49 protein-coding genes, 6 pseudogenes and 4 other annotated features (2 of these 59 cut by a window edge) are annotated in these 57,671 nt (G+C 42.2%); of the genes and pseudogenes, 51 read left to right on the forward strand and 4 right to left on the reverse strand.

Going from position 1 to position 57,671, the window contains the following annotated elements:
- The 49 genes and pseudogenes from polA to dtd form a co-directional block, all read left to right on the forward strand.
- Window positions 1-2,556, forward strand: a pseudogene (gene polA, locus PGRAN_RS09480) (DNA polymerase I) (it extends 73 nt beyond the left edge of the window).
- 21 nt (window positions 2,557-2,577) lie between these two features.
- Complete coding sequence (gene mutM, locus PGRAN_RS09485) at window positions 2,578-3,399, forward strand: DNA-formamidopyrimidine glycosylase (RefSeq protein ID WP_036066734.1); 822 nt, start codon at window positions 2,578-2,580, stop codon at window positions 3,397-3,399.
- Window positions 3,400-3,408: 9 nt separating this feature from the next.
- Window positions 3,409-4,005: a dephospho-CoA kinase gene (gene coaE, locus PGRAN_RS09490; RefSeq protein WP_036066735.1), complete on the forward strand. Its 597-nt coding sequence runs from the start codon at window positions 3,409-3,411 to the stop codon at window positions 4,003-4,005.
- Window positions 4,006-4,061: 56 nt separating this feature from the next.
- Window positions 4,062-4,526: a transcriptional regulator NrdR gene (gene nrdR / locus PGRAN_RS09495; RefSeq protein WP_036066737.1), complete on the forward strand. Its 465-nt coding sequence runs from the start codon at window positions 4,062-4,064 to the stop codon at window positions 4,524-4,526.
- Between the two features lie 15 nt (window positions 4,527-4,541).
- The gene (locus tag PGRAN_RS09500) at window positions 4,542-5,942 is read left to right on the forward strand and encodes a replication initiation and membrane attachment family protein (RefSeq protein WP_036066739.1); all 1,401 of its coding nucleotides are present in this window, start codon (window positions 4,542-4,544) and stop codon (window positions 5,940-5,942) included.
- Between the two features lie 5 nt (window positions 5,943-5,947).
- Entirely contained in the window at window positions 5,948-6,871 is a 924-nt protein-coding gene (gene dnaI, locus PGRAN_RS09505) for a primosomal protein DnaI (RefSeq protein ID WP_036066816.1), read from the forward strand.
- A gap of 58 nt (window positions 6,872-6,929) precedes the next feature.
- Window positions 6,930-7,154, forward strand: a binding site (T-box leader).
- Window positions 7,155-7,251: 97 nt separating this feature from the next.
- A pseudogene (gene thrS / locus PGRAN_RS09510) lies at window positions 7,252-9,175 on the forward strand (threonine--tRNA ligase).
- 101 nt (window positions 9,176-9,276) lie between these two features.
- Window positions 9,277-9,861 (forward strand): ribosome biogenesis GTP-binding protein YihA/YsxC, encoded by a 585-nt coding sequence (gene yihA / locus PGRAN_RS09515; protein WP_036066740.1) that lies wholly within the window; start codon window positions 9,277-9,279, stop codon window positions 9,859-9,861.
- Between the two features lie 96 nt (window positions 9,862-9,957).
- The gene (gene hemA, locus PGRAN_RS09520) at window positions 9,958-11,268 is read left to right on the forward strand and encodes a glutamyl-tRNA reductase (RefSeq protein WP_036066742.1); all 1,311 of its coding nucleotides are present in this window, start codon (window positions 9,958-9,960) and stop codon (window positions 11,266-11,268) included.
- Window positions 11,265-12,197, forward strand: a complete 933-nt coding sequence (hemC, locus tag PGRAN_RS09525) for a hydroxymethylbilane synthase (RefSeq protein WP_036066743.1) — start codon at window positions 11,265-11,267, stop codon at window positions 12,195-12,197. The genes hemA and hemC overlap by 4 nt, the downstream gene beginning before the upstream one ends.
- Window positions 12,190-12,900 carry a uroporphyrinogen-III synthase gene (locus PGRAN_RS09530; protein WP_051998561.1) on the forward strand — a complete coding sequence of 237 codons (711 nt, stop codon included), beginning with the start codon at window positions 12,190-12,192 and terminating at the stop codon, window positions 12,898-12,900. Before hemC ends, PGRAN_RS09530 begins: the two co-directional genes overlap by 8 nt.
- Window positions 12,900-13,883: a porphobilinogen synthase gene (gene hemB, locus PGRAN_RS09535; protein ID WP_036066744.1), complete on the forward strand. Its 984-nt coding sequence runs from the start codon at window positions 12,900-12,902 to the stop codon at window positions 13,881-13,883. Before PGRAN_RS09530 ends, hemB begins: the two co-directional genes overlap by 1 nt.
- Entirely contained in the window at window positions 13,880-15,166 is a 1,287-nt protein-coding gene (hemL, locus tag PGRAN_RS09540; RefSeq protein ID WP_036066746.1) for a glutamate-1-semialdehyde 2,1-aminomutase, read from the forward strand. Before hemB ends, hemL begins: the two co-directional genes overlap by 4 nt.
- Window positions 15,167-15,209: 43 nt before the next feature.
- Window positions 15,210-15,433: a binding site (T-box leader), on the forward strand.
- A 64-nt stretch (window positions 15,434-15,497) separates the two neighbouring features.
- Window positions 15,498-18,140 (forward strand): valine--tRNA ligase, encoded by a 2,643-nt coding sequence (locus PGRAN_RS09545; protein ID WP_036066748.1) that lies wholly within the window; start codon window positions 15,498-15,500, stop codon window positions 18,138-18,140.
- A gap of 75 nt (window positions 18,141-18,215) precedes the next feature.
- Window positions 18,216-19,496, forward strand: coding sequence for a bifunctional folylpolyglutamate synthase/dihydrofolate synthase (locus PGRAN_RS09550; RefSeq protein ID WP_036066749.1), 1,281 nt, complete (start codon window positions 18,216-18,218; stop codon window positions 19,494-19,496).
- Window positions 19,497-19,736: 240 nt separating this feature from the next.
- Window positions 19,737-20,480, forward strand: a complete 744-nt coding sequence (locus tag PGRAN_RS17795) for a prepilin peptidase (protein WP_036066750.1) — start codon at window positions 19,737-19,739, stop codon at window positions 20,478-20,480.
- 18 nt (window positions 20,481-20,498) lie between these two features.
- Window positions 20,499-21,174: pseudogene (radC, locus tag PGRAN_RS09560) on the forward strand (RadC family protein).
- Window positions 21,175-21,412: 238 nt separating this feature from the next.
- Window positions 21,413-22,426 (forward strand): rod shape-determining protein, encoded by a 1,014-nt coding sequence (locus PGRAN_RS09565; RefSeq protein ID WP_036066752.1) that lies wholly within the window; start codon window positions 21,413-21,415, stop codon window positions 22,424-22,426.
- An 80-nt stretch (window positions 22,427-22,506) separates the two neighbouring features.
- Entirely contained in the window at window positions 22,507-23,370 is an 864-nt protein-coding gene (mreC, locus tag PGRAN_RS09570; protein ID WP_036066753.1) for a rod shape-determining protein MreC, read from the forward strand.
- Window positions 23,370-23,894: a rod shape-determining protein MreD gene (mreD, locus tag PGRAN_RS09575; protein WP_036066755.1), complete on the forward strand. Its 525-nt coding sequence runs from the start codon at window positions 23,370-23,372 to the stop codon at window positions 23,892-23,894. Before mreC ends, mreD begins: the two co-directional genes overlap by 1 nt.
- Window positions 23,895-24,013: 119 nt before the next feature.
- Window positions 24,014-24,691: a septum site-determining protein MinC gene (minC, locus tag PGRAN_RS09580; RefSeq protein ID WP_036066757.1), complete on the forward strand. Its 678-nt coding sequence runs from the start codon at window positions 24,014-24,016 to the stop codon at window positions 24,689-24,691.
- Window positions 24,692-24,693: 2 nt separating this feature from the next.
- On the forward strand, window positions 24,694-25,494 hold the full coding sequence (minD, locus tag PGRAN_RS09585) for a septum site-determining protein MinD (protein WP_036066759.1): 801 nt from the start codon (window positions 24,694-24,696) through the stop codon (window positions 25,492-25,494).
- Between the two features lie 96 nt (window positions 25,495-25,590).
- Window positions 25,591-26,220: a hypothetical protein gene (locus tag PGRAN_RS09590; RefSeq protein ID WP_036066760.1), complete on the forward strand. Its 630-nt coding sequence runs from the start codon at window positions 25,591-25,593 to the stop codon at window positions 26,218-26,220.
- Entirely contained in the window at window positions 26,217-27,569 is a 1,353-nt protein-coding gene (locus PGRAN_RS09595) for a ribonuclease E/G (protein ID WP_051998562.1), read from the forward strand. Before PGRAN_RS09590 ends, PGRAN_RS09595 begins: the two co-directional genes overlap by 4 nt.
- Window positions 27,570-27,630: 61 nt before the next feature.
- Window positions 27,631-27,708 (forward strand) — a sequence feature (ribosomal protein L21 leader region).
- Window positions 27,709-27,720: 12 nt separating this feature from the next.
- Window positions 27,721-28,029, forward strand: a complete 309-nt coding sequence (rplU, locus tag PGRAN_RS09600) for a 50S ribosomal protein L21 (RefSeq protein ID WP_036066764.1) — start codon at window positions 27,721-27,723, stop codon at window positions 28,027-28,029.
- A 21-nt stretch (window positions 28,030-28,050) separates the two neighbouring features.
- Window positions 28,051-28,371, forward strand: a complete 321-nt coding sequence (locus tag PGRAN_RS09605; RefSeq protein ID WP_036066766.1) for a ribosomal-processing cysteine protease Prp — start codon at window positions 28,051-28,053, stop codon at window positions 28,369-28,371.
- A 14-nt stretch (window positions 28,372-28,385) separates the two neighbouring features.
- Window positions 28,386-28,676, forward strand: coding sequence for a 50S ribosomal protein L27 (gene rpmA, locus PGRAN_RS09610; protein ID WP_036066768.1), 291 nt, complete (start codon window positions 28,386-28,388; stop codon window positions 28,674-28,676).
- A gap of 383 nt (window positions 28,677-29,059) precedes the next feature.
- Window positions 29,060-29,884 (forward strand): MIP/aquaporin family protein, encoded by an 825-nt coding sequence (locus tag PGRAN_RS09615; RefSeq protein WP_036066770.1) that lies wholly within the window; start codon window positions 29,060-29,062, stop codon window positions 29,882-29,884.
- A 25-nt stretch (window positions 29,885-29,909) separates the two neighbouring features.
- On the forward strand, window positions 29,910-31,412 hold the full coding sequence (glpK, locus tag PGRAN_RS09620) for a glycerol kinase GlpK (protein WP_036066820.1): 1,503 nt from the start codon (window positions 29,910-29,912) through the stop codon (window positions 31,410-31,412).
- A gap of 238 nt (window positions 31,413-31,650) precedes the next feature.
- Window positions 31,651-32,940: a GTPase ObgE gene (obgE, locus tag PGRAN_RS09625; RefSeq protein WP_036066773.1), complete on the forward strand. Its 1,290-nt coding sequence runs from the start codon at window positions 31,651-31,653 to the stop codon at window positions 32,938-32,940.
- An 18-nt stretch (window positions 32,941-32,958) separates the two neighbouring features.
- A complete protein-coding gene (gene pheA, locus PGRAN_RS09630) occupies window positions 32,959-33,816 on the forward strand; it encodes a prephenate dehydratase (protein WP_036066774.1) in 858 nt (285 codons plus the stop codon).
- Window positions 33,817-33,947: 131 nt separating this feature from the next.
- Window positions 33,948-34,673 carry a YebC/PmpR family DNA-binding transcriptional regulator gene (locus PGRAN_RS09635; RefSeq protein WP_036066776.1) on the forward strand — a complete coding sequence of 242 codons (726 nt, stop codon included), beginning with the start codon at window positions 33,948-33,950 and terminating at the stop codon, window positions 34,671-34,673.
- 78 nt (window positions 34,674-34,751) lie between these two features.
- On the forward strand, window positions 34,752-35,117 hold the full coding sequence (locus PGRAN_RS09640; protein WP_036066777.1) for a DUF4064 domain-containing protein: 366 nt from the start codon (window positions 34,752-34,754) through the stop codon (window positions 35,115-35,117).
- A gap of 135 nt (window positions 35,118-35,252) precedes the next feature.
- Complete coding sequence (locus PGRAN_RS16815) at window positions 35,253-35,396, forward strand: hypothetical protein (protein ID WP_159101133.1); 144 nt, start codon at window positions 35,253-35,255, stop codon at window positions 35,394-35,396.
- Between the two features lie 77 nt (window positions 35,397-35,473).
- Window positions 35,474-36,412, forward strand: coding sequence for an L-lactate dehydrogenase (locus PGRAN_RS09645; protein WP_036066821.1), 939 nt, complete (start codon window positions 35,474-35,476; stop codon window positions 36,410-36,412).
- 126 nt (window positions 36,413-36,538) lie between these two features.
- Window positions 36,539-37,141, forward strand: coding sequence for a Holliday junction branch migration protein RuvA (ruvA, locus tag PGRAN_RS09650; protein ID WP_036066778.1), 603 nt, complete (start codon window positions 36,539-36,541; stop codon window positions 37,139-37,141).
- Between the two features lie 16 nt (window positions 37,142-37,157).
- Window positions 37,158-38,159 (forward strand): annotated as a pseudogene (gene ruvB, locus PGRAN_RS09655) (Holliday junction branch migration DNA helicase RuvB).
- A 14-nt stretch (window positions 38,160-38,173) separates the two neighbouring features.
- Window positions 38,174-39,204 (forward strand): annotated as a pseudogene (queA, locus tag PGRAN_RS09660) (tRNA preQ1(34) S-adenosylmethionine ribosyltransferase-isomerase QueA).
- 88 nt (window positions 39,205-39,292) lie between these two features.
- The gene (tgt, locus tag PGRAN_RS09665; protein WP_036066779.1) at window positions 39,293-40,432 is read left to right on the forward strand and encodes a tRNA guanosine(34) transglycosylase Tgt; all 1,140 of its coding nucleotides are present in this window, start codon (window positions 39,293-39,295) and stop codon (window positions 40,430-40,432) included.
- A 34-nt stretch (window positions 40,433-40,466) separates the two neighbouring features.
- Window positions 40,467-40,793, forward strand: a complete 327-nt coding sequence (gene yajC, locus PGRAN_RS09670; protein WP_036066780.1) for a preprotein translocase subunit YajC — start codon at window positions 40,467-40,469, stop codon at window positions 40,791-40,793.
- Window positions 40,794-41,041: 248 nt separating this feature from the next.
- Window positions 41,042-41,323 carry a post-transcriptional regulator gene (locus PGRAN_RS09675; protein ID WP_036066822.1) on the forward strand — a complete coding sequence of 94 codons (282 nt, stop codon included), beginning with the start codon at window positions 41,042-41,044 and terminating at the stop codon, window positions 41,321-41,323.
- Between the two features lie 70 nt (window positions 41,324-41,393).
- Window positions 41,394-43,655: a protein translocase subunit SecDF gene (gene secDF / locus PGRAN_RS09680; protein ID WP_036066781.1), complete on the forward strand. Its 2,262-nt coding sequence runs from the start codon at window positions 41,394-41,396 to the stop codon at window positions 43,653-43,655.
- Between the two features lie 135 nt (window positions 43,656-43,790).
- Window positions 43,791-44,039, forward strand: coding sequence for a hypothetical protein (locus PGRAN_RS09685; protein WP_036066782.1), 249 nt, complete (start codon window positions 43,791-43,793; stop codon window positions 44,037-44,039).
- A 205-nt stretch (window positions 44,040-44,244) separates the two neighbouring features.
- Window positions 44,245-44,667, forward strand: coding sequence for a hypothetical protein (locus PGRAN_RS09690; protein ID WP_036066783.1), 423 nt, complete (start codon window positions 44,245-44,247; stop codon window positions 44,665-44,667).
- Between the two features lie 81 nt (window positions 44,668-44,748).
- A complete protein-coding gene (locus tag PGRAN_RS09695; RefSeq protein ID WP_036066784.1) occupies window positions 44,749-45,078 on the forward strand; it encodes a LapA family protein in 330 nt (109 codons plus the stop codon).
- Window positions 45,079-45,183: 105 nt separating this feature from the next.
- Entirely contained in the window at window positions 45,184-47,547 is a 2,364-nt protein-coding gene (recJ, locus tag PGRAN_RS09700) for a single-stranded-DNA-specific exonuclease RecJ (RefSeq protein ID WP_036066785.1), read from the forward strand.
- Complete coding sequence (locus PGRAN_RS09705; protein ID WP_036066787.1) at window positions 47,544-48,065, forward strand: adenine phosphoribosyltransferase; 522 nt, start codon at window positions 47,544-47,546, stop codon at window positions 48,063-48,065. The genes recJ and PGRAN_RS09705 overlap by 4 nt, the downstream gene beginning before the upstream one ends.
- Before the next feature lie 152 nt (window positions 48,066-48,217).
- Window positions 48,218-50,437 (forward strand): RelA/SpoT family protein, encoded by a 2,220-nt coding sequence (locus PGRAN_RS09710; RefSeq protein WP_036066788.1) that lies wholly within the window; start codon window positions 48,218-48,220, stop codon window positions 50,435-50,437.
- A 20-nt stretch (window positions 50,438-50,457) separates the two neighbouring features.
- On the forward strand, window positions 50,458-50,913 hold the full coding sequence (gene dtd / locus PGRAN_RS09715) for a D-aminoacyl-tRNA deacylase (protein WP_036066789.1): 456 nt from the start codon (window positions 50,458-50,460) through the stop codon (window positions 50,911-50,913).
- A gap of 89 nt (window positions 50,914-51,002) precedes the next feature.
- Here the strand turns inward: dtd and PGRAN_RS09720 are convergent, their stop codons facing one another.
- On the reverse strand, window positions 51,003-52,289 hold the full coding sequence (locus PGRAN_RS09720; RefSeq protein WP_036066792.1) for an N-acetylmuramoyl-L-alanine amidase family protein: 1,287 nt from the start codon (window positions 52,287-52,289) through the stop codon (window positions 51,003-51,005).
- Between the two features lie 157 nt (window positions 52,290-52,446).
- Window positions 52,447-52,685 (forward strand) — a binding site (T-box leader).
- A 276-nt stretch (window positions 52,686-52,961) separates the two neighbouring features.
- Between PGRAN_RS09720 and hisS the strand changes: the two are divergent.
- Window positions 52,962-54,255: pseudogene (gene hisS / locus PGRAN_RS09725) on the forward strand (histidine--tRNA ligase).
- The gene (gene aspS / locus PGRAN_RS09730) at window positions 54,252-56,021 is read left to right on the forward strand and encodes an aspartate--tRNA ligase (protein WP_036066794.1); all 1,770 of its coding nucleotides are present in this window, start codon (window positions 54,252-54,254) and stop codon (window positions 56,019-56,021) included. The pseudogene hisS and the gene aspS overlap by 4 nt, the downstream one beginning before the upstream one ends.
- Before the next feature lie 134 nt (window positions 56,022-56,155).
- Here the strand turns inward: aspS and PGRAN_RS09735 are convergent, their stop codons facing one another.
- The 3 genes from PGRAN_RS09735 to PGRAN_RS09745 form a co-directional block, all read right to left on the reverse strand.
- A complete protein-coding gene (locus tag PGRAN_RS09735) occupies window positions 56,156-56,533 on the reverse strand; it encodes a hypothetical protein (RefSeq protein WP_036066795.1) in 378 nt (125 codons plus the stop codon).
- A 153-nt stretch (window positions 56,534-56,686) separates the two neighbouring features.
- Window positions 56,687-57,055 (reverse strand): P-II family nitrogen regulator, encoded by a 369-nt coding sequence (locus PGRAN_RS09740; RefSeq protein WP_036066796.1) that lies wholly within the window; start codon window positions 57,053-57,055, stop codon window positions 56,687-56,689.
- 12 nt (window positions 57,056-57,067) lie between these two features.
- Window positions 57,068-57,671: the 3' portion of an ammonium transporter gene (locus tag PGRAN_RS09745; RefSeq protein WP_036066797.1), read on the reverse strand. The gene runs 602 nt beyond the window's last position; 604 of the gene's 1,206 nt are visible here — the last part of the coding sequence; the start codon falls outside the window, past its right edge; its stop codon occupies window positions 57,068-57,070.

Below are 57,671 nucleotides of genomic sequence, written 5' to 3' on the forward strand. Positions count from 1 at the left end.
ATGAGAAAGGTGTTTACACGAACGCGGTGTATGGCTTTGCAATGATGATTATGAATGTGTTGGAAAAAGAGCAGCCAAATCATGTTTTGGTGGCTTTTGATGCTGGAAAAACGACTTTTCGACATAGTCAGTATAAAGAATATAAAGGTGGGCGCCAAAAAACGCCGAGCGAGCTTTCGGAACAGTTTCCGTTTATTCGTGAATTGCTGGATGCTTACTCGATTCCGCGCTATGAGTTACCGAATTATGAGGCGGACGACATTATTGGGACGATCACGAAACAAGCCGAAAAAGATGGCTTAGAGGTCGTTATCATTACCGGAGATCGGGATTTGACGCAACTTGCCAGTGAGAAAACGACGGTGTACATTACGAAAAAAGGGATCACCGATATGGAGCAAAACACGCCGGCCAGTCTGAAAGAAAAATACGATCTCACACCAGAGCAAATCATTGATATGAAGGGCTTAATGGGCGATTCATCGGATAATATTCCGGGTATTCCAGGCGTTGGTGAAAAAACAGCTTTAAAACTGCTACACCAATTCGGTACAGTAGAAGAAGTATTAGCCAATGCGGATAAAATTTCCGGTAAGAAACTTCAAGAAAAAGTAGTCGACAATAAGGAATCCGCAATCATGAGTAAGGAACTTGCCACTATCAATACCGATTCGCCGATTGAAATGAAAGTGACGGATACCAAATATGCCGGCTATGATATTGAAAAAGTGGTACCGCTGTTGAAAGAACTCGGCTTTGCGACGATTTTAAAAAAATATCCAAGGCGAATCCAGCGAACCAGAAAAAGAACTCGAGAATATCACATTTGAAATTGTGCATGAAGTAAAAGCATCCCATTTGAGCGATAAAACCGCGCTATATGTGGAACTCGACAATGACAATTATCATACCGCGCCGTTTATCGGCATTGCTTTTCACTCAGAGGCAGGCACTTTTTTTGCAACGGAGGATACAGTAAGGAAGTCGTCTGAACTGAAGAAATGGCTAGAAGATTCAAGCAAAGAGAAAGTCGTATACGATGCGAAAAAAACAATTGTTGGGCTTTCCAAATTTGATATTGCCGTAGATGGAATCGAATTTGATATCATGTTGGCATCTTACTTGCTGAACCCGTCGGACACCATTGATGATTTTGCGAGCGTTGCGGTTAGTCATGATTTTGACGCGGTTAAAACCGATGAACTCGTCTATGGAAAAGGTGCAAAACGCGAAATTCCAGAAGAAGCCATCGTCGCTGAGCATTTGGCGCGAAAAGTGGTTGCTGTTTCTGAACTAGAAAAGAAGATGCATACCGAGCTCGAAAACAATGAGCAACTTGGCTTGTTTGAAGATCTGGAATTGCCGTTATCGAAAGTTTTAGCGAAGATGGAAATGTACGGCGTCAAAGTGGATATCGCGCGTTTGGAAGATATGAAAGTAGAGCTAGCCGGTCGATTGAGCGAACTCGAAAAAACGATTCACGAATATGCAGGCGTCGAATTCAACATCAATTCACCGAAGCAACTCGGCGTGATTCTATTTGAAAATCTAGGGCTACCAGCGGAAAAGAAAACGAAGACGGGGTATTCCACATCTGCGGACGTACTCGAGAAGTTAGCGGGCGCACACCCAATCATAGAAAGCATTCTAATGTACCGTCAACTAGGCAAGCTCCAATCGACGTACATCGAAGGCTTGCTAAAAGTAACACATCAAGATACAGAAAAAGTTTACACGCGTTTCAACCAGACGATGGCACAAACCGGCAGACTAAGCTCGGTTGATCCGAACCTGCAAAACATACCGATTCGCCTAGAAGAAGGTCGTAAAATCCGACAAGTATTTATTCCATCTGAACCAGGCTGGAAAATGTTTTCCGCGGATTATTCGCAAGTAGAGCTCCGCGTCTTAGCACATATTTCCGAAGATGAGAATTTGCAATATGCTTTTAAACACGACTATGATATTCATACAAAAACGGCAATGGATGTTTTCCATGTAGAGCAAGAAGCGGTGGATTCACTGATGCGCCGCCAAGCAAAGGCCGTTAATTTTGGTATTGTGTACGGTATTAGTGATTACGGTTTGTCTCAAAACCTAGGAATTACTCGAAAAGATGCGCGCGATTTTATTGATCGTTATTTTGCAAGTTACCCTGGGGTGAAAGATTACATGGAGAATATCGTGCGTTCGGCGAAGGAAAAGGGTTATGTAGAGACGATTTTGCATCGCCGTCGTTATATTCCAGAAATTACAAGTCGAAACTTTAATGTTCGTGGATTTGCTGAGAGGACTGCGATGAATACGCCAATCCAAGGAAGTGCCGCTGACATTATTAAAAAAGCAATGATCCTTATGAATGACCGTCTTATCTCGGAGAAACTAGAAGCACGTTTATTACTCCAAGTACACGATGAACTGATTTTTGAGGCGCCTGAGAGTGAGATCGCGAAACTAGAAGAAATTGTTCCAGACGTCATGGAAAACGCCGTAGAGCTCTCTGTTCCGCTTAAAGTAGACAGTTCTTTCGGAGATACATGGTATGACGCTAAATAACATAAGTAAGGGGTTAAAAACATGCCAGAATTACCAGAAGTAGAAAATGTTCGGGCTACACTCGCCGAACTTGTGGTAGGTAAGGAAATGGATCAAGTAACGGTTGGTGTTCCAAAGATGATTGTGGGGATGCCAGCCGAGCAGTTTATCGGCAACATGATCGGTCAAAAAATCGAAGACGTTCGCCGTCGTGGCAAATTTCTACTCATCGATACAACGGACGGTACTTTACTGTCACACCTACGGATGGAAGGGAAGTATCGCCTTCATGATGCTACTGATCCAATCGATAAACACACACACGTCACCTTCCATTTTACGGATAACACCGAGCTACGCTATCTCGATGTCCGCAAATTTGGCACGATGGAACTCGTTCTAAAACATCAAGAAGGTCTCACAAAATCCATCCAAAAATTAGGACCAGAACCGCTCTCCGCAAGTTTTGAGAAAGGCGTTTTTGGAGAGAAACTAACAAAATCAGGGCGCGCTGTCAAAACCGTTTTGCTCGACCAAAGTCTTGTAGCGGGAATCGGCAATATTTACGCAGATGAAATTTGTTTCCAAGCAAAAGTGCTACCAGAGAGGCCGGCTAACACGCTTAAACCCGCGGAGATTAAACGATTATACGAGAGCACAAAAGCGATCATGACAGAAGCCGTTGCCCTCGGTGGTTCGACGATTCGGACGTATGTCAATTCACAAGGCAAGATTGGCGGTTATCAAGATAAGTTGCAAGTTTACGGCGAAAAAGGCAACCCGTGTCCTGTCTGTGGTACGCCGATTGTGAAAATCAAGCTAAACGGTCGTGGCACGCATTTTTGCCCGAAATGCCAGAAATAGGGGATGGATATGGCTTATATTATCGGTTTAACAGGAGGCATCGCCAGCGGAAAAACGACGGTTAGCAACATGTTAGCTGATGCCGGATTCCCGATCGTTGACGCGGACATCGCCGCCAGAAAAGTCGTTGCAAAAAACACGGAAGGCGCAAAGCTTATCCAAGCCGCTTTTGGTGAGACGGTTTTTGGCAAAGATGGAGAGTTAGATCGCCCCAAATTGGGTGAGATTATTTTTCATGATTCGGAAAAAAGGGAGACCTTAAATGCGATTGTGCACCCACTTGTGAGGCGATGGATGCTTGCAGAACGCGATAGGTTGATTGCTCGTGGTCACGAGGTTATCGTCTTTGATATTCCACTTTTGCTAGAAAGTAAACTGGAAGCGATGGTGGATACGATTGTCGTTGTTTATGTCGATGAACAGACGCAGCTTGCGCGCCTGATGCAGCGAAATGATTTGTCAGAAAAAGACGCGAAAGCAAGGATATCCAGTCAAATGCCATTATCCGAAAAAATCAAGCATGCCGACATCGTGATCAATAATGTGCATGGCCTGGCTGAAACAAAGCAACAAGTAGATGAGCTGATCCGCACTTTTTCAAAGTAGAAGGTTGCAGGCAAGTCGTGGTATACTGTTAAAAAGCAAGTAAGGAGTGGATGACAATGAAGTGCCCATCGTGTAAAGGTAATAACTCACGTGTTGTAGATTCAAGACCTGCGGATGATGGCAATTCCATTCGCCGACGCAGAGAATGTGAGGCATGCGGATTTCGCTTCACAACGTTCGAAAAAGTAGAAGAAAGCCCGCTGATTGTTGTGAAAAAAGACGGTGTAAGAGAAGAGTTCGCTAGAGAGAAAATATTGCGAGGTCTCATTCGTGCTTGCGAGAAGCGCCCAGTTTCCGTCGAGCAACTAGAAGATGTTGTGAACGCTGTCGAACGCGAATTGCGCAGTATCGGTGAGAGTGAGGTATCCTCGCATTTGATCGGTGAGAAACTGATGGATAAACTGGCAACTTTAGACGAAGTAGCCTATGTGCGCTTTGCCTCTGTATATCGCCAGTTTAAAGATATTAGCGTTTTTGTAGATGAACTCAAAGAATTAATGGATAAGACAAAACAAGAGTAAGAAAGGTGAAGTAGCGTGGCAGAATTTTGGATGGAGTTACAGCCGGTCGACAGCTATCGTGTGAAAGCGAATGGCGTTTTGTCAGAGAAAGACCGCAAAATCTTGACTTTTTTATATCAACCACTGATGGGAGCCGAATGTCTAGCACTTTATGACACGCTTGTGACCGAAGTGGAAGAGAATCGGCTCTGGTCCGAAAGTCACAGCCACACGCAGCTACTCAATCTGCTTGGCATCAGCTTGCCGAACCTTTTTCAAGCGCGTTTAAAATTGGAAGGATTGGGTTTATTGCGCAGTTTCGTGCAAACGGTCGGTGAATCCCGACATTACATATACGAAATGGCAGCACCGCTTTCCCCAGAACAGTTTTTTTCCGATGGCTTACTCAATATTTATCTCTATAGCAAGATTGGTAATGCGCAGTATCAGCGTTTGCGTCGTTTCTTTTCTGATACACCGATGTCAGAGGATGGATTCGATGAAGTGACGCGCTCGTTTCAAGATGTTTTTGAGACATTTACAGGAAGTGAATTGCCGGTGACTACCGCCGAAAATGGGGAACCGGTTGGCCGAGCACAGTCACGTGGTGTAACGCTTGATGATAAAGCCTTCGATTTTGCCGTGATGATTCAAAGTTTGTCGCCAACGATGTTATCGCGAAATGCGGTGACCGAAGAAGTTCGCGCATGCATCTTGAAGTTACATGCGATTTATGCGATTGAAGAGCTCGACATGGTACATTATCTGTATCGTTCCGTGCAAGCGGACGGCACACTCGATTTAGATTACCTACGCAAAATCGTGCGGGACGGCTACCAGATGCAGCACAATCGTTTGCCGGAATTAAAGGCGAAAACGGCGGCACCACCCGAGACGACAACCAAGCAAGAACTGCAAGAAGGTGCCTCCGATACGGAAGCATTGGCATATTACTTGGAAAATGTGACTCCGTACCAATTAATGGTCGATATTAGCGATGGCGCTGTGCCTGCCGAAACCGACCTCAAAGTTATTGATGAAGTGATGGCGCAACAAAATTTGCCGATTCCAGTCATGAATGTGCTGATCGAATATGTCTTGCTTCGCCTAGATGGTAAAATCTCTAAAAACTACATGATGACAATCGCGGCTCATTGGAAGCGCAAAAAAGTGCAAACCGCAAAAGAAGCTATGGAGATGGCATGGGCGGAACATGAGAAGTACAAGAAACTTCAAGAAGAAGGCACACAGAAAGCGCCGAGCAATTATCGCAATAACAATCGTAAATTTAACCAGACAGGGCGTAAAGAAATTTTGCCTGATTGGTTTGATAAAGAAGAAGTGAAGCCTGTGGAAAAAGCGATGACAACTCGTGAGAAATCAACGCTTGATAAGCAAGTCGAAGAAATGAAAAAACGGTTGAAGGAAGGTAGGTGACAACGATGGATAAAATCGAACGAACGCTCGGCCAGCTTTTTCAAGGTCGTGATTTTGAGAAACAGTATGAAACGCTCAAACAGCAAGTGTTTGCCTACGCGCCGGTGAAGCGTTTTCTACAAGAAAATAAGGCGGATTTAACCGAACAAATCATCAATCAAAACTTATCGAAGCTCTACGAATTTATGACGGAACATCAGAAATATGAGCAAAAAGAAGATACATTGATGCCCGGATATGCGCCACGATTAAGTCTTAATGGCGACTATATCACGGTAACGTATTATCCGACAGAAGAGAAAATCCAAGCAGATCGTCAGCGTGCTATCGAAAAACGGATTCGATCTCTCTATATGCCAAAACAAGTGATGGAAGCGACACTGGACGATTTTACGATTGACAATGAATCACGGAGCGCGGCATTTCTTGCTGCAGGTGAATTCCTAAGTACGTATGAAAAAGGCGCGACTGGCATGCAAAAAGGCTTATATATTCATGGTAACTTTGGAACAGGAAAGTCTTATTTGCTTGGTGCTATGGCCAAGGATTTGGCGTTAAAAGGAATTTCGACAACGCTTGTTTACCTGCCTGAATTTATGCGCGAAATCAAGCAATCTATCGCCGATAATAGTGTTGGTGAAAAGATTCAATTTGCAAAGGAAACCGATATTTTAATGCTCGATGACATCGGGGCAGAATCTATGACCACTTGGACGCGTGACGAAGTACTCGGTGCTATCTTACAATTCCGGATGCAAGAAGAACTACCAACGTTTTTCTCATCCAACTATAGCATGGAGCATCTGGAAAACCACCTGATGTTTTCCAATAATGGTACCGAAGAGCGAATGAAAGCTCGCCGTATTATGGAGCGGATTCGCTATTTGTCGAAAGAGGTCGAACTGGACGGCAGAAACAGGCGATATTAAATTTTGATATAAAAGCTTGCCATTTTGCGTCATCCGATTTATAATACATGTAATGATGAAACAAGTATTGATAAGGACAACATTTTACTCGTGTTTAATTTGCAGAGAAGGAGGCATTGCTGAGACCCTCCTAATTAGCCAGTAAAGTGACCCCCTTTGAACTTTCCATTCGAAATAGTGAGTAGTTTGGAACGGATCACACCGTTAACTGTGACAAGAGTAGAATTCTTTTAGAGTTCTTGAATCTTGGGTGGAACCACGTGTTGAAAGACTCGTCCCTTGCATAAGCATGGGATGGGTCTTTTTTTGTTCCTAAAGGTTAGAATGTGCTTGAAAATGTCCGCGTTTCGTCTAAAAATTTGAAGAAGGAGTCGAAAAAAATGAAAATTACATTTCCAGATGGTGCAGTAAAAGAATTTGAGGCAGGCGTCTCAACAGCTGATATCGCAGCATCAATCAGCCCAGGTCTTAAGAAAAAAGCGTTAGCAGGTAAAGTGAACGGAACTTTGGTTGACCTTGTGACACCGATTCACGAGGATTCAAAAATCGAAATTGTGACTCCAGATCATGAAGATGCGCTACAAATTTTGCGACACAGTTCTGCACATTTACTAGCCCAAGCCTTGAAACGCTTATATCCGGATGTAACATTTGGTGTGGGTCCAGCAATTGAATCTGGTTTTTATTACGATATCGATACAGAGGTTGCGATCAGCGAAGAAACGTTCCCAGTCATCGAAAAAGAAATGCAAAAAATTATTCGTGAAAATTTACCAATCACTCGCGAAGAAGTGTCTCGTGAAGAAGCTACCAAGCGCTTCAAAGCCATCGGTGACCATTATAAATTAGAGTTGATTGAAGCAATTCCAGCAGACGAAACAGTAACTATCTATACACAAGGTGAATTTTTCGATTTATGTCGTGGTATTCACGTCCCGTCTACTGGTAAAATCCAAGTTTTCCAATTGCTAAGTGTTGCCGGCGCTTACTGGCGTGGCGATAGCAACAACAAAATGCTACAACGTATTTACGGCACAGCCTTTTTCGATAAGAATGGCTTAAAAGAATTTTTACGTATGCAGCAAGAGGCGAAGGAGCGTGATCACCGTAAGCTTGGGAAAGAGCTTGAGTTGTTCACAAACAGTCAAGAAGTTGGACAAGGCTTACCACTGTGGCTTCCAAAGGGTGCAACAATTCGTCGTGTTATTGAACGCTACATCGTTGATAAGGAAGAACGGCTTGGTTATAATCATGTATACACTCCAATCATGGCAAATGTGGAACTCTATAAAACAAGCGGTCACTGGGATCACTATCATGAAGATATGTTCCCCGTTATGAAAATGGATAATGAAGAACTAGTGCTACGTCCGATGAACTGCCCGCATCACATGATGATTTATAAAAATGATATCCACAGTTACCGCGAACTGCCTATTCGTATTGCCGAACTTGGCATGATGCATCGTTACGAAATGAGTGGCGCGTTATCAGGCCTACAGCGGGTTCGTGGAATGACTCTGAATGATGCTCACGTATTTGTCCGCCCTGACCAAATTCAAGACGAATTTAAGCGTGTTGTCGAGCTTGTGTTGGCGGTATATAAAGATTTTGATATCACGGATTACAGCTTCCGCCTAAGTTATCGCGATCCAGAAAACACAGAGAAGTACTTCGATGATGACGCCATGTGGGAAAAAGCGCAAGGTATGTTAAAAGATGCCATGGACGATATGGACTTGGACTACTATGAAGCAGATGGCGAAGCAGCCTTTTACGGTCCGAAACTAGATGTCATGGTTAAAACGGCAATTGGTAAAGATGAAACATTGTCAACTGTTCAGCTAGATTTCCTACTTCCAGAACGCTTTGACTTAACTTACATTGGGGAAGATGGCGAAAAACATCGTCCAGTTGTTATTCACCGCGGTGTCGTTTCTACAATGGAACGCTTTGTCGCTTATTTGATTGAAGAGTACAAAGGAGCATTCCCAACTTGGTTAGCTCCAGTGCAAATGGAAATCATCCCAGTTAGCATTGACGCACATTTAGCGCATAGTAAAGCATTACAAGATAAGCTGATGTACGCAGGTTTCCGTACAGAAGTAGACGAGCGCAATGAAAAATTAGGATATAAAATCCGCGAAGCACAAACTAAAAAAAATTCCATATGCACTCGTAATCGGCGACCAAGAAGTCGAAAATAACACAGTCAACGTTCGAAAATATGGGGAAAAAGATTCCGAAACATTACCGCTTGATGTGTTCATCGCTCGCGTACAAGCAGAAGTATCACAAATTTAGTTTAGAAGAAAGGTTCTCCCGTTTTGCGGAAGAGCCTTTTTGCTTAATTACGCCAATTCCGTTATACTTAAAAAAGATCAATTTAGACAAAGGTGGGAATTATGAATATAAATAATGTAGAACTTGTAATAAGCGCTGTTTGGAAAGAACAGTATCCAGAAGGCGGATTGCCAGAATTCGCGCTTGCTGGCCGTTCGAATGTTGGGAAATCTTCGTTCATCAATACCATGATTCGCCGCAAAAGTATGGCTCGGATCTCTCAAAAACCAGGTAAAACGCAAACATTGAATTTTTATAAAATTGAAGACTCGTTCTTTTTCGTAGATGTTCCAGGTTATGGTTTTGCGAAAGTATCGAAGAAAGAACGTCATAAATGGGGCGAGATGATCGAAACGTACATGACGAGTAGAACGCCATTAAAAGCAGTTATTCAGATTGTAGATCTACGCCACAAGCCAACAGAAGATGATCGCAACATGTATGAATTTTTGAAGTACTATCAAATACCGGTTATTGTCATTGCTACGAAAGCAGATAAAATTCCGCGCAGTAAATGGCACAAAAACATGAAAGTAGTCAAAGAAACCTTAGATTTTGACCCAGAAGATGGTTTTGTGATGTTTTCATCAGAAACAAAGATGGGCAAAGAAGAAGCATGGAAACTAATTGAAGAAGCAATGCAGTAAGTCGTTGCCAATATTCACAAGCGAACAAGTTGGCGCCCATTCTAAAAAGTGATAGAATGAATCTTGAATTTATAAATGTAAAAAGGGGGCTTATTGATGTACATTCTCTCTGTCGGTCTTAATCATACAAGCGCGCCAATCGAAATACGAGAACGGCTAGCTTTCAATCCAGAAGAAGAGGAAATGGCATTGGTTTCCTTGCATCAAGAAAAGAGTATTTTGGAAAACGTCATTATCTCGACGTGTAATCGCACTGAAATTTTTGCTGTTGTGGATCAAATCCATACAGGAAGATATTATATGAAGCGTTTCTTAGCCAATTGGTTCCAAATGGATATGCAAATTTTGGAGCCTTATTTGCTGTTTTTTGAAGAAGATGCGGCTGTAAAGCATTTATATCGTGTGACGAGTGGACTAGATTCGTTAATTCTTGGTGAAACACAGATTCTAGGACAAGTAAAAGATGCGTTTACAAGTGCACAAACGATTGGCACAACTGGCACGATTTTGAACCAACTGTTTCGGGAAGCCATCCATTTTGCGAAAAATATCCACCACACGATGAAAATCAACGAAAATGCGGTCTCCATCAGCTATGCTGCGGTAGAGGTCGTGAAAAAAAGATTTTCAGACGTTTCCAGTAAGAAAACAGTTGTTATCGGCGCTGGGAAAATGGGTGTATTAGCCATTCAAAATATGGTGGGAGCTAAAATAGCAGATTTGACACTTTTAAACAGGACCAGCACACGTGCAGAAATGGCGGCGCAACAACTCGGTGTTCAGTGGCGGGAATATGAGAAATTGAATGAGCAGTTAATGCAGGCTGAAATTGTAATCACATCGACATCTGCAACGGCTCCGATTATTACGCAACGACTTGTGTCGGAAATTATGGCTAAACGTAAAGAGCCACTAGTTATTGTAGATATCGCCTTGCCGCGAAATGTTGAAGCAACTTGTGCAGAAATTCCCAATGTAACGCTGTTTGACATCGATGACTTAGGGGATGTCATTCAAGAAAATACCCAACAACGCGAAGATATGGTTGCCCAAATCGAGCAACTAATTGAAGTCGCTTGTGTGAATTTTTATGAATGGGAGAAACAGCTAGGCGTCGTTCCGATTATCAAAGATCTGCGGGAGAAGGCCTTGGAACTTCAAGCCGAAACGATGCAGAGCTTAACTAATAAATTACCAAATCTAACGGAGCGCGAACAAGTCATCGTTGGTAAGCACATGAAGAGCATCATTAATCAATTGCTCAAACAGCCCATATCAGAGCTAAAAGAGATGGCGACAAGTTCGGATGCTGCGCACGATATCACGGTGTTTCAAAAAATATTTGATTTAAAAAAGCAGGAAATAGCAACAGAAATAACGAAAGAAAAAGTTGGTGAAAAAGCATGACACGTAAGATTATTGTAGGCTCAAGACGTAGCCAGCTCGCCTTAACACAGACAAAATGGGTGATTGCGAAGCTTCAAGAGCAGTTCCCCGAAATCAGCTTTGAAATCGAGGAAATCGTCACAAAAGGAGATCGTATTTTGGATGTAACGCTTAGCAAAGTTGGCGGAAAAGGCTTATTCGTTTCGGAAGTGGAGGATGCACTAATCGAACAGCGAATCGATTTTGCTGTACATAGTATGAAGGATGTCCCATCAGAATTAGCCGATGGATTAATGATTGGCGCAATGCCCAAACGCGAAAATCCGCTCGATTGTCTTATTTTTAAAGACGTTAGTCATTTGGAAGAACTGGCAGAGGGAGCTGTGATTGGGACGAGCAGTTTGAGACGAGCTGCGCAACTGTTGCATAAGAGGCCAGATCTTACTATCAAGCCGATTCGTGGTAACATTGACACGAGGCTTAGGAAGTTGCAAGAAGAAGATTTCGATGCAATTGTTCTAGCTGTTGCAGGTTTGAAACGCATGGATTGGCTTGATAAAATAGAACAAAAGTATGTCTTTCTCGAAGAAACGATTTGCCTACCAGCCGTTGGACAAGGGGCATTAGCGATAGAATGCCGAACAAGCGATACCTTTGTACAAGAGATGCTAGTAAATTTACAAGACCCAGAGACAATGCTTGCTGTAACGGCAGAGCGCACGCTTTTAAAGGCGTTGGACGGAGGTTGTGAAATCCCAATTGCTGGACATGCGACTGTAAGAAACGGACAATTAGAGTTAAAAGGGCTCGTAAGTTCTGTTGATGGCAAGACGTTTTATCAAATTACCGAACAAGGAAACGATCCAAAGGCGTTGGGACTAAGCGTTGCGAACCAACTAATAGAACTTGGCGCGAAAGAAATTATTCAAGGATTAAGAGACAATGGCTAAGCATATATTGCTAACCCGTGAATCCGGTAAAAATGAACCGTGGATCCATTTTCTAGAAAAGGCTGGATTCTCCGTATCAGCTGTTCCGATGATTGAAACGAGTGTCAGATCTATTGAAATAGATGCGAGCGAATATGATTGGATTATCTTTACGAGTGTGAATAGCGTACGTTACTTTTTCGAACAAAAACTAGCGATTGGCGTTCAGACGAAAATAGCGGTCATTGGCGAAAAAACAGCGGCAGCAATTACTGCGCGTGGCTATACTGTTGATTTTGAGCCCACACTTTTTACGACAGATGTATTTATTGAGGAGTGGTTAGCGCTAAGAATGGAAAAGCAGCGCATTTTTATACCAAAAAGTGATATCGCGCGCAGTGAAATTGCGAACCAATTCATCGTAGCTGGGCACGGGGTTACAGAATGTATCATCTATGAAACGATTTTGCCTGAAAAAGCGGCGGATAGATTGCAAACGGTTGTCGAGAGTACTCCAATCGACATGGCTGTTTTTGCGAGCCCTTCTGCATGGCGTCATTTTTTAAGATGCTATCACGCAGATTTGACAACGCTCAAAATTGTATCAATCGGTCCAGTTACAACGAAAGCAATCATGGATTCCGGATTTGCTGTCACATATGAGCCGTCGAATTATACGATGCATCAAGCATGCACATTAATAATTGAAAGGGAGTTAGTCTAATGAGTCAAAATTTTGATAGACATCGGCGCTTGCGCAGCAGTGCTTTTATGCGAGATATCGTGCGAGAAAACGTATTGCATACCGATGATTTAATTTATCCTATTTTTGTCAAAGAAGGGCAAGAGTCAAAAACCGAAGTTTCCTCCATGCCTGGCGTATTCCAATTTTCACTACATGAATTAGAAGCGGAAGTTACCGAATTGACGGAACTTGGTATTAAAGCGATTATTTTATTTGGATTACCGGATGATAAAGACGCTGTTGGATCAGGAGCCTACCATCAGCATGGCATAGTACAAGAAGCCACTCGTTTAGTGAAGAAAATAGTTCCAGAGATGATCGTGGTTGCTGATACTTGTCTTTGCGAGTTTACAGATCATGGTCATTGTGGTGTTGTCAAAAACGAAACTGTCGATAATGACGAATCGCTTCAGCTTTTGAAAAAAACGGCCATTAGTCAAGCAGAGGCGGGGGCAGATATTATAGCTCCGTCGAATATGATGGACGGCTTTGTGAAAATTATCCGAGAAGGATTGGATGAGGCGGGTTACATAGACATTCCGATAATGTCCTATGCTGTCAAATATGCATCAGCTTTCTATGGACCATTTCGTGACGCGGCTAATAGCGCACCACAATTTGGTGATCGCAAAACATATCAAATGGACCCAGCCAATCGTTTAGAGGCACTCCGTGAAGCCAAGAGTGATGAACGAGAAGGAGCAGACTTTTTAATCGTCAAACCGTCTCTTTCTTATATGGATATCATCCGTGACGTCCGTAATCAAACAAATCTTCCTGTTGTAGCCTATAACGTAAGTGGCGAATACGCAATGGTAAAAGCGGCGAGCGCTAATGGGTGGATTGACGAGGAACGAATCGTGTTGGAAATGTTAACAAGCATGAAACGAGCAGGCGTAAGTCTAATTATCACTTATTTCGCAAAAGATGTAGCGACATATCTAAAGGAGATGCGTAGATGAGCAAGTATACCAATTCAATCAAAGCATTTAAAGAGGCTGAGAAAGTACTTCCAGGTGGTGTAAATAGTCCTGTCCGAGCCTTCAAATCTGTAGATGCCGATCCAGTATTTATGGAGAGTGGAAAAGGAGCTTACCTCACAGATATTGATGGTAACCAATATATAGATTATGTTTTATCATGGGGACCATTGATTCTAGGGCACGCCAACGACGGTGTTGTCAAAGCAGTAACAGAAGCAGTAACAAAAGGAACAAGTTTTGGAACACCGACGGAAATTGAGACAGAACTAGCCAAATTGGTTATAGAACGCGTGCCGTCCGTTGAAATGGTTCGTATGGTTTCCTCGGGAACAGAAGCAACAATGAGCGCGATTAGATTAGCAAGAGGCTACACAAAAAGAAATAAAATCGTCAAGTTTGAAGGAAGCTATCATGGACATGGCGATTCTTTGTTGATAAAAGCCGGATCAGGTGTTGCTACACTTGGTTTGCCAGATTCACCCGGCGTGACACCAGGACTTGCCGCTGATACGATTGCTGTTCCATACAATGACCTCGAAAGTGTTCGATTTGTTTTCGAAAAATACGGTTCAGAAATCGCAGCTGTTATCGTGGAACCAGTAGCTGGCAATATGGGAGTTGTACCTCCAATTGAAGGCTTTTTAGAAGGGTTGCGTGAAATTACGACAAAATACGAAAGCTTGCTTATTTTTGATGAGGTGATGACAGGTTTCCGTGTTGATTTCTACAGTGCTCAAGGACTCTATGTTGTGACACCAGACATCACTTGTCTGGGCAAGGTCATCGGTGGAGGGCTTCCAGTTGGTGCTTACGGCGGAAAAAAAGAAATCATGGAACAAATCGCTCCGGCGGGATCTATTTATCAAGCAGGGACGTTATCTGGAAATCCGGTAGCGATGAATGCTGGATACGCTACATTGAAACAACTGACACCACATCATTATGACGGTTTTAGGGGTTTGATTGATCAATTAGAAGAAGGTCTGTCACTCCTTTCGAAGCAATACGATGTGCCGGTGTCTATCAATAAAGCGGGCTCTATGTTTGGCTTTTACTTCACCGATCAAAAAGTTATCAATTACGATACAGCACAAACATCAAACTTAACTTACTTCGCTAATTATTACCGAGAAATGCTTCAAAATGGAATCTTTTTGCCGCCTTCTCAATATGAAGGGTTGTTCATCTCGACGGAACACACAGATGTTGAAGTAGCAAAAACACTAGAGGCAGTAGAAGCGTCCATGAAAGCACTTCGTTGACGCGATCCGGTTTATTTGGTACAATAAACCCATTCAAATATTCGTAAATGCAAGGATGAGGAAGAGTAAAATATTTGTTCTTTTTAAGAGAGGAGACGGTTGGTGTGAGTCTCTAAGAAAAATATTTGAACGTAGCCTCTGAGCAGTATTCCTGAAAAAAGTTGAGTAGGGAATATCGGGAAACTTTCTCTCGTTAAACTAATGAAGTGCCGTCTTTAATGTGCGGTAAAAAGGTGGTACCGCGGAATAGCTCTTTTCGTCCTTTATATGGATGAGAGGAGTTTTTTTGTGCTTTAAAAAGATGAAAATAGACCCAATAGGAGGAATAAAGATGACCGAACTGAATATGCCAACAAAATATGACCCGCAAGCTATAGAAAAAAATAGATATGACTGGTGGATTGAACAAGGATTTTTCAAAGCAGATGGAACGAATGAGAAACCAGCGTACTCTGTTGTGATTCCGCCTCCAAACGTAACAGGTAAACTGCACCTAGGGCATGCTTGGGATACAACTTTACAAGATATTTTAACGCGAATGAAAAGGATGCAAGGCTTTGATACGTTATATTTGCCTGGGATGGACCATGCAGGTATCGCAACACAGGCCAAAGTGGAAGCTAAGTTACGCGAAAGTGATATCTCTCGTTACGATCTTGGACGCGAAAAATTCGTAGCTAAAGCTTGGGATTGGAAAGAAGAATATGCTTCTGTCATCAGAGAACAATGGAAAAAGATCGGTTTAGGCTTAGATTATTCAAGAGAAAGGTTCACATTAGATGCTGGCTTATCTGATGCAGTTAAAAAAGTGTTTGTTTCTCTTTATGAAAAAAACTTGATTTATCGTGGCCAGTATATTATTAACTGGGATCCAGTTGCTAAGACTGCTCTATCAGATATTGAGGTTATTCACCAAGATGTAGAAGGTCAGTTCTATCATTTGAAATACCCGCTAACAGACGGATCCGGCTTCCTTGAAGTAGCTACAACAAGACCAGAAACCATTCCTGGTGATACGGCTGTAGCTGTGCACCCGAAAGATGAGCGTTACCAGTCATTTATAGGAAAAACAATTACTTTACCGATTATTGGTAGAGAAATTCCGATTGTGGCCGATGATTACGTAGAACGTGAATTTGGTTCTGGCGTTGTAAAAATCACACCAGCACATGATCCTAATGATTTTGAAGTAGGTAATCGTCACGATTTGCCACGAGTTATCATTATGAACGAAGATGCGACAATGAATGAAGCCTCTGGAAAATACAATGGTATGGACCGTTTTGAAGCTAGAAAAGCAATTATTGAAGATTTCAAAGAGTTAGGGCTATTCATTAAACAAGAACCGCACCTGCACTCTGTCGGGCACTCTGAGCGTACGGGAGCTGTTGTAGAACCATACCTTTCTATGCAATGGTTTGTAAAAATGCAGCCATTGGCAGAACAAGCAGTGAAATTACAAGAAAGCCAAGATGAAAAAGTGAATTTCATTCCAGAGCGCTTTGAAAAAACATATTTATCATGGATGGAGAATATTCATGATTGGTGTATATCTCGCCAGTTATGGTGGGGGCACCGAATCCCGGCTTGGTATCATAATGAAACGGGCGAGCTTTACGTTGGAGAAGAAGCGCCAACAGATATCGAAAACTGGAGTCAAGATGAAGATGTTCTTGATACGTGGTTTAGTTCCGCTCTGTGGCCTTTTTCGACAATGGGATGGCCTGATGAAGAAAATCTTGATTTTAAGAAATTTTTCCCTACAAGTACGCTTGTAACAGGTTATGATATTATCTTTTTCTGGGTATCTAGGATGATCTTCCAATCAGTAGAATTTACAGATACGAGACCGTTTAAAGATACACTCATACACGGTTTAGTTCGAGATGCAGACGGTAAAAAGATGTCTAAATCACTGGGTAACGGCGTAGATCCGATCGATGTTGTCGAAAAATATGGCGCCGATTCGTTACGCTATACTTTATCAACAGGAACTGCACCAGGACAGGATTTGAAGTTTAGTTTCGAAAAAGTGGAATCTACTTGGAACTTCATCAACAAGATTTGGAATGCATCTCGTTTTGCGCTAATGAATATGGACGGCATGGCACATGAAGAAATCAATTTATCCAATGTCACGGAAGTCAGCGATAAATGGATATTAACCCGTCTCAATGAAACGATAGAGACAGTCACAAATCTAGCTGAGAAGTATGAATTCGGTGAAGTCGGACGGACACTCTACAACTTTATTTGGGATGAATTTTGTGATTGGTATATTGAGATCGCAAAAATCTCGTTATACGGCGATGATATCGAGGCTAAGCAAACAACAAGGTCGGTGTTAGCATACGTGCTGGATAATACAATGAGATTATTACATCCATTTATGCCATTTGTCACAGAAGAAATTTGGCAAAATTTGCCCCATAGTGGAGCGTCGATTACTATTGCGGATTGGCCAAAAGTCAACCCAACGCAGATTGACAAAGATGCTGCAGAATCAATGAAATTATTGGTAGAGGTTATCCGAGCAGTTCGTAATATTCGAGCGGAAGTAAACACACCATTAAGCAAACAAATAGAGTTGCAACTGAAACCGAAAACAGAGGATCACAAAGCGATTTTAGAAAAGAATATTTCCTATATTGAACGGTTCTGTAATCCTGAAACAACAACGATTTCTTTTGATATTGAGCCATCTAAAACAGCGATGACAGCTGTTGTTTCCGGCGCAGAAATATATTTACCATTAGAAGGATTAATCAATATCGAGGAAGAAATCGCTCGTTTAGAAAAAGAATTATCAAAATGGAAAAAAGAAGTATCACGAGTACAAGGCAAACTATCTAATGAAAAATTCATGGCTAAGGCTCCTGAGAATGTCATTGAAGAAGAGCGCGCAAAAGAAAAAGACTATACGGAGAAAAAATTGCTGGTAGAAGAAAGAATTAACTCTTTGAAAAATAATTAAATGAACAAATTCGGGCCTTCTGTAAACTCGGTTTAGCAGAAGGTCTAATTTTTTAGCATAGGGAGGAAATCATATATGCTTTTTAAAGAATATACGGAAGCGCTAGAATGGATTCATGGCACGTTACGAATGGGTATTAAACCAGGGCTTATGCGAATGGAGTGGATGTTAACAAAGCTTAATCATCCAGAAAAAAAGAATAAATGGGTTCATATCGCTGGAACAAATGGAAAAGGCTCAACATTGACGTTTATCCGCAATGTTTTAGAGCAGTCAGGTTATAGCGTGGGAACTTTTACCTCTCCATATATTGAAACATTTAATGAGCGAATTAGCATGAATGGGATCCCAATAAGTGATGATATGATTGTCACGCTTTGTAATCAGATTAAACCATTAGCAGATGAACTCGATCAAACGGATCTTGGCCATCCCTCTGAGTTTGAAATCATTACTGTCATGATGTTTCTTTACTTTGCCGATTACACAACGATTGATATTGGGCTTGTCGAGGTAGGCTTGGGTGGTAGGTTGGATTCAACCAATGTTATCGTACCACTAGTCTCTGTTGTTACAACAATAGGTATGGACCATATGGAGTTTTTAGGGGATACCCTACAGAGCATTGCACTAGAAAAGGCGGGTATTTTTAAACAACGCGTCCCAATAGTTAGTGGTGTGTTACAGCCGGAAATCCGAAGTCTATATAAAAAAAGAGCGACGGAATTTCACGCGGATATATATCAACTGGATACTGATTTCCATGTACAAAAAGAAGGGGATAATAGGTTTACTTACTGTACGCAAATCGATGAGCTTGCCGGTATAGAAGTTGGGTTGCTAGGAGATCACCAGCTAAATAATGCCGCTGTAGCTATACAAACATTAGAGTTACTTAAAGAACAGTGGTTTACAATTACCAATAAACACATAAAACAAGGTATTGGAAAAGCCAGTTGGCCGGGACGTATGGAAAAAGTGAAGGACTCGCCTATAGTTTATCTAGATGGCGCGCATAACCTAGAAGGAATTATTGCTTTGGTGCATTCCAGTAAAATGTTTGACGGAAGAGCCATCAAAGTCCTGTTTACAGCGATGAAGGATAAGGAGTTTACAGCAATGATTGGGCTATTAAAAGAAATCGAAAACTCAAAGGTATATATAACTACATTTGATTATCCAAGAGCTTTATCAAGAGATGAAGTAGAACGAGTTGCAAAGTCTAATAATGTTGTCCCGGTTGAGTATTGGGAGGGTGAATTAAATAGCTGGCTAAATAAATCTGAAGAAATAATACTTATTACTGGCTCTTTATACTTTATTTCAGAAATAAGAAAGTACATGTTACACATTTGACGTATATATGGTTTGGAAGGGCTCTTTTAAAGAGTCTTTTTCTTATTCTAGCTAGATTTCAATTAGTTGTAAAATACTAATTAAAAAGTTTTTAAACGCTTTCTTTTGGAAGGAATCATCATTTCCCCTTAGATAAAACCCTTTTTTCAGGGGATTGATTCTACTGAAAAACGCTTTATACTAATGTGACAGTTATTTTGTACCATGATATATTGAGAGCCAAGTGATTGGAGGTATATCATGGTTTATTTAATTTTATCAACGTACAGTTTAATTTTGGCGTCATTCTTACATGTTGTGGGTTCTAATTATCCGATTAGAAGGCCATTTTTTTTCAGAAAATCATCAGAATGCGATCATTGTGGAAAAAAGCTACGAGCAATAGATATGATCCCAGTTATGTCTTTCGTTATTCTTAAGGGGCGCTCTAATTGTTGTAATGAACGGATGAGCAGGACGTATTTTATTGTGGAGTTATTATCACCAATATTTATTTGCACTCTATATTCAGTGTATGGATTTAATTACTCCTTTTACGTACACGTATTTATTTTTTCGTTGCTTATAATTTTGTATGTTAGTGATATATTCTATCTTCACATACCAAATCTCATATTATTGGTTTATTTCCTCAGTTTTGCGGGCTTTTATGGCTTAACAAATCGGGATATGCTTTCAGACCAATTATATCAATTATTTATGGGGTTTGTTATCTTCTTAGGGACATACTTTCTTGTTAGGCGAGGATTTGGGTTTGGTGATATAAAATTATTAATACTTCTGTGCTTTCTGCTCAGCCTTAAAGAAGCATTATTTATTTTTGTGATAGCTGTATTTTCTGGAGTAACCTTAATCGGGGTGGCCTATATGTTTCAGAAGGAACTAAAGGCGAAGAAGATACCTTTTGTTCCATTTATACTGGTAGGCTTTTTGTGTAGCCCTTTTATAAGTGATTATTTCTGGGAGTTTATCTTCCATCGTTGAAAAAGAGGAGGTAGGATCATGTTCATAAGAGAAATGTCGCATACTGAAAAACCACGTGAAAGACTTCAGAAAAAGGGAGTCTCTAGTTTGTCCAATGCAGAATTACTCGCTATTATTCTTGAAACAGGTAGTAAAACAGAATCAGTTGTTGATCTTGCTAATAAAGTGATTTCAAAGTTTGTAGACATATCTGAGATGCGAGAGGCATCATTACAGGAGTTAATGCAGATAAAAGGCATTGGGCTTGCGAAAGCAGCTAAAGTACTTGCTGCAATCGAGATAAGTAAACGTATTGGACAACAAAAAAAGTTAGAATTCCCTGTCATCAGAGGACCTCAAGATGGGGCAGATTTGGTTATGCAAGAGATGAGCTTATTATCACAAGAGCACTTCCACTGCATATTTTTGAGTACGAGAAATAAATTAGTTCATCGTGAAACAATTTTTTATTGGAAGTTTGAACAGTAGTGTTGTGCATCCAAGGGAGATTTTTAAACAGGCAATGAAACATTCGGCTGCGAGCGTCATGTGTTTTCATAACCATCCATCTGGGGATGCAAGCCCATCTCATCAAGATATTACGGTTACAAAACGATTGAAAAAAGCCGGCGATTTACTAGGTATTCCTTTGATTGACCATATTATCATTGGCCATAATTCATTTACAAGTTTAAAACAGGAGGGATATTTCTAAAGAAAAGATAAATATTTTATGTATCTCATCAAAAATTAATGTCTGTTCTTCTTAGTTATGTTATAATAAGATGGTTGTTTATGTGTATCTGTTTTTACATAAAACACTGAGGGATATCAGCCTACCTGATTATTATAAAAAATCTTTGGGGCTGGGAATTTAATAACTATATAGAGTTAATAGAGAGACAGCAATCATGAACAAAGTGATAATTAAGAAGAGAAAAGGAGATTAATAAATGTTTGGATTTGGTAATAAAGATATTGGAATTGATTTGGGAACAGCAAACACTTTAGTATACATGAAAGGTAAGAGTATTGTTTTAAGAGAGCCTTCTGTTGTTGCGATGAAGAAAGATACACAAGAAATCGTTGCAGTCGGTAGTGAAGCGAAGAACATGATTGGTAGAACTCCAGGAAATATCGTTGCTATACGTCCTATGAAAGATGGTGTTATCGCAGATTATGATACAACTGCTGCGATGATGAAATATTATATCCAAAAGGCGAGCAAAGGGGCAAGTGCTAGTAAGCCACGTGTTATGATTTGCGTACCTTCAGGAATAACTGGTGTTGAAAAACGCGCCGTGACAGATGCTACACGTCAAGCTGGGGCTAAAGAAGCATATACAATCGAAGAACCATTTGCAGCAGCAATCGGTGCGGGCCTTCCAGTTTGGGATCCTACCGGGAGTATGGTAGTAGACATTGGCGGTGGAACGACAGAAGTTGCTGTCATCTCATTAGGTGGTATCGTAACAAGTCGCTCTGAACGTACTGCTGGAGACGACATGGATGATGCGATTATCAATTTTATTCGCAAGAAATACAATTTGTTAATCGGAGATCGTACTGCTGAAACAATCAAAATGGAAATCGGCTCTGCTGATCCGGTCGATCTTGGCTTGGCTCCATTTAGTATTCGTGGTCGTGATTTGGTTACAGGGTTACCAAAAACGATTGAAATTTCTCCAGAAGAAATAAGTGAAGCATTGGCAGATACTGTAGCGTCCATTATTGATGCAGTAAAGAGTACTTTAGAAAATACGCCTCCAGAATTATCAGCAGATATTATGGATAAAGGAATCGTTTTAACTGGTGGTGGAGCACTTCTTCGCAACTTGGATTCTGTTATTGCAGAAGAAACAAAGATGCCAGTAATTATTGCAGAAAATCCGCTTGATTGTGTTGCGATAGGAACAGGTAAATCACTAGAGAACATGGATTTGTATAAAAAGAAAAAAATGAACTGATGTAATTTACCTGTTTTTGGTGGAATCAGGACCTATAACACAGTTGTAAAGAAGAGGATTGACGAGATGAGGTGTTCATTATGCCGCAGTTTTTCTTAAATAAACGTTTAATTATCTTGTTGGTATCCATTATTGTTTTAGTGGCATTGGTTGGATATTCACTGAGTGGAAAGAGTAAAGCATCTTGGCCAGAGCAATTTGTAAAAGATGTTGCAGGTTTTGGAGAGAACATAGTCTCTAAGCCAGTTGGTTTTATTGCAGGATTTTTTGATGGGGCAAAAGACTTGAGAAACACATACACTGAGAACGAACATCTGAAAAAACGTTTAGAAGAATTGGCGCAACTTGAAAGTAAAGTGGCAGATTTAAGCAAAGAAAACGCAGAGTTGAAAAAATCATTGGATATTGAAGCAGATTTAAGTGATTACGACCCGATCAATGCGACGGTTATTTCAAGGAATCCAGATAATTGGAATACACAAATTCAAATTGATAAAGGCTCTGTGGACGGTGTGAAGCCCAATATGGCTGTTCGCACACCAGAGGGAATGATAGGTAAAGTCACGAAAACTGGTGCGAAATCTTCCACAGTGAAATTACTTAGCTCAACGGATGATAGGAATCGAATTTCGGCTATCGTACAAGGTAAGGCGGCCGCATATGGCATTATCAATGGCTATGATTCAGAGCAGAGGTTATTGGAGATGAAACAATTACCTGTGGATCAGAAGTTCACTAAAGGCGAAAAAGTTGTCACATCTGGTCTTGGTGGTATTTTTCCATCGGATATCTTTATTGGAACGATTGAGAAAGTCGAAACCGATAAGATGGGGTTGTCGCAAACGGCTCTTGTTAAGCCAGGAGCGGATTTATACGATTTGAGTCATGTAATCGTATTGAAGCGTACATTGGAAGGTGATAACTCGGAAGGAACTGGATCCTGATGAATATGAGAAAAGTAGTTGCGCTACCACTTATTGCAATCGCAGTTTTCATTTTGGAAGGTATTTCAAGCCTTTTGTTTAGTCAAGCTTTCTTTGGTGAACAACGATTATTTATTCCTCATTTTCTTATCGTTATGTTGGTGTTAATGGCCACTTTTTATAATAGAAATATTACATTAATCTACGCTTTCGTTTTAGGAATGGTTTTTGATATATACTATACTGGTATTTTAGGTATTTATTTTGCCATTTTCCCACTCGTAGTGTATTTGACGGATAAGTTTATGAAGGTATTACAGAATAACATTGCTTTGGTAGGTTTGGTAGTAGTCTTTAATGTAATTCTCACAGAGAGCTTAGTATATGGTTTCTATGTGCTAATTGGAGTGACTGACATGACATTGTCTTCTTTTGTGGATCAAAGACTATGGACTACGATTTTGCTAAACCTTGCTTTCTTTTTAATTGCATTCTTTCCCTTTAGAAGTTTTCTCTTGAAATTAAAGCAGAGTGATGGAAAATAGAATGAGGGTTGATATCAGTCTGTTTGCTTACAAAGCGCTTTACAGACTGATATAGTTTTATTATGATAGAAGAGTATCTTTTGTATTCTAAACTAAACGAGCTGTGAGGTGAAGGTTGATTGAAAAAATATGTTCAAATAAAAGGGACAAAAGATGGCATTAGCATCTTTTTGAGTGATACAGCGAGTCTTGTCGAATTGGAAGAAGGATTACTACAGCACCTTAAGGAACAGCAGAAGATAGTATCTCAGGATCAAAAGTTAGCTGTTCAAGTACATATAGGGAATCGTCTTTTTACAGAAGCTGAAGAACATAGTATTAAATCTATTATTCAAGAAAATAGTGTGATGGAAGTCAGTGGCTTTACGAGTAATGTAATGAGCAAGCAAGACGCGAAGAAGTGGAAAGAAGAGGAGCAGATTTTTTCACTTGCCACGATAGTTCGCTCGGGTCAAATTATCAATGTTCCAGGTGATTTATTACTTGTTGGGGATGTTAATCCTGGGGGAGCCATTCGAGCTACAGGAAACATCTTTATCTTAGGTAATGTTAAAGGAATTATCCATGCTGGCTTTGAAGGGGATATAAAGGCAGTTGTGACTGGGAAATTTCAGTACCCATCGCAAATTCGTATTGCTGATCAGATCCATGGTTTTGATGATGAGAGTAGCAAGGAGCGGATAGAGGAAAATATATTGACTGCATATATAGATGACAAAAGTGAGCTCAAAATTGATAGCTTACATATACTAAGAAAAATTAGACCGGAAATTTCTAATTTTCAAGGAGGGCAATAAACATGGGTGAGGCTATAGTTATAACTTCAGGAAAAGGTGGCGTTGGTAAGACGACTACAACTGCCAACCTTGGTACAGCGCTTGCATTGCAAGGCAAGAAAGTGTGCTTAGTCGATATGGATATCGGACTTCGAAACTTGGATGTAGTATTGGGTTTAGAAAATCGGATTATTTATGATCTTGTAGATGTGGTGGAAGGTCGTTGTAAATTGCATCAAGCAGTCATTAAGGACAAGCGTTTTGAGGACTTATTGTTCTTGCTACCGGCAGCTCAGACGACGGATAAAAGTGCTGTTACAGGGGAACAAATGAAAGAATTGATCAGTCAAATGAAGCCGGACTATGATTTTATTCTGATTGATTGTCCTGCTGGGATTGAGCAAGGATACAAGAATGCTGTTGCTGGAGCTGATCGAGCATTAGTTGTTACGACACCAGAAATATCCGCCGTTCGTGATGCGGACCGAATTATTGGGTTGCTTGAACAAGAGGATATAGAAGCGCCGAAATTGATTATTAATCGAATCAGGACGCAAATGATGCGTAACGGAGATGTGATGGATATCGATGAGATAACAACACACTTGTCTATCGAACTGATCGGAATAATTATTGACGACGATGAAGTGATCCGTTCTTCCAATAGTGGGGAACCAGTTTCGATGCAAGCAAACAATAAAGCGAGCATTGGATATAGAAATATCGCTCGGAGACTCTTGGGAGAATCTATTCCATTGATGTCTATTGATGAGCAGAAACAAGGTTTTTTCAGTCGTTTGAAGCATCTATTTGGTGGAAATTGATAAAGTGTGAGACACAGAAAATAAAAGTTGGATTTATTAATGGAGACGTTGATGTCTCTGTTAGTAACCAGCTTTTTTGCTACAGGAGGAATTTTCATGGATGAATGGAAGCTAGAGGACACATATCGAATTTTGAAGCCCTATAAGGATAAAAATCCATTGCCAACGGAGAAACAAGACCAGCAAGCATATATAGATATTGCCCATCATGTATTTAGTGGGGTTCATGGGTTGACAAAGGATGAGGTTAGATCGGTTGTTGCGACAGCTAACTACATGTATCTGATGCAAAAAGATAAGCAAGCCTTTATTGGAAAAATTGCGGACGCATATAATATTAAAACAGGCGAGATCTTGGCATGGGAGAAAGCAATTAATGAGTATCTAGAGGAACCGGCGATAGATATGAGGAAAGCGCCATTCAAACAAGAGGAAGCATTTTCTTATTTGGAAATGGTAATGTCTAGATATGATTCAGAGGTTCAAATCGCAGCGGAACAGTTATTACGTCGTTTTTTGGATGTATACCCCATTACAATTAAACGGAATGTGAACTACAAATCGATCGTCGGTGCCGTAGAATATGCTACTATTGTCAATGGTTACCCTGAGTTAAAAGATTTTGATCAGCAACAGTTAGCAGATAAATATGGGGTATCGAGGACGTCTATCGCTGTTTGGTATAGGAATGTAAAAAAGTATTGTGTCCAGGAGGCATGGCATTGAGAATTATAATTAACGCTATAGGAAAAGAGAAGCGCATTGCTTTTATGGAAGAAAAGGCACTTGTCGGCATAGATATTATTAGGCCAACGGATGAGCCGCAAGTATCTGATATATATGTAGGAACGATTACAAAGATTAACCCTAAGATTAACGCTGCCTTTGTGAACATAGGCCACAAAGAGAATGCTTTTATTCATTTGCAAGATATTCCAGAAATGTATCAATTGCATGAAGGATTAAAGCTAGTTGTTCAGGTGAAAAGAGAGGGGAATGCAACGAAAGCACCGCTACTTACTGGCATTATTGAGGTTTCGCAAGGTTCTGTTGTATATAGTTATGGCAAATCATTTTTGGCAATTTCTAAAAAGATACGGGAAATGGACAAAGAGCGTCTACAACAGCTTGTTTCTCCGTTATTGTTGGAGAATGAGGGGATTATATTAAGGTCTATTGCCGCTACTGTGAATTCTGATACAATCGAGGGAGATATCATTCAAGCGCGTCAAGAAATGGCGTCTATTTTAACTCGGACAAAGGGCTCTAATCGTAAAATTAAAGCTGCCAGCGTAAGTGTTGCCGCTATACTAGCGAACCACGCGCTCGTTAACAAAAACACAGAGATCCTTTGTGATGATGCGGCGCTTTGCCAAGACTTAAAGCAACAATTTTCAGAGGTTACTCTTTTTCGAGAAAAGGGAGGCATTTTTTCTGCATTCAATTTGGAAGTAGCGATCAACCGATTACTCAGGCCGACGGTATTTTTGAAGAATGGCGCGTCGATTGTTATTGAAAAAACAGAAGCAATGTGGGTTATCGATGTGAACTCGGGTAACTTTAAATCAGCTAAAGAAACGACAGAGACAGCTTTTACTATTAATTCAGCTGTACTCGAGGAAATTGGGCGTCAGTTGAGATTGCGTAATATGAGTGGTTTCATTTTAATTGATTTTATTAGCGGGATGAGTAGTGAACAGTTAAAGATGTTACGTGAGCGAATGCAGCGTTTAGCGGATATGGATGAGACAACGGTCCGAGTAGAGGCGCTTTCTGAGAATGGGTTGATGCAGTTGACGCGACGCAAAAAACATAAATCGCTTATTGAGGAAATGCAGTGTGCTTGCCCAACGTGTGAAGGCAGTGGCTATGTTTCTTCTGTAAAGACGCTTATTTATCAGATGGAGCGGGAACTTAGAGGCGTTTTTGCGAGTGACCCATCTTATGTGGCTGTTACGGTAACAATGGACGTGATGGATGCCTTTTTGGATGAAATTGCGTTTGATGAGGATATCGATTGGATGATTGCGGATGAGGTACGACCTTTTTATCGAATATCGCAAGTGGAGCATTGACAATAGTTGTTGACACGGGCTTTCTTTGTATGGTATCATTCTAATGTTATGTTTGTAGCGCACCATGCTACAACCGCTCAGAATAGGGTTAAGTATTGTTTCTAACAATCCCCTCATGATGGCGAGTCTAAGTATATGAGGAGGTGCAAGTATGTACGCAATTATTGAAACAGGTGGAAAACAAGTTAAAGTTGAAGCGGGCCAAGAGATCTATGTTGAGAAATTAGCAGGTGAAGTTGGTGACGTGGTAACATTTGACAAAGTCGTTTTTGTTGGTGGTGACGCTGTTAAAGTTGGTGCTCCATTCGTGGAAGGTGCAACTGTTACAGCTAAAGTTGAAAAACAAGGTCGCGCTAAGAAATTGACGGTTTTCAAATATAAGCCTAAAAAGAACTATCACAAAAAACAAGGTCATCGTCAACCTTATACAAAATTAACGATTGATGCAATCAACGCTTAATTTGTAAAGGGGATGATACTTATGATTCATGTAGATTTTATTCGGCATGAGGAACGAATCATTGCTTTTGAGATGGATGGACACGCGGATTTCGCTGAACAAGGCGCTGATTTAGTGTGTGCAGGGGCTACGTCAATTGCTTTTGGCATGGTAAATGCTATAAGTGAAAGAATGGGAGTCGAACCTGTGATGGAAGAAGATGATGGTTATCTTTATTATTCTGTTCCTGAAGAATTAGGAGGTAGTGAGGATGTTCAAATATTGCTGGAAGGCATGGAGCATCAATTGATATCTTTAGCGTATAGCTATCCTGATTATATTACGATTAACTCCAAAAAGTAGGAGGTGGAATTTTCATGTTAAAATTTGATATTCAACATTTTGCCCATAAAAAAGGCGGTGGTTCTACATCCAATGGACGTGACTCTGAGTCGAAACGCTTAGGTGCTAAACGCGCTGATGGCCAATTTGTGACTGGTGGGTCTATCCTTTACCGTCAACGTGGGACAAAAATTTATCCTGGAACTAACGTTGGACGCGGCGGCGACGATACTCTTTTCGCTAAAGCAGACGGCATTGTACGTTTTGAACGTATGGGTCGCGACAAGAAAAAAGTTAGTGTTTATCCAGTAGCACAAGAAGCATAATAGTGAGAAGAGACCTTTTCGGGGGTCTCTTTTTTTGCGCTAAAATAGTCTTTACACTAAACCGTACTTTTACTGTATAACTATGTTTATCCTCTCTGGATGTTAGGGTATAGTCATTAGACAAGTGCAATAAAACACAAGCGAACTGATGGGGCGAATGGGTTGACAGCGTTTTCTTGATATGGTTTAATAGCTTTAAGTTAATAAATTTGTCAGGAGAAGAGATGACAATCAAAACGTCCATAAGTCTGCTATTATGCAGGTCTTAGTTTTGATTGTCATTCTTTTTTTGAAATAAATGCAGAAAGGTTTACGGGCGATTGTAACAAGGGGCGTGTTATGTTGCGGGTGTTTAGACCAAAAATCAAAAGGAGTTGGAATAAATGGACACAAGTATTGGCACACAGTTTCTAGGGGAGTTATTGGGAACAATGATTCTAATATTATTTGGTGGTGGCGTTGTGGCAGGCGTTTCACTAAAAGGCTCAAAGGCTGAGGCTGGCGGATGGATTGTCATTACAATCGCTTGGGGCTTGGCAGTAACAATGGGTGTGTATGTGTCTGGTTATATGAGTTTGGCTCACTTAAATCCGGCGGTTACTATTGGAATGGCTTTAGCAGGGAAGTTTCCATGGGCGGATGTTTTCCCATACATATCCGCGCAGTTTATTGGAGCATTTATTGGGGCAACATTAGTATGGCTACATTACTACCCGCATTGGGCAAAAACAGAGGATAAACCTACAAAATTAGGCGTTTTCTCCACAGCGCCAGCGATTCGCCATTATACATCTAACTTTTTCGGGGAAGCGTTGGGAACTTTTATTCTGATTTTCGGACTTCTGTCAATTGGGGCTAATAGCTTTTCGGATGGTTTGAATCCGCTAGTTGTTGGTGGATTGATCGTTGTTATCGGGATGTCACTTGGTGGAACAACAGGATATGCAATTAATCCAGCGCGTGATCTTGGACCGCGAATTGCGCACTTTGTGTGGCCGATTGCTGGAAAAGGTGGATCGGATTGGTCGTATTCATGGGTTCCGGTTTTAGGGCCGATTGTTGGTGGGGCACTTGGTGGGCTAGGCTATAATGCACTTATCAACGATGACTTCGGAATTTGGCTATGGGTATTTGTAGCTCTATTCCTTTTAATTTTAATTTTCACCATGCAACTCGACAAAAAAACAAAAAAGCGTGACAAAATGTAAGAGAATACCATACTCATTTAGGGGGATTTACCAATGGAAAAAAAAATATATTTTAGCATTAGATCAAGGTACAACGAGTTCAAGAGCGATGATCGTAGATGAAACGGGCGAAATTATTGGTGTGGAACAGAAGGAATTCGAACAAATTTTTCCGAAGCCAGGTTGGGTGGAGCATAATGCGAACGAAATCTGGGCGTCCATTTTAGCGGTGATTGCGGGTGTGCTTTTGAAGACGAATATTTCGTCAAAGGATATTGCGGGGATTGGGATTACGAATCAGCGCGAGACAACAGTGGTCTGGGAGAAGGAGTCGGGAAACCCCATTTATAATGCTATCGTGTGGCAATCTCGTCAAACGGCGGACATTTGTAACCAGTTGAAAAAGGACGGTTATAATGACATTGTTCGCGATAAAACGGGTCTGCTAATCGATGCGTATTTTGCAGGAACGAAGGCGCGTTGGATTTTGGATCATGTGGATGGTGCGCAGGAGCGTGCGGAAAATGGGGAATTATTATTCGGAACCATCGATACGTGGCTTGTTTGGAAATTGACGGGTGGCAAGGCGCATGTAACAGATTACTCGAATGCATCGCGGACGCTACTCTATAACATTTATGATTTACAGTGGGATGATGAGTTACTTGAAATGTTAAACATTCCGAAAGTGATGCTTCCAGAAGTCCGTCAATCTTCCGAGGTGTATGGCACAACGGTACCATATCATTTCTTTGGTGAGGAAGTTCCTGTTGCAGGCATTGCTGGAGATCAACAGGCCGCGTTATTCGGACAAGGTTGTTTTGAAAAAGGTGAGGCTAAAAATACGTACGGCACTGGTTGCTTCTTATTGATGAATACGGGTGACAAAGCGGTCAAATCAGATACTGGCTTGCTGACAACACTTGCTTGGGGCATCGATGGGAAAGTTGAGTATGCGCTAGAAGGTAGTATTTTCGTGGCAGGCTCTGCGATTCAATGGTTACGCGATGGCATGCGGATGTTGCGCCATTCCGGCGATTCAGAAAATTACGCGTCTCGGATTGAATCATCAGATGGTGTTTATGTTGTCCCAGCGTTTGTGGGATTAGGTGCGCCGTATTGGGATTCTGACGTGCGTGGTGCAGTATTTGGCTTAACGCGCGGAACGGAGAAAGAGCAGTTCATTCGTGCGACACTCGAGTCCCTAGCTTACCAAACGAAAGACGTGTTGGATGCGATGGAAAAAGACTCTGGCATTGAGTTGAAATTGCTCCATGTAGATGGTGGCGCATGTGCCAATGACTTCCTGATGCAATTCCAAGCGGATATTTTGAATGTCCCTGTTGAGCGCCCTGAAAATCGGGAAACAACCGTACTCGGAGCAGCCTTCTTGGCGGGACTTGCAGTTGGTGTTTGGAAAGATAGAAAAGAAATCAAAAGGCACTGGAAACTAGATAAGAAGTTTGAAGTAGAGATGAAAGAAGAAGAACGCGCTGCATTATACGGTGGTTGGAAAAAAGCCGTGAAAGCGGCACAGGCATTCAAGTGAGAATGCAGTTTCATGATTGAGGTTCTAAAAAAGCAAAATATCCACCACAAAGTTGGATTCAGAAGGGCCTAACACGACGCCATATAAATAGAAAGAGCCTAAACCATTTCCACAAGGTTTAGGCTCTTTCTATACGTGATAAATTCCAAAACCATAAAATATTTTCGAAAAAGGATGACTATGCAAGTAAAGTTAGTTATAATGAACAGATGATATAAAAATGGACGGGAGAATGATTATGTTTATAGATCAAGTCAAGATATATGTAAGAGCCGGTGACGGTGGGGATGGAATGGTTGCATTTCGTCGAGAAAAATTTGTTCCAAATGGTGGGCCAGCAGGCGGTGACGGTGGTAATGGCGGTGACGTTGTTTTTGAAGTAGACGAAGGATTGCGTACGCTTGTTGATTTCCGTTACCAACGTCGTTTTAAAGCAGAGCGTGGGGAACATGGCATGAGTAAAAGTATGCACGGACGTGGCGCGGATGATTTAGTGATCAAAGTCCCTCAAGGCACAGTGGTGTCGGACATTGATACAGGCGAGGTAATCGCGGATTTAGTGGCACATGGTCAGCGTGCGTTAATCGCTAAAGCTGGTCGTGGTGGACGTGGAAATAAACGTTTTGCAACACCAGCTAATCCTGCTCCTGAATTATCCGAAAATGGGGAGCCAGGGCAAGAGCGCACGATTCAATTGGAGTTGAAAGTACTTGCAGATGTAGGATTAGTAGGATTCCCAAGCGTGGGTAAATCCACATTACTTTCTGTCGTTTCTGCTGCTCGCCCAAAAATTGCGGCGTATCATTTTACAACCATTGTCCCTAACTTAGGAATGGTAGATACAGGTGACGGTCGGAGCTTTGTTATGGCGGATTTACCTGGCTTGATCGAGGGTGCTAGCCAAGGCGTTGGACTAGGTCATCAATTCTTACGTCACATTGAGCGGACGCGTGTTATTGTGCATGTGATTGACATGTCTGCTTCCGAAGGACGCGTTCCATACGATGATTATTTAGCGATTAATAGTGAACTGGAACAGTATAATCTGCGTTTGATGGAACGTCCGCAAATCATTGTTGCCAACAAGATGGATATGCCGGACGCAGAAGAACAGTTGGCTATTTTTAAAGAGAAATTACAAGAGGATATTCCTGTGTTCCCGATCTCGGCGGTTACGAAAACAGGGCTAAATGCTTTGTTACTAACGATTGCGGATAAATTGGAAACAACGGCGGAATTCCCACTGGATGAATTGCTTGAAAAAGAAGAAGAGGACACAGTACTGTATAAATACCAAGCGGAAGCGCCTGATTTTGAAATTACGCGTGATTCGGATGGTACGTATGTATTAAGTGGTGAGAAGTTAGAACGATTATTTGCGATGACTAATTTTGAGCGGGATGCTTCGATTCAACGTTTCTCTCGTCAATTGCGTGCAATGGGTGTCGATGATGCCTTGCGTAAACGTGGAGCAGAGGATGGAGATATCGTTCGCCTATTCGACTTCGAGTTTGAATTCATCGATTAATAAAGGGGTGGCATTTGTATGAAAGTTGGTTATTTGGGGCCGGTTGCGACATTCACACACACGGCGGCGATTAGCGCGTTTCCAAAAGAGGAGACAGTCGCTTATACGACGATTCCTGATTGCATTATGGCGATTGAAAAGGGAGACGTAGATGTGGCGGTTGTACCCATTGAGAATACGCTTGAAGGAACGGTCAATATTACGTTAGATTATTTATTTCATATTTCGAGCGTGCCGATTGTGGCAGAAATTGTCGTTCCGATTGCGCAACATGTCATGGTCCACCCGAATAACAAAGATACGTGGCAATCTGTACAAAAAGTGATCTCACATCCACAGGCTATTGCCCAATGTCATACTTTCTTGCAGACGGAGCTGTATGGTGTCGAGCGCGAGACGACCCCTTCTACGGCGTATGCAGCGGAATGGGTAAGCAAGCATCCAGAGGAACTTGTAGCAGCTATTGCGCCTTACATGGCGGCTGAGGAGTACGAGCTTGCGATTGTGAAAGAAAATGCCCAAGATATCGAGCTGAATCAGACGAGATTCCTCGTTTTGAGTCGGAATCCGGTTCAGATTGCGTTGCCAGATCGCGAGGAAGAAAAAACATCAGTTAGCGTCATTTTGCCGAATAATATGCCAGGGGCGCTTCATAAAGTGTTAGCCACATTTGCTTGGCGCAACATCGACATGAGCAAAATTGAGTCAAGACCGCTGAAAACATCGCTCGGCGAGTACTTTTTCTTGATTGACTTACTTTCTGATGGCGAAGCACAATTGGTTCAAAATGCGCTAGAAGAAATCGCTCTTTTAGGTGGTACCACACGAGAACTAGGTACATATCACGTGTATCGCCTTCCTGTAAAAGTAAAATAAGAATATGTAGAATCACGTCAAAAACCGCGAAATGGTGTTGGCGTGTTTTTTCTATCGTTTTCATTGAAGTTTCACGCTAACTAGGCTAGACTTTTAGGTAAGAATTGGTTGAAAAGGAGTGGGAAACAGAGATGGCAGGACATTCGAAATGGAAAAACATTCAAGGTCGTAAAAATGCACAAGATTCGAAGCGGGCAAAAGTTTTTCAAAAGCTCGCGAAGGAGATTTTTGTGGCGGCGAAGGCTGGTGGGGATGTGAGTACGAATGCGTCGTTACGGTTGGTAGTCGATAAAGCCAAGGCTGTGAATATGCCAAATGATAATATTAAACGTGCGATTGATAAGGCATCTGGAAATGCAAACGCGGAACATTATGATGAAATTACGTATGAGGGCTATGGACCTGGTGGTATTGCGGTGTTGGTACATACGTTGACGGATAATCGGAATCGGACGTCGACGAATGTGCGTGTTGCGTTCAACAAGAACGGTGGCAGTCTTGGTGAGACGGGAAGTGTCGCTTATATGTTTGATCGGAGAGGCTACATTGTGATTGTGCGTGAAGGCCTGGAAGTGGATGAGGATACATTCATGCTAGAGGCAATTGAGGCTGGGGCAGAGGATGTGGAAATAAGTGAAGAGGCCTTTGAGGTATATACGGAGGCAGGTGCATTTACGGAGGTTAAGGATGCGCTACAAGCGGCTGACTATAGATTTGTGACGGCAGAACTATCGATGATTCCGCAGGTTTCGAGTGGGATTGATGAGGGCAAAAAAGAGCAGTTTGAGCGCATGTTGGATGCTTTGGAAGATGATGACGATGTACAGGAAGTGTACACGAACGCGGCTGGTTATTAATGCGGACTTTACAGGGCACAGATATTAGTGTAATCTTGAGGCAAAGGTATGTCAATCTCGATAATAAAGGAGAACTTAATGAGTAGAACAGCAGAATTTGTGTTAGGATTAATTGGCGGGATTACTGGAATCATTGCGTCGGCAACAACGATTTTAGTCGGTTTGGCGATTACAGCTGCATCAGTGGTCACGTTAGAAAATATAGACGGTTTCTTCGGGATCGGAGCGCTAGCTGTAGGTGTGTTAGTATTCCTCATGTCAGCATTTGCGATTGTTGCGGCATGTTTGATTAAAGCGAATCCGAAAGTTTGGGGGATTATTTTAATCATTATCGGTGGTGTCGGCTTTGTTCTGATCCAGCTTTTATGGATCGTACCAGGAGCATTGCTACTTATCTCAGGCATCATGTGTGTATCTCGTAAACCATCATACGAAGATTTTTAAAACAATGACTTGCTTACTTATGTAGGCAGGTTTTTTTGTGTCAAAATTGTAAGGTTTAGTCATCTAAATCGCAGGAATCGGGGCTTGCTTTTTGATACTATAGGATTATAAATAAGATGAATGGAGCGGATAAGAATGAAAAAATTAATCATAACGGGTGCAATTTTAGGGACATTATTGCTAGGTTTGAGTAGCTATTTTGTGTATCAATTACACGGCGTGGCAGCGAGTGCGAATGTGGTGCAATTGGAATTGGTGAAGTCGACAACGCAAAAATAGTGAATTTTATTGCTTTCTTTTCGAAGCGCTTCTGTGTAAAATGAGAGCAGGAATGATGGAGGGAAAGGATGATTGGATTGAAACCAAGAAAAGTAATGATTATCGGTGCTGGAAATGTTGGTTCGGCGGCAGCGCATGCCTTTGTAAACCAGAATATTTGTGAGGAATTAGTGCTCGTTGACTTGCATACAGAACGGGTGGAAGGGCATCGCAAAGATTTGGCGGATGCGGCGGCTTTCACGAACGGCATGATGAAAATTAGTGTGCGCGAGGCGAAGGAATGTCAGGATATTGATATTGCAGTTATCACAGTGACGGCTGGTGCTTTGAAAGAAGGACAAACACGACTTGATGAGCTGAAAAGTACGTCACGGATTATTGCGAATATCGTTCCGGAAATGATGGCAAACGGCTTTGAAGGGATTTTTCTAGTTGCGGCGAATCCTGTAGATATTATTACGTATCAAGTTTGGCAGCTCTCAGGATTGCCGAGACATCGGGTGCTTGGGACTGGAGTATGGCTAGATACCACGAGGTTGCGTCGGTTGTTGTCAGAACAGTTGGATGTGGCGCCGCAGAGTATTGATGCGTTTGTTCTCGGGGAACATGGCGATTCTCAATTCCCGGTGTGGTCGCATTCTTCGGTGTATGGCAAGTCGATCAATGCTTACAGTAAGGAAAAGTTTGGGACGGAGTTTGATCTAAAAGCGATCGGTGAGCGAGCACGAGACACGGGTTTTGAAATTTACCATCAAAAAGGATGCACAGAATATGGTATTGCTGGCACGATTGTAGAAATTTGCCGTAATATTTTTAGTGGAAGTCATCGCGCTTTGGCTGTTTCTTGTGTGTTGGATGGGGAGTATGACAAACACGGTATCGCGATCGGAGTTCCTGCTGTTTTGGCCCAAGATGGCATTAAGGAAATTATTGAATTACAATTAAATGAGGTGGAACAAGCGCAATTTGATGCCTCGGCAACGGTGATTGCGAATAATATTAAATACCTCGGATAGTTTTTCGAAACAGGTCAGTGTCTTTTAAATGAGATACTGGCTTTTTGTTTTACTTTTGATAGTACAAATGTTCTTTTTTATGCTATCATGGAAGGAGTGAATTTTATTTGATGGAGGGCATTTTCTTTGTATGAATATATTAAGGGTATTGTAACGGATATTTCTCCGGAGTATATCGTGATCGAAACAGGTCACATCGGTTATCAAATTATTACTGGAAATCCTTTTTCTTTCTCGAGTTTGGAAGGCAAGGAGACGAAAGTTTATGTATATCAACATGTGCGTGAGGATAATATTTCCTTATTTGGATTTCAGACTTCAGAGGAGCGCTATTTGTTCAAGAAGTTGCTCGGTGTGTCGGGAATTGGACCAAAGAGTGCGCTTGCAATTATTGCTGCGGGCGATCCGGTACCGCTTATTTCGGCGATTGAGGCTGAGGATGATGTTTATTTGACGAAGTTTCCAAGCGTTGGGAAGAAGACGGCACGCCAGATTATTTTGGATCTGAAAGGGAAGCTGGCGGATGTTGCGGCGGATCAAATTACGGTGCAAAAGGCGACGAAGGATATATCGGATGGTTTACCGCCTGCACTGGAGGAAGCGGTTTTGGCGCTTGAGGCTTTGGGCTATAGTACGCGGGAACTGAAAAAAGTATTGCCTAAATTGGAAAAAGAAGTGTTGACGAGCAACGAGTATATTAAATTGGCATTGCAGCTCATGACGAAATAAGGAGGGGGAATGTGATATGGAAGACCGCATCGTTTCTGGTGAAAATGTGAATCAAGAGGAAGTTTCCTTCGAGAAAAGTCTCCGTCCACAGACCTTGGCGCAATATATTGGGCAAGAAAAAGTGAAGCACAACTTAGCGGTTTTTATTGAAGCGGCGAAACAGCGGGAAGAAGCGCTGGATCATGTGCTGTTGTATGGGCCACCTGGGCTTGGGAAAACAACGCTTGCGATGGTAATTGCGAATGAGATGGGGACAACGATGCGTACGACGAGTGGTCCGGCGATTGAGCGTCCTGGAGATTTGGCGACGATACTAACGACGCTTGAGCCGGGGGGACGTGCTATTTATTGACGAGATTCACCGATTGAATCGCTCGATTGAGGAGATTTTATATCCCGCGATGGAGGATTATTGCTTGGATATTGTGATTGGGACGGGTCCTACGGCGAGGTCGGTGCGCTTGGATTTGCCTCCGTTTACGTTGATTGGAGCGACGACGCGGGCTGGTCAGTTATCGGCTCCTTTACGAGACCGGTTTGGCGTGATTGATCATTTGGAATTTTATTCGGAGGAGCAGTTGACGGAGATTGTGACGCGGACGGCGGATATTTTGGATACGGCAGTGGAGAAATATGGTGCAGTTGAGATTGCGAGACGGTCGCGTGGGACACCTCGGATTGCCAACCGATTGCTAAAACGAGTGCGTGACTTTGCCAGGTTCGTAGTGATGGGTTAGTGACGGAAGGTTTGGCGCGTGAGGCGCTGACGCTTTTGCAAGTGGATCCGCGTGGTTTGGATACGATTGATCAGCGATTGCTGACGACGATTATTGCCTCATTTCGTGGTGGACCGGTTGGCTTGGATACGATTGCAGCGAGTATCGGTGAGGAACGCGAAACGATTGAAGATATGCAGGAACCGTATTTGTTACAAATTGGCTTTTTGCAGCGGACGCCGCGCGGAAGACTCGTGACGGATGCAGCATATGAGCATTTAGGATTAACGAAAAGTGAATGAAAAGGTGTGTCGGGATGAGAGTAGAGGATTTTGATTTTGAATTACCAGAGGAATTAATTGCGCAGACGCCATTACTTGATCGGACGTCGAGTCGGTTGATGTTATTGAACAAGGAGACGGGCGCGATCGAGGATAAGCATTTTCCAGCGATTTTGGAGCATCTGAACGCTGGCGATGCACTTGTTTTGAACGATACGCGAGTGTTGCCGGCGCGGCTTCATGGAGAAAAAGCAGAAACAGGCGCGCATATTGAGGTTTTGTTACTGAAACAAACGGAAGGCGATGCTTGGGAAACGCTTGTGAAACCAGCGAAGCGCATTCGAAAAGGGATGCGTATTCAGTTTGGCGACGGCGAGCTTTCGGCGGGTTGCTTAGAAGAGCTGGAACACGGTGTCGAATTTTACAATTTGAATATAGTGGTATTTTTTATGAAATTTTGGAGCGGTTAGGCGAAATGCCTCTACCTCCATATATTAAGGAGCAGTTGGCGGATCAGGATCGCTACCAGACTGTTTTTGCTCGTGAAAATGGCTCAGCGGCAGCGCCAACAGCTGGTTTGCATTTTACGCAAGATTTGCTGGAACAGGTGCGCCAAAAAGGTGTGAAAGTGGTGTTTTTGACCTTGCATGTAGGATTGGGAACGTTTCGGCCGGTAGATGTGGAAGATACGGCTAATCATAAGATGCATTCCGAATTTTATCGTTTAACGGCAGATGCTGCAGAGGTTTTGACAGATGTGAAAGCAAGCGGTGGCAAAATCGTTGCGGTTGGTACGACGTCGATTCGAACATTGGAAACGATTGCCACGAAGTTTGACGGAAAACTGCGGGAAGATAGTGGTTGGACGGATATTTTTATTTCGCCAGGCTATGAGTTTAAGGCCGTTGATGCGCTAATTACGAATTTTCATTTGCCGAAATCGACGCTAATTATGCTTGTGAGTGCTCTTTCTGATCGTGCAAAAATTATGACGGCATATGAGCATGCGGTTGCGCAAGAATATCGATTCTTTAGTTTCGGCGATGCGATGTTTATTTATGCTTAATTTATTTTTTTACTAGAAAAGACTTGTTTTTCAGTGCTTTTTTAGATATGCTATGATGTGGATATAACAATATAGAAAGAGGTAGAAAATGGCTGCGATTACCTATGAACTAATAAAAACAGATAAACAAACAGGTGCACGTTTGGGCAAGATACATACGCCGCACGGTTCGTTTGATACACCTATGTTTATGCCAGTTGGAACGCTTGCAACAGTTAAAACGATGTCTCCTGAAGAGTTAAAAGCGATGGGTTCTGGTATCATTTTGAGCAATACGTATCACTTGTGGTTGCGACCTGGTGAAGATTTGATTGAAGAGGCTGGTGGTCTTCATAAATTTATGAACTGGGATCAGGCGATTTTGACGGATTCTGGCGGTTATCAAGTGTTTAGCTTGAGCGATATGCGCGATATTAAAGAAGAAGGCGTCCATTTCCGCAATCATTTGAACGGGGACAAACTGTTCCTTTCACCGGAGAAAGCGATTCAAATTCAAAACTCGCTAGGATCGGATATTATGATGTCGTTTGATGAATGCCCACCGTATCCAGCAACGCATGATTATATGAAAAAATCAATTGAGCGAACGTCTCGCTGGGCTGAACGTGGCCTAAAAGCACATGCTCGTCCACATGATCAAGGTCTTTTTGGGATTGTACAAGGTGGTTCGTATAAAGATTTACGTGAGCAGAGTGCCCGCGATCTTGTATCGATGGATTTTCCTGGTTATTCGATTGGTGGTTTATCGGTTGGTGAGCCCAAAGACATTATGAATGAGGTGTTAGAATATACAACACCATTGTTGCCAGCGAACAAGCCGCGTTATTTGATGGGAGTTGGTTCTCCTGATGCACTTATCGATGGCGTCATTCGCGGTATTGACATGTTCGACTGTGTCCTTCCGACGCGTATTGCGCGAAACGGGACGTGTATGACAAGTCAAGGTAGGCTCGTTGTTCGAAATGCTAAGTTTGCACGTGATTTCCGACCAATCGATGAAGCTTGTGATTGTTATACATGCAAAAATTATTCGCGCGCCTACATTCGTCATTTGATTCGTTGTGATGAAACATTTGGAATTAGGCTTACCACTTATCATAATCTACATTTTCTGTTAAACTTAATGGAGCAAGTTCGCGAAAGCATCATGAATGACCGCCTCGCTGATTTCCGGGAAGAATTTTTTGAGCAGTATGGCCTTAATGGTCCGAATGCGAAAAATTTCTAATATAGAATAAAAATGAAAGGAGCTGAATAAAAACATGGCAATGTTAATACCTTTATTATTAATGATCGTATTGTTCTACTTCTTGCTTATCCGCCCACAACAAAAACGTCAAAAAGAAGTAAATTCAATGCAAAGCAGTTTGGCTAAAGGCGATAAAATCATTACTATCGGAGGATTGCACGGTACAGTTGTAGCAATTGAAGATGGCAATGTTGTACTTGATTGTGCTGGAAGTGAGCTAACTTTTGATCGCAATGCAGTTCGTACTGTTTTAGCGAAGGCAGACGCAGTTGAGGAAGAAGTAGTTGAAGCGGAAGTGGAAGGAGTAACTGAAACGGAAGTAGATACAGAGAAAAAATAAGCTTTTCTTTTCTTGAAAAACAAGCCATGGATTAAATTCCTTGTATTGGCTTGTTTTTTCTTATAAATATACGGGTATACAGAAATATCGCTAGGCAAAAAAAGATGGATTTTAGAGGCAAGAGTGACTACTTTGTGGGGGCACTCGGAATAAAGATTTCGTTTTTTTGTAAGATTATGCTTCCCATTTACTGCATAATTAGATAAAATGAATCTATGTTGTTTGAAAAAGAAGGTGTGAGAATGAGGATGGGATCCGACAAAGAATGGTATGGCCAATTAGAAACGGCAATTTTAATTAGAGTAGAAGATTTTAAACTTATGGGGTATCGTGAAATTGAAGCGGAACATATTTGGTCTTTTTTGGTTGAAGTTGTTTGGAAGGGTCAAGAGAATCCGCGTTTGCATCAACGCATTCACGACATTTTACAAATGAAAATAGCATCATTAATGGACTTTATAACAATCGGACCGTCAGAGGACGAAGCGAATGTTGATACTTTATCGCTTCAACTGGAAGGTCAAGAGTAGCATTCTACATAGCGTAATGGCATCTTTAAAGGTGTCTGTTGTTAGTAGATGAGGGAGGAATTAGAAAGAAATGATAAAGAAGAGTAAGATAATTACATTTTTCCTGATCGTCGCAATTATTTTTGGAACAGTCATTCTCACTGCAAAACCCGTCCTAGATAAAATTAATCTTGGGCTTGATTTGCAAGGTGGGTTTGAGGTGCTTTACCAAGTAGAACCGGCAGACGGGAAAAGCAAAGTAACCAATGAAACGCTGAAAGAAACAGTGGCAACATTGGACCAACGTATTAATACTTTAGGGGTTACAGAGCCTGTTATTACTATCGAGGGTGGAAACCGTATTCGTGTCCAACTCGCGGGTGTAACCGATCAAACAGAAGCACGAAAAATTCTATCCACACAAGCAGTCTTATCGTTCCGTGATGCTAACGATAAACTGATGATGGATGGTAGTGATCTTGTACCAGGCAGCGCCAAAGCTGTTACAAACGACAAAAACCAAGCAATCGTTACGTTGGAAATGAAAAGTAAAGATAAATTTGCGAACGTAACAAAAACTATTGCTGCAAAAGCGCCAGACAATCAATTGGTTATTTGGTTGGACTGGAAAGAAGGTCTGAAATACAAAACAGAACGTGTGAAAGAAAAACCAGCTTTCCTTTCTGCACCAAATGTAGATCGAGAATTGGATACGAAGAAGGTAGAAATCTCGGGTAGTTTTACAATGGATTCTGCGAAAGAGCTCGCAAACTTGCTAAACTCTGGTGCACTTCCTGTTAAATTGACCGAAGTTTATTCCACATCTGTTGGCGCACAATTTGGACAAGATGCATTGTCTGAAACCGTTGTTGCTGGACTAGTGGGTGTTATTGCAATCTTCATCTTCATGATGGCGGTATACCGTTTGCCAGGTATTATTGCTTCCATCACTTTAGTTGCCTATACGTATATCGTATTGCTCATTTTAGGTTTGTTAAATGCAACCCTTACACTACCAGGTATTGCCGGATTAATTCTCGGTATTGGTATGGCGGTAGATGCCAACGTTATTACCTACGAGCGGATAAGGGAAGAACTCAAGGTTGGTAAATCCACGAAAACAGCCTTCGATACAGGTGGGAAAGAATCCTTCAGAGCTATCTTTGATGGAAACATTTCGACACTGATCGTTGCTGGAGTTCTTTTCTACTTCGGGTCAAGCTCGATTAAAGGTTTCGCGACCGTGTTAATTATTAGTATTTTAGTGAGTTTCCTAACAGCAGTTTGGGGCTCAAGAGCACTTATGGGGCTTCTTGTAAGCAGTAATGCGCTGAACAACAAGCCAGGACTGTTTGCTGTGCGTCGTAAGGATATCCATGACTTACATGAAGGTAAGCAAACATTCGATTTGAAGACGCATTTTGATAAATATGATTTTGTAAAACATCATCGTGCGTTCTTAACGACTTTTGCGGTCATTGTTGTGATCGGGATTGTGATTTTATCGGTGTTCAAGTTGAATCTTGGTATTGATTTTGCGAGCGGGACGCGTGCAGAAGTAACATCCACACAAGCATTGACCGAAACGCAGATCAATAAGGATTTGAAGGAAATCGATATGCCATCTGATGATGTCAATTTCCAAAACAATAATAAAACGGCCGTTATTAGTTATAAGGGTGCTTTGACGCAGGACGAAATTGCGAAGTTTAAAACGCATTTCAAGAAAGCGTACGGAACAGACCCGAATATTAGTACGGTAACGCCGACAGTTGGGCAGGAACTCGCGAAAGATGGTCTATGGGCACTAGCAATTGCTTCGCTCTTAATCGTTGTCTACATCGCGTTCCGATTCGAGCTATCGATGGGGATTGCAACGATTCTTTCGTTATTGTTTGATGCGTTTGTTATCTTTATCTTCTTTAGTATCTTCCGGCTTGAGGTTGATTTAACATTCATTGCGGCGGTGCTGACCGTCATCGGTTATTCGATTAATGATACGATCGTTACGGCGGATAGGATCAGGGACGTTTCTTACAAAATGGGACGTTTCAAAAAACCAGAGGACATCTCATTTGCGGTTAATCACGGTTTACGCCAAACATTTATCCGTTCGATCAATACGATTTTGACTGTGTTATTCACGGTTATCGCTTTAATCATCTTCGGTAATGAGTCGATTCTGAACTTCTCGATTGCACTATTAGTTGGATTAGTTTCCAGTGTATTCTCTTCCATCTTCATGGCTATGCAATTGTGGTATGTATTCAAGAAACGCGAATTGAAGAAAAAAGGCGTTATTCAAACACAGAAGAAGAAAAAACGTTCAAGAACGGACCAACCAGTCGTATAATCTGTGATAAGCGGATTTTCGGCAAGACTTAGCTAAAATATGTCTAATGCCGAATGTTACCTTATCTGACTAGTATTTTTCAGGTAAGGCAAGCATTCGGCGTTTTTTATGGTGATAAAGGAGAAAGATAGGCAGATGATTTGGCAGATTGTAGTGATAGCAATTGGTATTGGGATTTTCGTACTCGGCTTGTTTTATTCCAAAAGATGGCATGAGAATTGGTCAGATGGTGGCGGTCCTGATTTTGACGGTTGGGATTCATTCTTTATATCCATTATCTTGGGGGCTATTGTCATCGTATTAGGAATTTATGTGGTGAAGTCGATGCTTCTCGTTGGCGGCTTAGCACTTGTTTATGCGGCGATTTGGGTGTTTTCATTCTAGGAGGAAGTAAAGTGAATTGGATCAAATATTTTAAAAAGTAGAAAAATCGCTCGTCCTCAGATGATTGGAAAGAAATGAGGAGATTTTGATGGATAGAGAGATTTTATGTCGTGTATTGAAAAAGGCAATGAAGGCGCGAACGATGGTTTATATTTATAACGACGCAACGAAAAAGGATAGCTAGTATGTTGGCTTTGTCCAGTTAGTGACGAAAGATTATCTTGTTTTGGAGACGGTGACGAGATTGGCGCGAGCGGATGGGCATCTGATTATCCGCTTGGATTTGGTTTTCCGTGCAGATACTGGTGGTCTTTCTGGGACGAGGATGGAGCGGCTGTATGCGCTACATCACGAGCAGCATGAGAGGTTTGATGTGAGTACGTTTGGGAATCTGTTTGAGAATGGATTGCAAATGGCGCTCGCGCACAAAGCCCCTATTTCGGTGGATTTGGATCAGGATGACGAACGGGAAACGCTGAATGGGTATGTTCGCCAAATTGCGAAGGATCATATCGTGATGGAAGACTTTGATGATAACGCGAATTCCTATGGTGAGATTCATTTTGACCTTGCATCGATTGTGGACGTCCAGTGGGGAACGCGTGATTTGAAAAATTTAGATTTTTAGATTTATTGTATAGACAAGAATCATGGGATTAAACGCGCGCTTTTGCGGGTATTTGATAAATGGAAGAAGGAGGTTTTTGCAATGAAAGTACAATGGCAAGTTATTGTTGGGATTATTTTAGCTATTATTATTGCGATTTTTGCAATTGTGAATGTTGATTCGGTACAGGTGAACTTCTTGTTCGCGAAGGTGGAGTGGCCGCTTATTCTCGTTATTTTAGGATCGGTTCTAGTGGGGGGCTTGATTTTCTTCTGTATGAATATTGTTCGCGTCAATTCGATGAAAAAGCAAATCAAGACGCTCGAGTCTGCCAAAAAGGAATTGGAACGTTCGCTTGCTGCTGAGAAGTCACGCAAAGTGAAGGTTTCAGAAGTGGAAGTTGCGGATAGCGAGCCTAAGCCAACCGTTTAAAACCGAATAGAGAAAGATCACTGCTTTGTTGGTGGTCTTTTTTTATGGCGTGTACATTTTTGGTGTTTTTCGGTATAATGGGTAAGGTTGAGGGGTGGTATATTCATGATTCATTCTAAATATAAATGGCAGATTGAAACAAGCGACGCTACGGCGATGCAACAAGTAGCAGAGGAATTAAAATGCACGATACCGATGGCGGAATTGTTTGCGCGTCGTAAGGTCACGACTGCGGGTCAATTGGATAAATTTTTAAATCCGGATAAATATGCGGCATATGATCCATTTTTGCTAGCGGAAATGGGGCTTGCGGTCGATCGAATTAAGCAGGCAATTGAGGCCGAGGAGCACATTCTTATTTATGGTGATTATGATGCGGATGGTGTGACGAGTGTAGCGGTGCTGCTAAAGACATTACGGAAGCTCGGCGCGAATGCTGATTTTTATATTCCGAACCGATTTACGGAAGGCTATGGTCCAAATGTGGCGGCGTTTACGGAGGCGAAGGAAAGTGGCGTGGACCTGTTGATTACGGTGGATAACGGAATTGCGGCGCTTGAGGTGATGGAGCACGCGAAAACGATTGGGTTGGATGTGATTGTGACGGATCACCACGAGGCGAAGGATACGATGCCTGAGGCGCTCGCTGTGATTCATCCGCGGCATCCGGAGTCCAATTACCCATTTCCTGATTTAGCGGGTGTAGGAGTGGCTTACAAGCTTGCTCACGCGCTGCTGGGTGAGGAACCGACGGAGTTTCTCGATTTAGTGGCGATTGGAACGGTGGCGGATCTTGTGTCACTAACGGACGAGAACCGACTATTCGTGCAAAAAGGACTGCGCGTTTTGCGGGAAAATGCGAATATCGGTGTGGCGGCTTTGGCGAAATTGGCGAGTACGAAATTGCCTGAGGCGAACGAAGAAACGATTGGTTTCATGATTGCGCCACGGTTAAATGCGGTTGGACGTCTTGGCCCTGCGGATCTGGCAGCGGACTTGTTGCTCACAGAAGACCCAGAAGAGGCGGCTTTCTTAGCAGAAGAGATTGATGAGGCGAATAAGGAACGGCAAACGATTGTCGCACAGATTTCGGAAGAAGCGATTGCGATGATTGAGGCGGAGTATCTCGGTGACGGGAATGAAGTGTTGGTGATCGGGAAAGCGGGTTGGAATCCTGGTGTTGTTGGGATCGTGGCATCACGGTTAGTGGATCGTTATGCGCGGCCTGTGATTGTGCTTGGCATCGATGAGGTGACGGGAATGGCGAAAGGTTCCGGGCGTAGCATCGAGGCATTCCATCTGTATCAGGCGCTGGACGCGAATCAGACGTTGCTGAAAGCGTTTGGTGGACATCCGATGGCTGCTGGTATGACGCTTGATATGGCGGATATTGGTGCGTTGCGTGAGAACTTAGCACAACTGGCGCGGGAAACGTTGACGGCGGATGATTTTGTTTCTATTTTACGAGTGGAAGAAGCGATTCCGGTTGAAACGGTGAGCCTTGAGTTTATTGCTCAGCTGAACAAGTTGGCGCCGTTCGGGACGGATAATCCGAAGCCAGTTTTTGCATTAGAAGGCGTGAAATTGAGTGGTACGAAGCGAATTGGTGCGGATAAGACGCATTTGAAGACTGTGATCACAGCAGATTCAGGAGCAGCGATTGACGCGGTTGGTTTCGGGACTGGCGAACTTGTTGAAAAAATTTCACCGATGGCAAAAGTGGATGTGGTTGGCGAGTTATCGATCAATGAGTGGAATAATATGCGCAAGCCGCAACTTCGGATTGTAGATTTGAAAATAGGGCATTGGCAGTTGTTTGATGTGCGAAGTCGTGCAGAATGGGAAAAACTATTGCAAGCAGGTAATACAGCGGATAAAGTTTTTGTCTGTTTCCAAACGGCAACACGAGAAAAGTTACTAGCGGCGAATGCCAATCTTGTTTGTGCGCAGATTGATACCGCAACAGATGTTGTAGATGCTACTACCAAAGATTTAATTTTTGTGGATATGCCAGATGATGTGGCGTTGCTTGAAGCGGTTGTTGCAAACACGGAAGCGGACCGGATTTATCTTCACATTGCGGCTGAAAACGGCAATGCGATCGCTTCGATGCCGAGTCGACAACATTTTGCACAGCTCTATGCAGTGCTTAAAAAACACCAACCATTTTCGCTCACACAAAACATGTCGCGCCTTTGTAAACAGTTTAATTGGACGAATGATCAGATCGAGTTTATGTCACGCGTGTTTTTTGATCTAAATTTTGCTACAATGGAGGATGGCGTGATTAGTTTGAATGAAGTTGGGGAAAAGCGTAATCTAGAGGAGTCGAGTGTCTATAAAGCTCGAGAACACCGGATTGCGATGGAGCAGAAATTACTCTACTCTAACTACAACGAATTGTACGATTGGATTGAAAAGTTGATGAATTCGAAGGGGAATTCAATTTTGGAGGAAATAGTAAAATGAACTTAAACGACTTGAGAAATTATGTAGCGATTGTCAATGATTGGCCGAAAGAGGGTATTGTTTTTAAAGACATTACGCCGCTTATGAGTCATGGTGAAGCTTACAAATTCGCAACGGATCAAATTGTAGCATACGCAAAAAAATTAAGCGTTGATGTTATCGTTGGGCCAGAAGCGCGTGGCTTTATTATCGGATGTCCCGTTGCTTATTCACTTGGCATTGGTTTTGCACCTGTTCGTAAACCGAATAAATTGCCGCGTGAAACGGTAGATATGGAATACGATTTGGAGTATGGCACCAATAAATTATCGATGCACAAAGATGCGATTAAGCCAGGGCAACGCGTCTTGATTACGGATGATTTGCTAGCGACTGGAGGCACGATCGAAGCGACGATTAAGCTTGTTGAAGAATTGGGCGGTGTTGTTGCAGGCTGCGCGTTCTTGATCGAGTTGACAGAGCTTGAAGGTCACAAGAAACTAGAAGGCTATGACCGTCTTATTTTGATGGACTTCTAAAAATGTGTATTTTTCTAATAAGGCCAGTAAAATTGCTTTGTTAGCCACATAAAACATGTTATAATATCAGATAAGAATTATTTTAAAGAGCACTCATTCGTGGGTGCTTTTACATACTTTATAAAGCTTGGGATGAAAAGGGTGTGGGGACTATGGCTAAAGAACAAAATTTAACAGCGGAACAAGTAATTGAAATGGCTTCTCATTATATGAATGAGGAGCATCTTGCGCTTGTCAAAAAGGCTTGTGACTACGCACGTGAGGCGCACAAAGATCAATTCCGCAAATCGGGAGAACCTTATATTATTCACCCAATCCAAGTGGCTGGGATACTGGTAGATCTAGAAATGGACCCAGCGACCGTTGCTTCTGGTTTTTTGCATGATGTTGTCGAGGACACGCCGATTACACTACAAGATCTGGAAGAAGCGTTTAGTCCAGAGATTGCTATGATCGTCGATGGTGTTACGAAACTTGGGAAAATCAAATATAAATCGCATGAAGAGCAGCAAGCCGAGAATCACCGCAAAATGTTTATTGCGATGGCACAAGATATTCGGGTTATGCTGGTGAAATTGGCGGATAGGCTGCATAATATGCGGACATTGAAGCATTTGCCGGTGGAAAAACAACGCCGGATTGCGAATGAGACGTTAGAAATTTTTGCACCGATTGCGCATCGTTTGGGGATTTCACGTGTGAAGTGGGAACTGGAAGATACAGCGCTTCGTTATTTAAATCCGCAACAATACTACCGAATCGTGCATTTGATGAAACAGAAACGGGAAGAGCGCGAGCGTTATTTGCGCGACGTGATCGACGGTGTGAATGAGAATCTAGATGAGCTGCATATTAAGGCGGATATTTCTGGTCGACCAAAGCATATTTATTCGATTTACCGCAAGATGTCAGAGCAACATAAGCAATTCAATGAAATTTACGATTTGTTGGCGGTCCGGATTTTAGTGGATAGTATCAAGGATTGTTACGCTGTTTTAGGTATTATCCATACGCGATGGAAGCCGATGCCAGGCCGTTTTAAAGATTATATTGCGATGCCGAAATCCAATATGTACCAATCGCTTCATACGACGGTAATCGGGCCTCAAGGTGAGCCACTCGAAGTGCAAATTCGGACACTGGAGATGCACCAAATCGCAGAATATGGGGTTGCGGCACACTGGGCTTACAAAGAAGGGAAAGTTATCAATTCGAAGACTTCCTTTGATAATAAAATGAGCTGGTTCCGCGAAATTATTGAATACCAGAATGAATCAGAGAATGCAGAAGAATTCATGGAATCGCTGAAACTCGATTTGTTTACGGATGTTGTGTACGTTTTTACACCAAAAGGCGATGTTTTCGAACTACCAAATGGTTCTGTACCGCTTGATTTTGCGTATCGAATCCACACAGAAATCGGAAATAAGACAATAGGCGCTAAAATTAACGGCAAAATTGTCACGCTTGATTATAAATTAAAAACAGGCGATATCATTGAAATTTTAACATCGAAGCATTCGTATGGACCGAGTCGTGATTGGTTGAAACTTGTGCAGACGTCACAAGCGAAAAATAAGATTCGTCAGTTCTTTAAACGTCAAGCGAAAGAAGAGAATGTTGAAAAAGGTCGCGATATGGTCGAGAAGGAATTGCGCCATCTTGATTTTGAGCCGAAGAAAGTGATGACGACCGAGAACATTAATAAGCTAGCCGAACGCTTGAATTTTAGTCATGAAGATGATTTGTTTGCGGCGGTTGGGTACAATGGCATTACAGCGCTCCAAGTAGCGAACCGGTTGACGGAGAAAGAGCGTCGCGAGCGAGAACTGGAGGAGCAAACCGAGAAATTATTGAATAAAGTCGAAACGAAGGCGAAGAATCCTACTGATAGTAATAACGAGCGTTTGAAAATCAAGCATAATGCTGGCGTCGTTGTTCAAGGTATCGGAAACTTATTGATTCGCTTATCACGATGTTGTAATCCAGTGCCTGGCGACGAAATAGTTGGTTATATTACGAAAGGTCGCGGGATTTCGATTCATCGGAAGGATTGTCCGAATGTCAATGGTCCTGATACGGAACGTTTAATTGATGTGGAGTGGGAAGACACGGATATGACGGCTAAAACCGACTATAACGTGGATATCGAGGTGTTTGGCTATAATCGGAATGGCATGCTAAATGATATCTTACAAGTCGTGAACAGTCTGACAAGTAATATTAACGGTGTCAATGCAAAGGTAGATAATAATAAAATGGCAACACTCGTTCTGACACTTCAGATTCACAATATTAATCATTTGCAGCGGGTCGTTGATAAAATTAAGCAGGTTCCTGATGTGTATACAGTGAGACGCTTAATGAATTGATATGACTGGAGGAATGCGTCATGAGAGTTGTGGCACAGCGTTGTTATGAAGCGAGCGTAACGATTGATGATGAAAATGTGGGTGAGATCGCGGGCGGGCTTTGCTTGCTTGTTGGTTTCACACATGGTGATACAGAGGATGATGTGGCATATATTGTTCAAAAACTCGTGGGATTGCGTATTTTTGAAGATGAAGCGGATAAGATGAATCTGTCTATTAAAGATTTTGGTGGTGCGATTCTTAGTGTTTCGCAATTTACACTATATGCTGATGTGAAGAAAGGGAGGCGTCCGAGTTTTACGAATTCCGCGCCACCTGACGTAGCATCGGATTTATATGATTTGTTTAACAAAATGCTCGCAGCACAAGGATTGGTCGTGGAGACGGGAGTTTTTGGGGCATCGATGGATGTTTGTATTGTAAACCATGGTCCCGTAACGATTATTCTAGATTCACAGGAGTTACTTGGGAAATGAAAAAATGCGCTATCAAGATTTTTTTAGAATCTTGATAGCGCATTTTTTTGTGTCTTCGAAAAGTTGGGCAAGCCCGTGAGGCACTTTGTTTAGTTTTTAAAATAATTACTCAAGCCTTCGTAGATCGAGTTGGCAACTTCTTCATGAAAACCATCGGAGTTCATTTTTTGCTCATCAATGGTTGAGCTGAGATAGCCAAGTTCGAGTAGCACGGACGGCTGGGTGTTCTCGCGTAACACATAGAAGTCACCAGAACGGGTGCCGCGGTTTTTACTGGATAGGTTATTTGCGAGGCTTTCGTTTATGCTTTCTGCTAAGCTTTGATCCTTATTTTTGTAATAATATGTTGTCTGACCATTAACGCTTGAATCGCTAGCATCTTCCACAGAATCAAAATGAATGGAGACGAAGGCATCTGCATTATACTTCTCGGCTTTTTTCGCACGATCTTTGAGGGAGATATATTCATCTCTACTCCGCGTCAAAATAACTTTCGCACCGCTTTGTTCTAAGCGAGCTGCTACGGCCTTGGCAGTTTTTAATGTCGCTTTCTTTTCAATAGTACCATTTTTTCCTTTGGCGCCAGGATCGTTTCCTCCGTGACCAGGATCAATAACGATGGTAGCTTCGGCGAGTGAGGTTGTTTTCGATTTTGCGGCCTTCTTTGTTTTGGAATTAGAAACGTCGACAACCCAGTTAGCCACATAGCCTTGTTGGCCGGAAGATGTCGTGATCTGGTACCAATCCCCCTGAACGCCATCAATATTGTAGACTGTTCCAGAATCAGCTTTCTCAACGGTGCTATTATTTCGGCTTGGACCAGAGCGAATATTGGTACCATTAGACCTGATAGTAAGTGTTTGTAAGCTGTTTTTGGATTCTTTTGTTGCCGATTCTTGCATCTTGATGTAGGACGAATTAATCCATGCGGTCTGACCTTGGTACTGGATTTGAGTCCAGCCGTTGGATTGACTTGTCACAGTGATTTGATCGCCACCTTTAAGGCTTCCGAGAATTTTAGCGTTTGTGGATGGTTTGCTACGAACGTTCAAGCTACCGTCACTGGTCACGGTGGCTAAACTATTACTAGAAGCACTGACATCGACATTTTTCACGAGCCAGCTGGCCACATAACCGCTCTGACCGTTGCTTAACCGAACTTTATACCATTTATTTTCTTCATCGATTACATTGAGGATTTCATCTTTTCTGACTTGTGATGTGACGTCGAATGCGAGTCCTGGTCCGCTTCTGACGTTTAGAACTTCGGCTTTTACTTGCACCGTGTTAGCGTTAGCCATCGCAATTGTAGACAATACGCCAGCTGCGATGAGTAAGAATGATAGCACGGTTATAAACAGGAACTTATTTTTCATCAATGGACACCACCTATACCCCTATAAAAATAACTACTTATAGAAAGATTATCATAAAACATGTTATTATGAAACACTAAACCTATCTTTTCGCGATTTATTTTAAAAACATTATTGACTTTCTAGGCAAATTCTAGTAGTCTTAAGGGTAATTAATAGATGACCGATGACGGAGAAAAGTATGGCAAGCATTTGCTGGTAAGAGAGATAGGTTCTTAGGCTGGAAAACCTATTGCAGTTAAACTGTCAAAAAGACACTCCCGAGGCTTCTTACTGAACAAGCGTACTTAGTGCTAAGTAAGTAAGAACGTTAACAGGCGTTAACTGTTTTTGAGTGGAGGAGCTGTATGGTTTCTCAATTTAGGGTGGTACCACGGGTTAACTCTCGTCCCTTGTTTTATTTAGTTAAGACGAGGGATGGGGGTTATTTGTTGTTGCTGAGGCTCTTACGAAGCGTCTCTAGCTGAGTTAGAGCCTCAGCATGTAATCCACCAGTGGCTCTCACGATGGAACAAACGCCGAACAATTGAACAGTGAAGAGCCAAATATTTTCACGAAATATTCTTGCCTAACGGGAAGCTTGGAGGAAGGTAATCCCATCACTCATTTTTAAAAACAGTTAAACCATCAAAGTCAACGGCACTATCGTAATTTTTAGGAGGGATTTGAAGTATGCAAATGAAATTGCCAAGAGGAACGCGCGATATTTTACCTGGAGAAGTAGAGAAGTGGCATTATGTAGAACGCGTTTTCCAATCGATTTGTGAGAGGTTCCAATATGAAGAAATCAGGACGCCGATTTTTGAGCATACCGAGCTATTTCAACGCGGTGTGGGCGATACGACAGATATAGTATCTAAAGAGATGTACACGTTCGAGGATAAAAAAAAATAGAAGCTTAACATTGCGCCCAGAAGGTACGGCATCGGTTGTACGGGCTTTCGTCGAACATAAATTATTCGGACAAGTGAATCAGCCTGTCAAACTTTACTACTCAGGGCCAATGTTCCGTTATGAACGACCGCAGGGCGCGAGACAACGCCAATTTACGCAAATGGGGCTTGAAGCACTAGGCAGTAATGATCCAGCGATTGATGCGGAGGTTATCTCGCTTGCGATGACGTTTTACAAGGAGCTTGGTCTCCAAAACATTGAATTGGTCATCAATAGCTTGGGCGATAAGGAAAGTCGTTTGAAGCATAAAGATGCTCTAGTCGCGCATTTCGAGCCACAGATTGATGAATTCTGCGCTGATTGCCAAGTGCGTTTGCATAAAAATCCGTTGCGTATTCTGGATTGTAAAGTGGATCATGCGCATCCGCTTATTGCAACGGCACCATCGATTTTAGAATTTTTAAATGAGGAATCGACGGCATATTTTGCGAAAGTGAAGGCGTATTTGGATGCTTTAGGCATTGCTTATACAGTCGATCCGACGCTTGTTCGTGGTTTGGATTACTACAATCATACGACATTCGAGATTATGAGTACGGCAGAAGGGTTTGGCGCGAAATCTACACTTTGTGGTGGCGGTCGCTATCACGGATTGGTACAGGAATTTGATGGCCCAGAAACACCAGGTGTTGGCTTTGGGCTTGGCGTCGAGCGCTTGTTTGCTGCCCTTGATGTGGAAAACATTGAGCTTCCTGTGACACGCCAATTAGATTGCTATGTGGTAACGGCGACGGAAAGTGCCGAAATCCGAGCTGTAACAATCGTGAACGAGTTACGCCTAGCCGGTTTTAGCGCAGAAAAAGATTACATGGGTCGCACGATGAAAGGGCAATTAAAAGACGCCGATCGTAAAAATGCACAATTCACCATGATTTTAGGAGATTCAGAGCTAGAAAATGGTGTTTGTCAACTGAAAAATATGCAAACAGGGGTACAGATGGAGATTCGTCTGGAGGCTGTAACGGCTGGTTTAGAGACTGCATATAAGCAATTAAAGGGGGAGAAACAATGAAGAAAAGATCATTATATTGCGGAGATGTAACCGAAAGACATATTGGTGAAAAAGTAACCTTGCACGGTTGGGTACAAAAGCGTCGAGACTTAGGCGGTCTCATTTTTATTGATTTACGCGATCGGGAAGGGATTGTCCAAGTCGTTTTTAATCCGGATTTTTCTGCTGATGCACTAGCGATTGCGGAGTCTGTTCGTAACGAATTTGTTGTAACAGTTGTTGGTACGGTCGCAGCGCGTAGTGAAGGTGCGGTCAACGATAAATTGAAAACTGGTCGCATCGAAGTTTTGGCAGAGGAGATAGAGGTGTTGAACGCTTCGAAAACACCGCCGTTTTATATTGAAGATGGTGTCAATGTTTCCGATGAAATACGCTTGAAGTACCGTTATTTAGACCTACGTCGCCCAGAGATGAACGAGATTTTCCAAATGCGTCATACAGCGACAAAAACATTCCGTCAAAAATTAGATCAAATGGGCTTTTTTGATATTGAAACGCCGTATTTGACGAAGAGTACGCCAGAAGGTGCGCGTGATTATTTGGTGCCGAGTCGTGTGTATCCTGGTAATTTCTATGCATTACCTCAATCGCCACAAATTTTGAAGCAGCTGTTGATGTCTGCTGGTTTTGATAAATATTACCAAGTGGTGCGTTGTTTCCGCGATGAGGATTTGCGTGGCGATCGTCAGCCGGAGTTTACACAGATCGATTTAGAGACAAGTTTCCTGACAAAAGAGGAAATTCAAGCGATTACCGAAGAAATGTTGGTTGCGGTTGTAGAAGCGACGAAGGGAATCAAAATCGAAAAACCGTTCCCGCACATGACGTACGCAGAAGCGATGGATCGTTTTGGTAGCGATAAGCCGGATGTACGTTTCGGTTTAGAATTGAAAAACGTGGCAGAAGCTGTGGCAAATGTTGATTTCAAAGTATTCACGAATGCGATTGAAAATGGTGGCGAAGTAAAAGCCATCAATGCGAAAGGCGCAGCGGCGAGCTATTCACGTAAAGATATCGATGCACTAGGTGAGTTTGTCGGCAGATACGGCGCGAAAGGCCTTGCTTGGATGAAAGTGGAAGAGGACGGCTTCAAAGGGCCGATTGCGAAATTCTTCACGCCAGAAAATCAAGCGGCAGTAGCAGGCGTTTTAGATGCAGAGGTTGGCGATTTGCTACTATTTGTGGCTGATAAAGCAGAAGTAGTAGCAGCATCGCTAGGCGCTCTCCGCTCGAAACTTGGTCAAGAGCTTGATTTAATTGATCAAAACGAATTAGCGTTCTTATGGGTCACGGATTGGCCGTTATTTGAGTATGATGAAGATGCAAAACGCTTCGTGTCTGCGCATCATCCGTTCACGATGCCACAAGACGCAACCTTGCTTGAAACCGCACCAGAAAAAGCGATGGCAGAAGCCTACGATATCGTGCTAAACGGCTATGAAATCGGCGGCGGTTCACTCCGTATTTATAAAAAAGACATGCAACAACAAATGTTCCGCGCGCTAGGCTTCACGGATGAAGAAGCAACAGAACAATTTGGCTTTTTGCTTGAGGCGTTAGAATATGGAACACCACCACATGGTGGAATTGCGCTAGGGTTAGACCGCATTATCATGATTCTTGCTGGTCGGAATAATTTGCGTGATACGATTGCTTTCCCTAAAACAGGAAGTGCAGCTGATCCGCTAACAAATGCTCCAAGTGAAGTAAGTGCAGCGCAATTGGCTGAGTTAGAGCTTGCGATCGAAGCGAAGAAAGCAGAATAAGGATTACGGAATTAAATTTGACAATCGGGTTAGCTTTGAAATGTATGTAAAACAAAAAAACGCAGGCAACGCAATGCAGCGCTTTGCCTACGGTTCTAGAGAGGTTATCCAATCAAAATCGGATAACCTCTCTTTTAATTTGCCGGGAAGGTGTCGATCATCGTGACCTCGACATCATTCGCTAAGATGCCAGTATTGGCATCGTTGGACCAAAACGGGCCTTCTAGCGTTTTCTTTTCTTTGTCACTCACTTTATGTTTATCATAAAACTTGGCTTCTACAGTATAGCGATTGCCCACTTTGATGGAATCCCATTGTGATTCGTCAAGGCTAAGCTTAATCTTTTTGCTACCTGCTCCTTCAATGTTTCCTGAAATGGAATTATCGTCATTCTTCTGAGTGACTAGAAAATTAAAAGAAACATCTATCGGGGAAGCGGAGTTTTGCAGAAAATAGTAACCTCCTGCTAAAAAAACAATCGCGATAATTGTAAAAAAGGGGATCTTTCGCATCTTTGTCTATCTCTCCTTCATATATAAAAACATCCATTTTAGCTACTTCTTTATTATAAGCGCTGTTTTTCGTTTCGGGAAGGGGAAAACGCGATTTCTCATTGTATTTTTAGAATTAGTTCCTATTTCTTTATCCGCATCTCATTTTGAAGGCTATTTTTCCTTGGGATGGTCTTGTAGGGCATCGACACCACGTTCGCCGGTGCTTATTTTAATGACTTCAGCAACGGGATAAATGAAGACTTTACCGTCGCCAGGCTCGCCGGTTCGTAGAGTATTTTTGACAACTTCTAGCACGGCTTCGACTGGCACGGTGCTGACAACAATTTCGATTTTCATGCGTTCGTGGATATTATTTTCTTTCTTTTTGCCGCGATACAGTTCGATTAAACCTTTTTCGAGACCGGTACCGAGGGCTTTCGTGACGGTTAGGCCGCTAACGCCGATTTCTGCAAGCGCTTTTTGGAATTCGTAAAAACGATTTGGACGTGTAATGATTTCGATTTTTGTTAAGTTTGACAATAGAACCACCCCTTACTCATGATAGGCTTTTTCGCCGTGAAGCGTTAAATCAAGCCCTTTGTATTCTTGATCTTCATCCACTCTGATAGGTATGAATATTTTGATAACATAGATAATGATGATGGTAGCAATCGCAACGAACACGACTGTGGAACCGATAGCGATGAGTTGTTTGCCAAGTAGGCTAGCGTTTCCGTAAAAAAGACCGTCCGCGCCAAGTTTGTTAATTTTGGTAGTAGCGAAAAGGCCTGTGGCAATACCGCCCCAAATACCACCGATACCGTGCAAACCGAAAGCGTCGAGGGCATCATCGTACTTCAATTTCCCTTTCAACCAGAATACAGCCCAGAAACAAATCGCACCGCCGAGGAATCCAATCAATAAAGCACTGCCTACTGTCACAAAACCGGCAGCAGGTGTAATGGAGACAAGACCTGCAATTGCGCCAGAAATCGTGCCGAGCATCGTTGGTTTTTTATTAATCATCCATTCGACAGCGACCCAACCGACGATTCCGGCAGCAGCGGCTGAATTGGTGTTGACGAATGCGGCCATTGCGACATTATCGATTGTTAATGCACTACCAACATTGAATCCATACCAACCGAACCAGACT

The sequence above is a fragment of the Listeria grandensis FSL F6-0971 genome (assembly GCF_000525835.1).
Classification (GTDB): Bacteria; Bacillota; Bacilli; order Lactobacillales; family Listeriaceae; genus Listeria_A; species Listeria_A grandensis.

What these genes read in the sequence shown, in the direction of transcription:
- mutM (WP_036066734.1), top strand. Translation starts at nt 2,578, where the DNA reads ATGCCAGAATTACCAGAAGTAGAAAATGTTCGGGCTACACTCGCCGAA.
- coaE (WP_036066735.1), top strand. Translation starts at nt 3,409, where the DNA reads ATGGCTTATATTATCGGTTTAACAGGAGGCATCGCCAGCGGAAAAACG.
- nrdR (WP_036066737.1), top strand. Translation starts at nt 4,062, where the DNA reads ATGAAGTGCCCATCGTGTAAAGGTAATAACTCACGTGTTGTAGATTCA.
- dnaI (WP_036066816.1), top strand. Translation starts at nt 5,948, where the DNA reads ATGGATAAAATCGAACGAACGCTCGGCCAGCTTTTTCAAGGTCGTGAT.
- yihA (WP_036066740.1), top strand. Translation starts at nt 9,277, where the DNA reads ATGAATATAAATAATGTAGAACTTGTAATAAGCGCTGTTTGGAAAGAA.
- hemA (WP_036066742.1), top strand. Translation starts at nt 9,958, where the DNA reads ATGTACATTCTCTCTGTCGGTCTTAATCATACAAGCGCGCCAATCGAA.
- hemC (WP_036066743.1), top strand. Translation starts at nt 11,265, where the DNA reads ATGACACGTAAGATTATTGTAGGCTCAAGACGTAGCCAGCTCGCCTTA.
- PGRAN_RS09530 (WP_051998561.1), top strand. Translation starts at nt 12,190, where the DNA reads ATGGCTAAGCATATATTGCTAACCCGTGAATCCGGTAAAAATGAACCG.
- hemB (WP_036066744.1), top strand. Translation starts at nt 12,900, where the DNA reads ATGAGTCAAAATTTTGATAGACATCGGCGCTTGCGCAGCAGTGCTTTT.
- hemL (WP_036066746.1), top strand. Translation starts at nt 13,880, where the DNA reads ATGAGCAAGTATACCAATTCAATCAAAGCATTTAAAGAGGCTGAGAAA.
- PGRAN_RS09545 (WP_036066748.1), top strand. Translation starts at nt 15,498, where the DNA reads ATGACCGAACTGAATATGCCAACAAAATATGACCCGCAAGCTATAGAA.
- PGRAN_RS09550 (WP_036066749.1), top strand. Translation starts at nt 18,216, where the DNA reads ATGCTTTTTAAAGAATATACGGAAGCGCTAGAATGGATTCATGGCACG.
- PGRAN_RS17795 (WP_036066750.1), top strand. Translation starts at nt 19,737, where the DNA reads ATGGTTTATTTAATTTTATCAACGTACAGTTTAATTTTGGCGTCATTC.
- PGRAN_RS09565 (WP_036066752.1), top strand. Translation starts at nt 21,413, where the DNA reads ATGTTTGGATTTGGTAATAAAGATATTGGAATTGATTTGGGAACAGCA.
- mreC (WP_036066753.1), top strand. Translation starts at nt 22,507, where the DNA reads ATGCCGCAGTTTTTCTTAAATAAACGTTTAATTATCTTGTTGGTATCC.
- mreD (WP_036066755.1), top strand. Translation starts at nt 23,370, where the DNA reads ATGAATATGAGAAAAGTAGTTGCGCTACCACTTATTGCAATCGCAGTT.
- minD (WP_036066759.1), top strand. Translation starts at nt 24,694, where the DNA reads ATGGGTGAGGCTATAGTTATAACTTCAGGAAAAGGTGGCGTTGGTAAG.
- PGRAN_RS09590 (WP_036066760.1), top strand. Translation starts at nt 25,591, where the DNA reads ATGGATGAATGGAAGCTAGAGGACACATATCGAATTTTGAAGCCCTAT.
- rplU (WP_036066764.1), top strand. Translation starts at nt 27,721, where the DNA reads ATGTACGCAATTATTGAAACAGGTGGAAAACAAGTTAAAGTTGAAGCG.
- PGRAN_RS09605 (WP_036066766.1), top strand. Translation starts at nt 28,051, where the DNA reads ATGATTCATGTAGATTTTATTCGGCATGAGGAACGAATCATTGCTTTT.
- rpmA (WP_036066768.1), top strand. Translation starts at nt 28,386, where the DNA reads ATGTTAAAATTTGATATTCAACATTTTGCCCATAAAAAAGGCGGTGGT.
- PGRAN_RS09615 (WP_036066770.1), top strand. Translation starts at nt 29,060, where the DNA reads ATGGACACAAGTATTGGCACACAGTTTCTAGGGGAGTTATTGGGAACA.
- obgE (WP_036066773.1), top strand. Translation starts at nt 31,651, where the DNA reads ATGTTTATAGATCAAGTCAAGATATATGTAAGAGCCGGTGACGGTGGG.
- pheA (WP_036066774.1), top strand. Translation starts at nt 32,959, where the DNA reads ATGAAAGTTGGTTATTTGGGGCCGGTTGCGACATTCACACACACGGCG.
- PGRAN_RS09635 (WP_036066776.1), top strand. Translation starts at nt 33,948, where the DNA reads ATGGCAGGACATTCGAAATGGAAAAACATTCAAGGTCGTAAAAATGCA.
- PGRAN_RS09640 (WP_036066777.1), top strand. Translation starts at nt 34,752, where the DNA reads ATGAGTAGAACAGCAGAATTTGTGTTAGGATTAATTGGCGGGATTACT.
- PGRAN_RS16815 (WP_159101133.1), top strand. Translation starts at nt 35,253, where the DNA reads ATGAAAAAATTAATCATAACGGGTGCAATTTTAGGGACATTATTGCTA.
- tgt (WP_036066779.1), top strand. Translation starts at nt 39,293, where the DNA reads ATGGCTGCGATTACCTATGAACTAATAAAAACAGATAAACAAACAGGT.
- yajC (WP_036066780.1), top strand. Translation starts at nt 40,467, where the DNA reads ATGGCAATGTTAATACCTTTATTATTAATGATCGTATTGTTCTACTTC.
- PGRAN_RS09675 (WP_036066822.1), top strand. Translation starts at nt 41,042, where the DNA reads ATGGGATCCGACAAAGAATGGTATGGCCAATTAGAAACGGCAATTTTA.
- secDF (WP_036066781.1), top strand. Translation starts at nt 41,394, where the DNA reads ATGATAAAGAAGAGTAAGATAATTACATTTTTCCTGATCGTCGCAATT.
- PGRAN_RS09685 (WP_036066782.1), top strand. Translation starts at nt 43,791, where the DNA reads ATGATTTGGCAGATTGTAGTGATAGCAATTGGTATTGGGATTTTCGTA.
- PGRAN_RS09695 (WP_036066784.1), top strand. Translation starts at nt 44,749, where the DNA reads ATGAAAGTACAATGGCAAGTTATTGTTGGGATTATTTTAGCTATTATT.
- recJ (WP_036066785.1), top strand. Translation starts at nt 45,184, where the DNA reads ATGATTCATTCTAAATATAAATGGCAGATTGAAACAAGCGACGCTACG.
- PGRAN_RS09705 (WP_036066787.1), top strand. Translation starts at nt 47,544, where the DNA reads ATGAACTTAAACGACTTGAGAAATTATGTAGCGATTGTCAATGATTGG.
- PGRAN_RS09710 (WP_036066788.1), top strand. Translation starts at nt 48,218, where the DNA reads ATGGCTAAAGAACAAAATTTAACAGCGGAACAAGTAATTGAAATGGCT.
- dtd (WP_036066789.1), top strand. Translation starts at nt 50,458, where the DNA reads ATGAGAGTTGTGGCACAGCGTTGTTATGAAGCGAGCGTAACGATTGAT.
- PGRAN_RS09720 (WP_036066792.1), bottom strand. Translation starts at nt 52,289, where the DNA reads ATGAAAAATAAGTTCCTGTTTATAACCGTGCTATCATTCTTACTCATC.
- aspS (WP_036066794.1), top strand. Translation starts at nt 54,252, where the DNA reads ATGAAGAAAAGATCATTATATTGCGGAGATGTAACCGAAAGACATATT.
- PGRAN_RS09735 (WP_036066795.1), bottom strand. Translation starts at nt 56,533, where the DNA reads ATGCGAAAGATCCCCTTTTTTACAATTATCGCGATTGTTTTTTTAGCA.